Annotated in this window: 47 protein-coding genes (2 of these 47 only partly in view); 29 read left to right on the top strand and 18 right to left on the bottom strand. The window is 69.3% G+C overall.

The genetic code is table 11. The annotated features are described in order from the left end of the window. Positions 1 to 1618, bottom strand: partial view of a protease pro-enzyme activation domain-containing protein gene (locus FB600_RS02425; protein ID WP_096751381.1) — the 5' portion only. Its footprint begins 287 nt before the window's first position; only the first 1618 of its 1905 coding nucleotides appear in the window; it begins with the start codon at positions 1616 to 1618; the stop codon falls past the left edge of the window. A 749-nt stretch (positions 1619 to 2367) separates the two neighbouring features. Next, positions 2368 to 3771: a glycerophosphodiester phosphodiesterase family protein gene (locus FB600_RS02420; protein WP_145756182.1), complete on the bottom strand. Its 1404-nt coding sequence runs from the start codon at positions 3769 to 3771 to the stop codon at positions 2368 to 2370. A 455-nt stretch (positions 3772 to 4226) separates the two neighbouring features. Between FB600_RS02420 and FB600_RS02415 the strand changes: the two genes are divergently transcribed. Further along, positions 4227 to 5144: a LysR family transcriptional regulator gene (locus FB600_RS02415; protein WP_217281869.1), complete on the top strand. Its 918-nt coding sequence runs from the start codon at positions 4227 to 4229 to the stop codon at positions 5142 to 5144. Here the strand turns inward: FB600_RS02415 and FB600_RS02410 are convergent. Further along, entirely contained in the window at positions 5120 to 5914 is a 795-nt protein-coding gene (locus FB600_RS02410) for a glycine betaine ABC transporter substrate-binding protein (RefSeq protein ID WP_145756181.1), read from the bottom strand. The two genes, FB600_RS02415 and FB600_RS02410, sit on opposite strands and share 25 nt — an antisense overlap. Here FB600_RS02410 and FB600_RS37055 point away from each other — a divergent pair. The 3 genes from FB600_RS37055 to FB600_RS02400 all read left to right on the top strand — a co-directional run bounded on the left by FB600_RS37055 (position 5913) and on the right by FB600_RS02400 (position 8575). Next, entirely contained in the window at positions 5913 to 6137 is a 225-nt protein-coding gene (locus tag FB600_RS37055; protein WP_164467616.1) for a hypothetical protein, read from the top strand. The two genes, FB600_RS02410 and FB600_RS37055, sit on opposite strands and share 2 nt — an antisense overlap. Positions 6138 to 6192: 55 nt before the next feature. Continuing rightward, positions 6193 to 7296 carry an SMP-30/gluconolactonase/LRE family protein gene (locus tag FB600_RS02405; RefSeq protein WP_261383319.1) on the top strand — a complete coding sequence of 368 codons (1104 nt, stop codon included), beginning with the start codon at positions 6193 to 6195 and terminating at the stop codon, positions 7294 to 7296. Positions 7297 to 7567: 271 nt separating this feature from the next. Continuing rightward, the gene (locus FB600_RS02400; protein ID WP_145756179.1) at positions 7568 to 8575 is read left to right on the top strand and encodes a dienelactone hydrolase family protein; all 1008 of its coding nucleotides are present in this window, start codon (positions 7568 to 7570) and stop codon (positions 8573 to 8575) included. Positions 8576 to 8642: 67 nt separating this feature from the next. Here FB600_RS02400 and FB600_RS02395 read toward each other — a convergent pair whose 3' ends face one another. The 5 genes from FB600_RS02395 to FB600_RS02375 all read right to left on the bottom strand — a co-directional run bounded on the left by FB600_RS02395 (position 8643) and on the right by FB600_RS02375 (position 15965). Further along, positions 8643 to 9032 (bottom strand): copper-binding protein, encoded by a 390-nt coding sequence (locus tag FB600_RS02395; RefSeq protein WP_373421871.1) that lies wholly within the window; start codon positions 9030 to 9032, stop codon positions 8643 to 8645. A gap of 5 nt (positions 9033 to 9037) precedes the next feature. Next, positions 9038 to 12244 carry an efflux RND transporter permease subunit gene (locus FB600_RS02390; protein ID WP_145756178.1) on the bottom strand — a complete coding sequence of 1069 codons (3207 nt, stop codon included), beginning with the start codon at positions 12242 to 12244 and terminating at the stop codon, positions 9038 to 9040. Further along, a complete protein-coding gene (locus tag FB600_RS02385; RefSeq protein ID WP_145756177.1) occupies positions 12241 to 13881 on the bottom strand; it encodes an efflux RND transporter periplasmic adaptor subunit in 1641 nt (546 codons plus the stop codon). The genes FB600_RS02390 and FB600_RS02385 overlap by 4 nt, the downstream gene beginning before the upstream one ends. A gap of 11 nt (positions 13882 to 13892) precedes the next feature. Then, the gene (locus tag FB600_RS02380; RefSeq protein ID WP_145756238.1) at positions 13893 to 15143 is read right to left on the bottom strand and encodes a TolC family protein; all 1251 of its coding nucleotides are present in this window, start codon (positions 15141 to 15143) and stop codon (positions 13893 to 13895) included. 402 nt (positions 15144 to 15545) lie between these two features. Beyond that, on the bottom strand, positions 15546 to 15965 hold the full coding sequence (locus tag FB600_RS02375) for a hypothetical protein (protein WP_145756176.1): 420 nt from the start codon (positions 15963 to 15965) through the stop codon (positions 15546 to 15548). A gap of 319 nt (positions 15966 to 16284) precedes the next feature. On the opposite strand from FB600_RS02375, the gene FB600_RS02370 reads away from it, so the two are divergent. Then, complete coding sequence (locus FB600_RS02370) at positions 16285 to 16611, top strand: hypothetical protein (protein ID WP_013690634.1); 327 nt, start codon at positions 16285 to 16287, stop codon at positions 16609 to 16611. Between the two features lie 22 nt (positions 16612 to 16633). On the opposite strand, the gene FB600_RS02365 is transcribed toward FB600_RS02370, so the two are convergent. Next, positions 16634 to 16819: a hypothetical protein gene (locus FB600_RS02365; RefSeq protein WP_017919253.1), complete on the bottom strand. Its 186-nt coding sequence runs from the start codon at positions 16817 to 16819 to the stop codon at positions 16634 to 16636. A gap of 555 nt (positions 16820 to 17374) precedes the next feature. Between FB600_RS02365 and FB600_RS02360 the strand changes: the two genes are divergently transcribed. Continuing rightward, positions 17375 to 17581: a hypothetical protein gene (locus FB600_RS02360; protein ID WP_017919252.1), complete on the top strand. Its 207-nt coding sequence runs from the start codon at positions 17375 to 17377 to the stop codon at positions 17579 to 17581. 261 nt (positions 17582 to 17842) lie between these two features. Here the strand turns inward: FB600_RS02360 and FB600_RS02355 are convergent, their stop codons facing one another. Next, positions 17843 to 18346: a hypothetical protein gene (locus FB600_RS02355; RefSeq protein ID WP_013690633.1), complete on the bottom strand. Its 504-nt coding sequence runs from the start codon at positions 18344 to 18346 to the stop codon at positions 17843 to 17845. 376 nt (positions 18347 to 18722) lie between these two features. Continuing rightward, a complete protein-coding gene (locus FB600_RS02350; protein ID WP_036055890.1) occupies positions 18723 to 20333 on the bottom strand; it encodes a DUF2957 domain-containing protein in 1611 nt (536 codons plus the stop codon). Between the two features lie 530 nt (positions 20334 to 20863). Here FB600_RS02350 and FB600_RS37610 point away from each other — a divergent pair. The 7 genes from FB600_RS37610 (at position 20864) to FB600_RS02315 (ending at position 29393) form a co-directional block, all read left to right on the top strand. Then, entirely contained in the window at positions 20864 to 21436 is a 573-nt protein-coding gene (locus FB600_RS37610; RefSeq protein WP_227744045.1) for a GntR family transcriptional regulator, read from the top strand. A 430-nt stretch (positions 21437 to 21866) separates the two neighbouring features. Then, a complete protein-coding gene (locus FB600_RS02340; RefSeq protein WP_261383318.1) occupies positions 21867 to 23282 on the top strand; it encodes an MFS transporter in 1416 nt (471 codons plus the stop codon). A gap of 122 nt (positions 23283 to 23404) precedes the next feature. Next, positions 23405 to 24394 (top strand): amidohydrolase family protein, encoded by a 990-nt coding sequence (locus FB600_RS02335; RefSeq protein ID WP_036037943.1) that lies wholly within the window; start codon positions 23405 to 23407, stop codon positions 24392 to 24394. Between the two features lie 34 nt (positions 24395 to 24428). Continuing rightward, on the top strand, positions 24429 to 25529 hold the full coding sequence (locus FB600_RS02330; RefSeq protein ID WP_098183073.1) for a maleylacetate reductase: 1101 nt from the start codon (positions 24429 to 24431) through the stop codon (positions 25527 to 25529). Positions 25530 to 25546: 17 nt separating this feature from the next. Further along, complete coding sequence (locus FB600_RS02325; protein ID WP_060006378.1) at positions 25547 to 26440, top strand: intradiol ring-cleavage dioxygenase; 894 nt, start codon at positions 25547 to 25549, stop codon at positions 26438 to 26440. A gap of 134 nt (positions 26441 to 26574) precedes the next feature. Beyond that, a complete protein-coding gene (locus FB600_RS02320) occupies positions 26575 to 27798 on the top strand; it encodes a porin (protein ID WP_098152717.1) in 1224 nt (407 codons plus the stop codon). A 119-nt stretch (positions 27799 to 27917) separates the two neighbouring features. Then, positions 27918 to 29393 carry an aldehyde dehydrogenase family protein gene (locus FB600_RS02315; protein ID WP_145756174.1) on the top strand — a complete coding sequence of 492 codons (1476 nt, stop codon included), beginning with the start codon at positions 27918 to 27920 and terminating at the stop codon, positions 29391 to 29393. 95 nt (positions 29394 to 29488) lie between these two features. Here the strand turns inward: FB600_RS02315 and FB600_RS02310 are convergent, their stop codons facing one another. Then, entirely contained in the window at positions 29489 to 30010 is a 522-nt protein-coding gene (locus tag FB600_RS02310; RefSeq protein ID WP_145756173.1) for a MarR family winged helix-turn-helix transcriptional regulator, read from the bottom strand. A gap of 104 nt (positions 30011 to 30114) precedes the next feature. On the opposite strand from FB600_RS02310, the gene FB600_RS02305 reads away from it, so the two are divergent. Both FB600_RS02305 and FB600_RS02300 read left to right on the top strand, forming a co-directional pair. Then, the gene (locus FB600_RS02305; protein WP_222432910.1) at positions 30115 to 30759 is read left to right on the top strand and encodes a cytochrome b; all 645 of its coding nucleotides are present in this window, start codon (positions 30115 to 30117) and stop codon (positions 30757 to 30759) included. A 244-nt stretch (positions 30760 to 31003) separates the two neighbouring features. Beyond that, on the top strand, positions 31004 to 31864 hold the full coding sequence (locus FB600_RS02300) for an alpha/beta hydrolase (RefSeq protein ID WP_017919244.1): 861 nt from the start codon (positions 31004 to 31006) through the stop codon (positions 31862 to 31864). 147 nt (positions 31865 to 32011) lie between these two features. Here FB600_RS02300 and FB600_RS02295 read toward each other — a convergent pair whose 3' ends face one another. Together FB600_RS02295 and FB600_RS02290 are read right to left on the bottom strand one after the other, a co-directional pair. After that, entirely contained in the window at positions 32012 to 34132 is a 2121-nt protein-coding gene (locus FB600_RS02295; RefSeq protein ID WP_145756172.1) for a TonB-dependent receptor family protein, read from the bottom strand. A 631-nt stretch (positions 34133 to 34763) separates the two neighbouring features. After that, entirely contained in the window at positions 34764 to 35804 is a 1041-nt protein-coding gene (locus FB600_RS02290) for a LacI family DNA-binding transcriptional regulator (protein WP_017919242.1), read from the bottom strand. Between the two features lie 117 nt (positions 35805 to 35921). Between FB600_RS02290 and FB600_RS02285 the strand changes: the two genes are divergently transcribed. Next, positions 35922 to 37145: a phytanoyl-CoA dioxygenase family protein gene (locus FB600_RS02285; protein WP_145756171.1), complete on the top strand. Its 1224-nt coding sequence runs from the start codon at positions 35922 to 35924 to the stop codon at positions 37143 to 37145. Between the two features lie 13 nt (positions 37146 to 37158). On the opposite strand, the gene FB600_RS02280 is transcribed toward FB600_RS02285, so the two are convergent. The 3 genes from FB600_RS02280 to FB600_RS02270 all read right to left on the bottom strand — a co-directional run bounded on the left by FB600_RS02280 (position 37159) and on the right by FB600_RS02270 (position 40677). Further along, positions 37159 to 37959 carry a hypothetical protein gene (locus FB600_RS02280; protein WP_145756170.1) on the bottom strand — a complete coding sequence of 267 codons (801 nt, stop codon included), beginning with the start codon at positions 37957 to 37959 and terminating at the stop codon, positions 37159 to 37161. A gap of 248 nt (positions 37960 to 38207) precedes the next feature. Next, on the bottom strand, positions 38208 to 39692 hold the full coding sequence (locus FB600_RS02275; protein WP_096751364.1) for an aldehyde dehydrogenase family protein: 1485 nt from the start codon (positions 39690 to 39692) through the stop codon (positions 38208 to 38210). 151 nt (positions 39693 to 39843) lie between these two features. Beyond that, on the bottom strand, positions 39844 to 40677 hold the full coding sequence (locus tag FB600_RS02270) for a helix-turn-helix transcriptional regulator (RefSeq protein WP_145756169.1): 834 nt from the start codon (positions 40675 to 40677) through the stop codon (positions 39844 to 39846). A 184-nt stretch (positions 40678 to 40861) separates the two neighbouring features. Between FB600_RS02270 and FB600_RS02265 the strand changes: the two genes are divergently transcribed. From FB600_RS02265 to FB600_RS02205, 13 genes are all read left to right on the top strand, one after another. Continuing rightward, positions 40862 to 41206 (top strand): cupin domain-containing protein, encoded by a 345-nt coding sequence (locus FB600_RS02265; RefSeq protein WP_098152702.1) that lies wholly within the window; start codon positions 40862 to 40864, stop codon positions 41204 to 41206. A 272-nt stretch (positions 41207 to 41478) separates the two neighbouring features. Continuing rightward, positions 41479 to 42828: an NAD(P)/FAD-dependent oxidoreductase gene (locus FB600_RS02260; RefSeq protein ID WP_145756236.1), complete on the top strand. Its 1350-nt coding sequence runs from the start codon at positions 41479 to 41481 to the stop codon at positions 42826 to 42828. A 315-nt stretch (positions 42829 to 43143) separates the two neighbouring features. Then, positions 43144 to 44748, top strand: a complete 1605-nt coding sequence (locus tag FB600_RS02255; protein ID WP_145756168.1) for a purine-cytosine permease family protein — start codon at positions 43144 to 43146, stop codon at positions 44746 to 44748. Between the two features lie 487 nt (positions 44749 to 45235). Then, positions 45236 to 46135, top strand: coding sequence for an NAD-dependent protein deacetylase (locus tag FB600_RS02250; RefSeq protein WP_096751361.1), 900 nt, complete (start codon positions 45236 to 45238; stop codon positions 46133 to 46135). A gap of 215 nt (positions 46136 to 46350) precedes the next feature. Further along, complete coding sequence (locus FB600_RS02245; RefSeq protein ID WP_230686179.1) at positions 46351 to 47022, top strand: DUF938 domain-containing protein; 672 nt, start codon at positions 46351 to 46353, stop codon at positions 47020 to 47022. A gap of 107 nt (positions 47023 to 47129) precedes the next feature. Continuing rightward, the gene (gene gndA / locus FB600_RS02240) at positions 47130 to 48542 is read left to right on the top strand and encodes an NADP-dependent phosphogluconate dehydrogenase (RefSeq protein WP_046580967.1); all 1413 of its coding nucleotides are present in this window, start codon (positions 47130 to 47132) and stop codon (positions 48540 to 48542) included. A gap of 204 nt (positions 48543 to 48746) precedes the next feature. Continuing rightward, positions 48747 to 49076, top strand: a complete 330-nt coding sequence (locus FB600_RS02235) for a DUF4148 domain-containing protein (protein ID WP_013690608.1) — start codon at positions 48747 to 48749, stop codon at positions 49074 to 49076. Positions 49077 to 49392: 316 nt separating this feature from the next. Then, positions 49393 to 49704 (top strand): cupin, encoded by a 312-nt coding sequence (locus FB600_RS02230; protein ID WP_017920564.1) that lies wholly within the window; start codon positions 49393 to 49395, stop codon positions 49702 to 49704. A 104-nt stretch (positions 49705 to 49808) separates the two neighbouring features. Further along, on the top strand, positions 49809 to 50585 hold the full coding sequence (locus FB600_RS02225; protein WP_096751359.1) for a peptidoglycan DD-metalloendopeptidase family protein: 777 nt from the start codon (positions 49809 to 49811) through the stop codon (positions 50583 to 50585). Between the two features lie 334 nt (positions 50586 to 50919). Then, positions 50920 to 51456, top strand: a complete 537-nt coding sequence (locus tag FB600_RS02220; protein WP_096751358.1) for a cytochrome b — start codon at positions 50920 to 50922, stop codon at positions 51454 to 51456. A gap of 368 nt (positions 51457 to 51824) precedes the next feature. Further along, entirely contained in the window at positions 51825 to 52901 is a 1077-nt protein-coding gene (locus FB600_RS02215) for an alpha/beta hydrolase (RefSeq protein ID WP_017920562.1), read from the top strand. Next, positions 52901 to 53947 carry a lipase secretion chaperone gene (locus FB600_RS02210; RefSeq protein ID WP_096751357.1) on the top strand — a complete coding sequence of 349 codons (1047 nt, stop codon included), beginning with the start codon at positions 52901 to 52903 and terminating at the stop codon, positions 53945 to 53947. Before FB600_RS02215 ends, FB600_RS02210 begins: the two co-directional genes overlap by 1 nt. Positions 53948 to 54273: 326 nt before the next feature. Further along, the gene (locus tag FB600_RS02205; protein WP_096752871.1) at positions 54274 to 55623 is read left to right on the top strand and encodes an MFS transporter; all 1350 of its coding nucleotides are present in this window, start codon (positions 54274 to 54276) and stop codon (positions 55621 to 55623) included. A gap of 264 nt (positions 55624 to 55887) precedes the next feature. Here the strand turns inward: FB600_RS02205 and acnA are convergent, their stop codons facing one another. Then, positions 55888 to 57671: the 3' portion of an aconitate hydratase AcnA gene (gene acnA / locus FB600_RS02200; RefSeq protein ID WP_047838332.1), read on the bottom strand. Its footprint extends 934 nt past the window's final position; only the last 1784 of its 2718 coding nucleotides appear in the window; its start codon lies beyond the right edge, outside the window — the gene reads right to left on this strand; its stop codon occupies positions 55888 to 55890.

Below are 57671 nucleotides of genomic sequence, written 5' to 3'. Positions count from 1 at the left end.
GGTTGCCGCTGCCGTCGGTGGTGCTGCCGTTGTAGTACAGGATCGCGCCGGTGCTCGACGCCGCGTCGAAGGCGATGTCGGGCAGCGCGCGGCCGCTCGAGGTGCCGGTGACGCTCGACGATTGCCACGACGGCGCCGCCTCGACCGTGCTGTAGCCGCCGCCGGTGGCCCACAGGCGCTTGGTCGAATCGTAGTCGCCTTCGTTGTCGTAGTAGCCGATCGCCTGCAGCCCTTCGTTCCACACCGTCTCGTTGGCCCAGGTGCTGCCCGAGGTGTAGAGCGTGGTGCCGCCCACGGCGATCACGTACGGCGAGCTAGCCGGCGCCGACACCGAGTAGTGCGTGGTGTTCGGCACGCCGCCCACGCCCGAGACGCGGCTGGTGCTGCACTCGTAGGCGCCTTCGTCGCCGCTCGACACCGAGAAGGTCTGGCCCTGCGCGACCGCCTGCTTGAAGATGTTGTTGTCGGCCGCGCGGATGCTGGAGCCGTCCGCGTCGGATTCGCACCAGCCCAGCGAGACGTTGATCACCTTCGCCACGTTGTCGCTGACCGCGCGATTGAAGGCGTTCGAGATGTCGTCGAGCAGGGCCTGGTCGGTCTGTGCATCGTCCGGTGCGTTGTAGAACACCACCTTCTGCACCGCGCCGCCCGCCGCGCCGACGATCGACTGGCTGTCGAGCTGCCATTCGAGGTCGCCGCTGTTGTAGGTGCGGCCCGAGCCACCCGTGTTGATCACCTGCGAGGACACCGCCGCGAGATGGTTGGCGCTCGCGAAGGTGTTCAGGTCCTTCACCGTCTGGGTCTGGCTGCCGTAGGTGATGATGCCGACCGTGGTGTTGGCGGCGCTCGGCGTCGAGCCCGCGTCGTAGATCGACGAGAACTGCACCGGGTTGTGGCCCGTGGCGGTGCCGGCCGCGACGGCGCGCGTCAGCGAGGCCGCCGCCTCGCCCTGCTGCTCGGACGGCTGGAAGCGATGGTGGTAGGTGTGCGCGACCACCACGTCCTGCAGGCCCAGGACGGTGTCGACCACGCCGCCGAGCGAGCTCGGCACCTGCGCGTCCTGCGCGTTGGCGAACACGCGGCGGCCCTTGGCGGTGGTGAACTGCTTGAGTTGCGTGTTGAAGGCCTGCTTGACCGTGCCGGCCGTGCCGTCGGCCGTCACGAACAGGCGGTTCGGCGCGATCTGCACATTGGTGAAGCCCGAGGCGCGCAGGTGCGCCGCCACCGCGTCGGCCTGCGCCTGGGTCGGGCCATATTGCTCGGCGAACTGCGCCGGCGTGAGGAAGCCGCCGCCGCTGCCGTGCTGGAGCTTGGCGATGAACTGGTCGAGCCGGGCCTCGTTGCGAAGCTTGAGGCCCACCGTCACGTGAACGGCGGCGCCGCTCGCGAGATCGAGGCTCGAGGCCGCCTGGGTGAGGCTGGCGGAGGACGTGATCGAGGCTGCGGCCGCGGTGCTCGCGGCAGGTTGCACGAGAGGCAGGAAGGCCTTGGTACGGGTGGTGGTCCACCCTTGTTGCGTGGCCGCATGGCCGGCCTGCATGCCGAATGCGGCGAGCGCGGCCGATGCGATCAGGAGCTTGGTGAAATGCTGGCGAACATTACCGGAAACACGATTCATTGGATGATTCCCCCTCGGATGATTGGACGACTTCGTCACTGCCGCTGCGCTCTGCGGTAGGCATCGCGCAGGTTCGTCCGCGCGCGGCGGGGCCGGCGGATCGCGCCGGCCGAGACACGCACGGGATTCTGCAAAGAGACCCATTGATGCGGATTGCTAAGCAATTCGTGTGAAGCCGTGACGCGGAAGCGGGCTGGCACCACGGGACGAGCCCGCCAGCCGATACGACGCCGGTTTGCCATCGGCCAGGATGGCGCCGGTTTTTTTCGAATCTCAATCAGGGAACGACTACAGAAAATCGCCGGTCGATTTCGACGTGGATAGTAGCATCGTCAAATCAGCGTCACAAACTTTTTTCAGGAATATCTAAAAAAGTTAGATAAGACAATATGAATGGTTTTCGTAATGAATTGACGGCTCGATGTAAATATCCGGAAGTGAGGCCGCGCCGTGTCTGTCGGAACAGGTAGGGTGGGGCAGGCGGGCCGATTCGCCGGACAGCCGGATAAATGCTCGTATCAGAATGAATTCGCTAATTGGCGATTGGATCCGTAATTGCCGGAATGCAATTCCAATTCAAACGACTGTTTATTGAAGGCGGCAGTGAATCTGCCAAGGCGGGAAGCTGGCGGGACCGGCGGCGCTGAAATCCCGCGCCGCCGGCGAGGCGGTTTCGTGTCGGTGCATCGATCCCCGGGCCGCGATTGACTGCATGCCGTGCGGCGTGTATCGCGGCCCGGGCGGCGCGCTTAGCGACCGGTTTCCTTCAGGTACTGCGCGCGCGCGGCCACGGCCGTGTTCGTGAAGTCGGAAAACACGCCGTCGATGCCGGCGCGGTAGGCGTCGAGGTATTCGCCCACCGGATCACCCTTGTACTTGCCGGGTAGGTAGCGCGCCTCGTCGCGGAACGTGTACGAGTGGACGAACAGGCCGGCCTTGTGCGCATCGGCGATCAGGCTGGTCGGCTCGACCGAGTTCACGTCGGCCAGCGACCCCGCGTAGGGCGTGCCGTCGGCGTTCTTGTCCTTCCACGGCGTGACCTTCCAGGCGAACACTTGCGGCTTCCACGGACCGATGCCGTCGGCGTAGGTCTTGATGTCGGCCAGGCCGGCCGGCGTCAGCAGGTCGCCGAACCAGCGCGAATCGCCGTTGATGGTCCAGCTGTAGGGGCGGCCGTCGACGAAGGCGTAGTCGTCGTTGGTCTGGTAGATCATCTCGCCGGTCTGGTAGTTGACGCCGTTGCCGTCGATCAACTGCACCATGCGCGATTGCACGCCGCGCGCGCGCATGTACTTCAGGCTGGCCGGGTCGAAGCTCTGCACGAACACCGGCGCGCTGCGCGTGTTCAGGTTGTTGTCGTTGAGGAACTTGACGATCGCGTCCTCGAACGGATGGGTGCCTGTGCCGCAGCCGTTGGCGATCGCCTGCTGGTTGTTCCAGTAGGGGTTCTTCGATTCCGGGTAGATCGTGAACGGCTTGCCGGTGACGGCCGACTTCGCGCGCGCGATGTCGTACACCTCCTGCATGGTCAGGATCGGGAACTGGCCGTTCAGCGCGGTGGGGCGCACGTCCTTGGCGTCGTAGGTGGTGCCGCGGATCCATTGCTTGAGCTCGGCCACCGTGAAGTCGGTGATCGACCAGTCGTTGGTGTGGTCCTCGCCGTCGACGATCAGCGACTTCAGCACCGACTTCGGGTCCGCCGGGTTGGTCAGGTCGGACAGGTAGGTCGAGGGGCCGGTGGTGGCCGTGGTGGTCCACTTCACCGGCACGCGCACGCCGGGCACGGTGCGCTTGCGCGAGGCGACGTCGGCATTGGTCTTGGCGACGTCGGCGACGTTGGTGTTGTCGCTGAGCCAGGGGTTGTGGCGCACCACCAGCACGCAGTCGCGGCTCAGGTGCAGGTCTTCCTCGAGCGAATCGGCGCCGGCATCGGCGGCGGCTTCGTAGGACACCTGCGTTTCCTCGGGATACAGGCCCGGCAGGCCGCGATGGCCGATCACCAGCGGCGCATTGCCGTCGAGCGTCTTCAGCGCGGTAGGCGTCCGGGCCGGCGGCGGCGTGGCGGGATCGTCGTCACCGCCGCAGGCGGTCAGGGCCACGCTGCCGACCAGGGCGAGCAGCAGACAGGAAATACCGGTCCTTGAGAATGTCATGGCGATGTTCTTTTTCATCGAGTAGGTGGGTTGTCGAAACGGGACACGCGGCTTGCACAACAACAGCTCGATACGCACGCGGCCGCGAACGCCGCGCTCGCCGAATGTCAACGAATCCTGACAGTATGGATTTTTGAGTATGAGTTTTGAAAAAATGAAATGCTAATTTTGTAATGTGACAGAACATGCGTCGGGCGATGCTGTTTCGAGTGGAATGCAATCCAGCCATGATGGTATGGGAGAAGGGCGATGGCAGGGCGTGGCAGGTGGCGTCGGTTGGAGCTTTCAGTTTTTTCCTATCGACACGAGTCGGGGAATTCCACCCATTTTCTATATTTCATCGTGCTTTCGTTTTGCTGTCTTCGGATTTCCGCCTTCCGCTTCGCATCGACCGGCTCGCGATGCCTGAATGCGACAATCGCCTCCCCAACCCAGGCCCACTTCATCGACCCGGCATGATCGAAAGACTCGAAGACATCGGCGTATTCGTGCGCACGGCCGACAACGGCAGCCTGTCGGCCGCCGCGCGCGCGCTCGACATCACGCCCGCGGTGGCCAGTGCCGCGCTCAAGCGGCTCGAGGCCGCGCTCGGCACGCGCCTGCTGACGCGCTCGACGCGCAACCTGCGGCTCACGCCCGACGGCGAGCGCTACCTCGAATACGCGCGCGGCATGCTGGCCGCGGCCGAGGCGGGACGCACCGCGATCGCGGCGGGCCGGCACACGATCGGCGGCGAGGTGTCCTTGTCGGTCCCCTCGGACCTGGGCCGCAACCTGCTGTTCGGCTGGCTCGACGCCTTTCTCGCCGAGCATCCCGCGGTACGCCTGAACGTGCGGCTCTCGGATCGCATCGCCGACCTGTACCGGCAGCCCGTCGACCTGGCCGTGCGTTACGGGCCGCCGCATGATTCCGCGCTGGTCGCGCTGCCGCTCGCGCCCGACAACCGGCGCGTGCTGTGCGCCGCGCCCCGTTATTTCGCCGAGCACGGCATGCCGCGCACGCCGGCGGAATTGGCTTCGCACAACTGCCTGCGTCTCGCGCTCGGCGATACGATCCACCAGCAATGGACCTTCTTCGACGCGGCCGGCGAGGCGCACCCGGTGAAGGTGAGCGGCGACCGCGTGGCCGACGACGGCGAGCTGGTGCATCGCTGGGCGCTGGCCGGCCATGGCCTGACCTACAAGTCGCGGCTCGACGTGCTGGCCAGCCTGCGCGCCGGCACCCTGGTGCAGGCACTGGCCGACCACCAGGGCGAGCCGGCGCCGCTGCATCTGGTGACCACCCATCGCACGCTGATCTCGCCCACCGTCACCGCCTTGCGCGATGCGCTGCAGGCGCGGGTGCGCGACTACCTCGACGCGCCGTCGGCCTGAGCGCCGGCCAGCCAGGCGCGGCCGGCCTCGAGCGCATCGCGGCCCTGGTGCACGGCCAGGTCGAGTTGAGTGACGGCGGCATTGCCGAGCGAGAGCGCGCGCAGCTCGGAGATCGCGGCCGGCGGCAGGTCGTCGAGGCGGCTGCGGCGGATCAGCAGGGTGGCCTGGTCGGTGCCGCGCAGCAGGCCGTTCGGCTCGGCCAGCTCGCGGATCTCATGGCGCGCGAACAGGAACTGCGGCCGCCAGAGCGGCACCACGGCCCAGGCGCGCGCGGCCACGGCGCGTTCGAAGGCCGCCACGCAATCCGCCAGCGTGCCGTTCTCGAAGCGGTAGCCGAGCGCGGCCAGGCCGTAATGGTCGATGATCTCGCGCGAGAAGCGGCTGATGCCGGCGCCCGGGCCGATGCCCTGGATCAGCGGCGTCATGCGGCGGCGCACGGCGGGTTTCGCCAGGTCGGCCACCGAAGCGAGCTCGTCGGCGCTCACGTAGGCCGGCACGCCCCACAACGCATAAGGCGTGTAGAGCACCGCCAGCTTCTCGAAGCCGGCCGCGAGCGGTTCGAAATACCGGCCGTGGCTGCCCGGCAGCCAGGCGCTGCAGAGCAGGTCGGCCGAATCGTCGGCGAGCATCGCGAAGGCGGCCTCGTGCGCCGCGCGGCGCTCGGTGACGGCCACGCCGTGCCGTTCGAGCACGGCGCGCACCACGCCGGCCGCGGCATGGTGGAAGCTCAGGTCGATGGTGGCCAGCGTGATGGTCGGCGAGGCGGGCATGAAGGGCTCCGTTGATGGATGGGGATGGCCTCATCATGCGAACGGCGGGCGCCGCGATCCAGCCGCGCGGCCCGGAAACATTTTCGGCGGTGCGTTGAAGACGCGCTGGCGACATCGGCCGGAAGCGGCGATTCGGAACATTCCCGATGCCGCGATTTTCGTCGCGGCGACGAAGCTGTTTCCGTCGATGCGCGGTGTTTCGCGCTCGCCCGGCTGTCGATAATCGGCGGCCGAAACGCGGCAATCGGGCCGCGTGCGAATTCCGGCGGGAGCCTCTCGTGACACCTCGAATCCTTCTTTCCTCCCTGCTCGCGCTGCTCGTGGCCTGCAGCTTCGGCGCCCCGGCCGCCGGCGCGGCCGACACCACCGCGCTCGAACTGGTCGCGCAATCGACCGCCATGCCCTGGAACGCCGTGGCGCTCGACGCGCGCGGACGCATCTTCGTCAGTTCCCCGAAATGGACCGGCGGCACCGGGCCGGCGCTGGCCACCATCGAAGCCGATGGCCGGCTCGCCCCCTATCCCGACGCGGCCTGGAACGGCTGGACGCCCGGCGCCGACGCGGCGCGAGCCTTCGTCAGCATCAACGCGATCCATCGCGAGGCCGACGGCAGCTTGTGGATCGTCGACACCGGCTCGCCCGAGTTCGGCGGCACGCCGGTGCCGAACGGCGCGAAGCTGGTGCAGGTCGATCCGCGCGAGGACCGCGTGCTGCGCGTCTACCCGTTTCCAGCCAGCGCGATTCGCGCGCATACCTATGTCGACGACGTGCGCATCCACGGCCGGCACGCCTACCTGACCGACGCGGGCGAGGGCGCGATCCTGGTGCTCGATCTCGACAGCGGCGCGGTGCGGCGCCGTTTCGACGGCATGGCCTTCGCGCAGGCGGCGCCCGATGCGCACATCGTGGTGGCAGGGCGCGTGCTGCGCGGGCCCGACGGCCGGCCGTTGCGCGTGAACGCCGATCCGCTCGAACTGAGCCCGGACGGCAAGACCTTCTACTTCGGGCCGTTGTCGGGGCCGATGTCGCGGATCGAGACGCGCTACCTCGACGACGACCACCTCAGCGACGCCGAACTCGCGCGCCACGTGCGGCGCTGGTTTGCGCTGCCGCCGGTGGGCGGCACCGCGATGGACGCGGCCGGCAACCTCTACTACACGCCGCTGGCCGACAACACGCTGATGCGCCGCGCGCCCGATGGCCGGGTCACCCGGCTCGCGCGCGATGCGCGGCTGCGCTGGGTCGACGCGCCCTTCCTGGACGGCCAGGGCCACCTCTACCTGCCGGTGCCGCAGATCGACGGCGCGCCGGTGTTCAACCACGGCCATTCGACGATGCGGCTGCCGATCGCCTTGTATCGGGTTCGCTTGCCGGCGGATTGAGTCGGGAGGCTGCCGGCGCGCGGTTCGCACATGCGGCGGGGTTCGCCGAGCATGACGGATCGCAGCGGGCCGGCGCGAAGGCGCGGGTTCGACGAGGCGCCGCGAGGGGCGCCGGCTGCGATCCGCAGCCAGGCACGGCAGGGCGAAGCGCAGTGCGCCCGGCCGTCGCCGGCGATGGAATAATCGCCGGCTGGCGCGCGTTGTGATGCGGTGGCGGCCGTCATGCGCCGCGCTCCGATCCTCGCCCATTCCCGACCCGCAAGGCAGCCCCTTGAAGACACGATTCCTTTCCCCGCGCCGGCTTGCCGGCCCGACCGGCGTGATCCGCCCGCGCCGCGCGCCGGTGCTCGCCGCGCTGGCGCTGGCACTTGGCATCGCCGCCGCCGGTTGCGTCCCGGCCGCCGGCGCGAATCCCGTCGACAGCGTCGCGCAGGCAGCACCGCAACTCGACGCGCGGCTCGGCGAACAGGTGCTGATGCTGCCGCGCTATCCAGGCAACCCAGGCAACCCAGGCAATGGCGCCATCGAATTGCAGACCACCGTCTTCAAGCCGCCCGGCCCCGGGCCGTTCCCCTTGGTGGTGCTCAACCACGGCAAGAACCCCGGCGACGCGCGTCGGCAGCCGCGCTCGCGCCATCTGCGCGTGGCGGCCCAGTTCGTGCGGCGCGGCTACGTGGTGGCGATTCCGATGCGCGAGGGTTTCGCGGGCTCGGGCGGCGTCTATCACGGCGACAGCTGCGACAGCGCCCGCCATGGCATCGACGAAGCCGCCGACGTGGCGGCCGCGATCGATTCGCTGGTCAAGCTGCCTTACGTGGATCGTTCGCGCATCGTGATCGCGGGGCAATCCGACGGCGGGCTGACCACCATCGCGCTCGGCACGCGGCGCATTCCCGGCGTGCTGGGGCTGGTGAATTTCTCGGGCGGGGTGCGCAAGAGCGCGTGCACCGGCTGGCAGGACGCGCTGGTCGACACCTACGCGCGCTACGGCGGCGCGGCACATTACCCCTCGCTGTGGTTCTACGGCGACAACGACCAGTTGTGGCCGCAACCTTTGCCGCAGCGCATGTTCGGCGCCTATCGCGAGCAGGCGCGCGGGCCGGCGGCCGAGGCGCGTTATGTCGATATCGGCGTGTTCGGCAGCAATTCGCACGACTTCTTCGATACGCCAGCGGGCGTGCGGCTCTGGCTGCCGCAGGTGGGCGCCTTCTTCCGCTCGCTCGGGCTGCCGTTCGAGCCGGTGGTCGACCTGCGCCAGGTCGGCGGGCAGGCCGGATAAACGCGCCTGCCGAGGCGCGCACGCGCGACGCGTTCGACGCGTCGCGCGCGGCCTCGATGGAGCGCGATCAGGAGGGCTTGGCGAGCTTGACGATGGTCAGCGTGCCTTTCACGTTCTCGACGCGCACGCGCACCTTGTCGCCGGCATGCGCCTGCTGGAGCATCGCGGCGTCCCGGGCCTTGTAGGCCATGGTCATGGCGGGCATGCCGAGGTTGGCCAGCGTGCCGTGCTTGAGCGTGATCATGCCGGTGGCGGGATCGACCTTGCGCACCTCGGCATCGGTCAGGCCCGCATCCTTGGCCGTGTCGGCGGGCGCGGCCATCTTCATGCCGGCCATGTCGTCGTCGGCCAGCGCCGGCGTGGCGGCGGCACCGAGCGCGGCGGCCAGGGCGCCGAGCACGGCCAGAGAGCGGCCCGGAAAGCGCAAGGAGGCGCGGGAGGCAGAAGCGGAAAACATCGGGTTCATCGGTTATCTCCGGTGGAAATGACGGGCACGGACGTGCCCGAGCTTGGGTAAAGGTCATGGCGCGCCCGGGCCGCGCGCCGCACGCGGCGGCGTTGCAGCAGGAACCAGGCGGCCGGAATCACGAACATCGACAGCAGCGGCGCGGTGATCATGCCGCCCACCATCGGCGCGGCGATGCGCTGCATCACCTCGGAGCCGGTGCCCTGGCCGAGCAGGATCGGCACCAGCCCGGCCAGCACCACCGCCACCGTCATGGCCTTGGGGCGCACGCGCTGCACCGCGCCCTCGCGGATCGCCTCGGCCAGCAGCGCCTCGCTGAGCGGCTCGCCGGCGTCCAGCCGGCGTTGCAGCGCGCCCTTCAGGTAGAGCAGCATCACCACGCCGAACTCGGCGGCCACCCCGGCCAGCGCGATGAAGCCCACCGCGGTGGCCACCGACACGGCATGGCCGAGCAGCCAGATCAGCCAGAAGCCGCCGACCAGCGCGAACGGCACGGTGCTCATCAGCAGCGCCGCGTCGGCGGCCGAGCCGAAGGTCAGCAACAGCAGCACGAAGATCACCGCCAGGGTGACCGGCACCACGGTGCGCAGCTTCGCGGTGGCGCGCTCCAGGTACTCGAACTGCCCGGACCAGGCGATCGAGTAACCGGGCGGCAGCGTCACCTGCCGCGCCACCGCGCGCTGCATCGCGAGCACCGCCGAGCGCAGGTCGGTATCGCGGATGTCGATGTAGACGTAGCCGGCCAGGCGCGCGTTCTCGCTGCGGATCATCGGCGGGCCGTCGGCGATCGACAGGCGCGCCACGTCGCCGAGCCGCAGTTGCGCGCCGCGTTCGGTCAGCACCGGCAACTGCCGCAGCGCGTCGAGCGAGTCGCGCACCTCGCGCGGGTAGCGCACCGAGATCGGGTAGCGCTCGCGGCCCGCGATCACCTCGCCGACGTTCTCGCCGCCGATCGCGGTGGTGACGAAGGACTGCAGCTCGGCCACCGACAGCCCGTAGCGCGCGGCCGCCAGGCGGTCGATGTCGACGTCGATGTAGCGTCCGCCGTTGAGGCGCTCGGCCAGCGCGGAGCTCACGCCCGGCACGCCCTTCACGGCCTGCTCGACCTGGGCCGCGACGCGATCGATGCCGGCCAGCTCGGGCCCGGTGATCTTCACGCCCACCGGCGTCTTGATGCCGGTGGACAGCATGTCGAGCCGGTTGCGGATCGGCGGCACCCAGACGTTCGAGAGCCCGGGCACGCGTACCGTGCGATCGAGTTCGTCCACCAGCTTTCGCGGCGTCATGCCGGGCCGCCACTGGCTGCGCGGCTTGAAGCGGATGGTGGTCTCGAACATCTCGAGCGGCGCCGGATCGGTGGCCGAATCGGCGCGCCCCGACTTGCCGAACACGGTCTCGACCTCGGGCACGGTGCGGATCAGCCGGTCGGTCTGCTGCAGCAGCTCGGCGGCCTTGTCGACCGAGATGCCGGGCAGCGCGGTGGGCATGTAGAGCAGGTCGCCCTCGTCGAGCGGCGGCATGAACTCGCCGCCCAGGCGGCTGAGCGGGATCGCCGTCAGCAGCAGCGCCGCCGCGGCCAGGCCGATCGCGACCCAGGGCCGCCGCAGCGTGGCCGCGATCAGCGGCGCGTAGAGCCGGGTCAGCCAGCGGTTGATCGGGTTGGCGTGCTCCGGCGGAATGCGCCCGCGGATCAGGTAGCCCATCAGCACCGGCACCAGGGTCACCGACAGCCCGGCCGCGGCGGCGATGGTGTAGGTCTTGGTATAGGCGAGCGGCGCGAACAGCCTGCCTTCCTGGCCTTCCAGCGTGAACACCGGCACGAACGAGAGCGTGATGATCAGCAGCGAGAAGAACAGCGCCGGGCCCACCTCGGCGGCCGCGTGCGCGATCAGCTCCCAGCGCCGCGCGGCCGTCAAGGGCTCGCCCGGATGCGCCTGCTGGTGCGCCTCCAGATGCTTGTGGGCGTTCTCGATCATCACGATCGCCGCGTCGATCATCGCGCCGATCGCGATCGCGATGCCGCCCAGCGACATCAGGTTCGCGTTGATGCCCTGGTGGCGCATCACGATGAAGGCGGCCAGCACGCCCAGCGGCAGCGACAGGATCGCCACCAGCGCGCTGCGCAGGTGGAACAGGAACAGCGCGCAGACCAGGGCGACGATCACGAACTCCTCGACCAGCTTGCCCTCGAGATTGTCGACGGCGCGCTCGATCAGGCCGGAGCGGTCGTAGGTGGTGACGATCTCGACGCCGGCCGGCAGCGAGCGCTTCAGTTCCGCCAGCTTCGCCTTGACGCCCTCGATGGTGCTCAGCGCGTTCTTGCCGGAGCGCATCACCACCACGCCGCCGGCCACCTCGCCCTGGCCGTCGAGCTCGACCACGCCGCGCCGCGCCTCGGGGCCGATCTGGATGCGCGCCACGTCGCCGAGCAGCAGCGGCGTGCCGGCCGCGTTGGTGCGCAGCACCACCTGGCGGAAATCGTCGAGCGTGCGCAGATAGCCCGAGGCATGCACCACGTATTCCGACTCGGCCATCTCCACCACCGAGCCGCCCGCCTCGCGGTTGGCCCGCGCCAGCGCGTCGGTCACCATCGCCTGCGTGACGCCGTAGGCGCGCATCCGGTCCGGGTCCAGCACCACCTGGTACTGGCGCACCATGCCGCCCAGGCTCGCCACCTCCGACACGTCGGGCACGGTCTTCAGCTCGAAGCGCAGGAACCAGTCGTTGAGCGCGCGCAGCTGCCCGAGGTCGTGCCGGCCGCTGCGGTCGACCAGCGCGTATTCGTAGACCCAGCCCACCCCGGTCGCGTCGGGGCCGAGCGTGACCGTCGCGCCGGGCGGCAGGCGGCCCTGCACCTGGTTGAGCGATTCGAGCACGCGCGAGCGCGCCCAGTAGGGATCGGTCTTGTCGTCGAACAGCACGTAGACGAAGGCGTCGCCGAACGAGGAATAGGCGCGGATCGTCTTCGCCCCCGGCACGCCGAGCAGGGTGGTGGTGAGCGGGTAGGTGACCTGGTCCTCGATCAGTTGCGGCGCCTGGCCGGGATAGGAGACCTTGATGATGACCTGCGTGTCGGACAGGTCCGGCAACGCGTCGAGCGGCGTCTCGCGCAGCGACTGCAGGCCCCAGGCCGCCAGCAGCAACGTGGCCAGCAACACCAGCAGGCGATGGCGGATCGACCAGCGGATCAGGTGCGCGATCATTGCGGGCCTCCGCTCGGTTCGACGGCGCTCAGGCGGTAGCCCTCGCCGGCATGGCGGAACGCGAAGCGCACGGTCTGGCCGACCTTCGCGTCGGCGAAGGCGCCGGGCGAGGGTTTCTCGAAGCTCATGGTCATCGCCGGCCAGCCGAGCGCGGGGACCGGCTGGTGCGAGAGCGTGATGCCCTGCGCGTCGATGTGCTCGATGCGGCCGGTGGTCTCGTAGAGGCCGGCCGCGTCGGCGGCGGATGCGGGGGATGCCGGCATCGACGACATCGATGAAGTCGCCGCCCGGGACGAGGCGTCCATCGCGCCGGGGCCGTTGCGTGCTTCACCCCCTGCCTCGCGACTCGCGGCATCGTGCTCGAGACGCGGCAGCACCGATTTCAGGCTGGCTTCCGAGTCGATCAGGAACTGACCCGAGGCCACCACCGTCTCGCCTTCGCCGAGGCCGTCGAGCACCTCGGTGAAGTCGCCCAGGTCGCGGCCGACGCTGACGGTGGCCGGGCGCAGCTTGCCGTCGGCATCGTGCACGATCACCACGCTGCGCTTGCCGGTGACGATCACCGCCTCGGACGGCACCACCAGCCGCGAGCGCGTCGCGCCGCCGTCGACGCGCACCCGCATCAGCATGCCGGGGGTGAGCGCCAGCGAGCGGTTGTCGAGCTCGACACGCGCCTGCAGGGTGCGGCTGCCGGTGTCGATGCCGGGCAGGATCTCGCGCAGGCGGCCCTGGATGTGGCGCGAGGCATCGGCGGCGGGCGTCGCGTCGACGGTCATGCCGGGCCGCACGCGCAGCGCCAGCGCCTCGGGGATCTCGACCAGCAGCCACAGCGTCGAGAGTCCGTTGATCTTCGCGATGGTCTGGCCCGGCGCGACCATCGCGCCTTCGCGCAGGTCCAGCTCGCTCACCACGCCGCTGTCGGGCGCGGCCAGCGTGAGGTGGGTCTGCGCGCGACCGCTGCGCTCGGCCGCGGCCACCAGCGCGTCGGGGATCGACAGCGCCCGCATCCGAGCGCGCGCCGCGTCGAGCAGCGCGGCATCGGCGGGGCTGCCCGAGCCGCCGGCACCGCCCGAGCCGCGGCGCAGCGCCAGGTATTCCTCCTGCGGCGCGAGCCAGTCCGGCACGAACAGCGAGGCCACCGGCGCGCCCTTGGCGATGCGCTGCTGCGGCGCGTTCGCGTAGAGACGGTCGATGTAGCCGGTCACGCGAGACTGCACGACCTCGGCGCGCGATTCGTCGAACTGGGTGGTGCCGATCGCGTCGATGCCGTCGCGGGTCTCGCGGCGCTGGACCTTCGCGTAGCGGATCCCGAGGTCCTGCTGCAGGCCGGCGTCGATGCGGATGCCCGGCTGCGCGCCGGGCGCGCCGTCGTCGCCGTCGGCATAGACGGGCTGCAGCTGCATGTCCATGAAGGGCGACTTGCCGGGTTTGTCGAAGTGCTGGTTCGGCACCATCGGGTCGTGCCAGTAGAGCACCTTGCGCGGGGCGGGCGCGCCGCCGGCCGAAGGTGTCGCGGCAGCGGCCATCGAATCGCCGCCGTCGCGATGGCGGCTGCCGGCCAGGTAGCCGGCGCCGAGCAGGGCCGCGCCGGCGATCAGCGCGAGCGCCGCGCGCAGGGAAAGGGAACGGATCGTCATGATGGGCTCCCTCATTGCGCGGCGGCCAGGGTGGACGGCACCACCTGGTATTCGAGCCGGGCCCAGGTGCGCGATACCTCGCGTTGCAGGTCGAGCACCTGCAGCTCGGCATCGAGCTGCGCGCGCCGGGCCGCGAAGCTGTCGGCCAGCGAGCCGGTGCCGGCGCGATAGGCGGCGTCGGCCAGTTGTACGCGCTGCGCGGCGGCCGGCAGCAGGGCCGCGCGCAGCTCGGCGATGCGTTCGCGGCCGCTGCTCAGCACGGCCGAATCGTTGCGGATGTCGGCCTCGACCTGTCGTTCGGTGTCCTCGTAGCCGAGCCGCGCCTTGCTGGCCAGCTCGGCCTTCTCGGCCACGTCGCGATCCTGGCGGTCGCGGCGGTTGATCGGCAGCGGGATCGACACGCCGATCGACACCATGTTCGAGTAGGCGCCGCCGCGCTGCTGGTAGGCGATCTCCCAGGTCCAGTCGGGCTTGCGCTCGCTGGTGGCGACGGCCGTATCGGCCTCGGCCACGGCGATGTCGTCGGAGGCGGCGATCAGCGTCGGCTGCGCCAGCCGCAGTGCCTCGGGCGGCAGCGAGGACACGTAGGACTCGGGCGCGGGCGGCGCGCCGGCCACGTCGCCGACCGGGCGCGCGGTCCAGCGCGACAGCGCGATCAGCGCGCTTTGCAGCGCCTGGCGGGCGGCCAGCACCTGGTCGCGTGCCTGCGCCTGCAGGGCCTGGGCGGCCACCACGTCGGCGGCACCGCCGGATTTCACGCCGCCGCGATAGGCGGCGCGCGTCGCCGCCAGTTCCTCGTCCATGCGCGCGGCGAGCTGCTCGCGCAAGGCCAGCGCCGCTTTGGCGTAGGCGGCGTCGAGCCAGGCCGTGGCGGTCTGTTGGCGGACCGTCGCCAGCTCCATCAGGTAGCCGGCGCGTTCGCGGCCGGTGCGCTGGTCGGCCAGCGCCGTGCGCAGCCGGCGCTTGTCGCGCGAAACCCATTGCTGCTCGATGCCGATGCGCCGCATCGTCATGAAGTCCTGGCCGATCGTGTAACGCTGGCCGCCCGTGACGGGCAGGTTGTCGACGCCGGCCTTCAGCGTCGGGTCGGGAAGCTGGCCGGCCTTGACGGCGGCCTCGCCGCTGGCGCGCACCGAGGCCTGGGCGGCCTGCATGGCGGCCGAGCGCTCGGCCGCCGATTGCAGCGCGGCCTCGAGCGTGAAGGGCGGCGGCGCGAGGGCGGCGGCGCTGGCGGCCGGGCGGGTTGCCGGGTCGGCGGCCATGTCGATGGCCGGGTTGGTCAACGGATCGGCAGCAGCGCTGGTTGCCGCGTGGGTTACTGGATTGGAAGCAGCGCCGGCAGCCGGGTTGGTTGCCGAATTGGCGCCAGCGTCAACAACCAGATCGGTCGCCGGTTTGGCGCGAGCGCTGTTTCCCGGATGGATTACCGGATTGGCGGCCGCATCGGCGGCCGGTCCGGCGGAAGCGGGCGTCTGCGCCTGGGCGGCAGCCGCGAACAGCGCGACGGCCGCCAGGGCGGGCGCGCGCGAGAAGGCGCGCCGCATCGACGGCGCGCCGGTATGGAAGGACATGATCTAACCCCAACAGCGGAATCGCGAACGGATTCCGTGTCCCGTGGACGGGACGACACTCACCGCGCAGGCGGTGAACCGGTCATTGCGGGATCAGACGAGACGTGGAGGGCGCCACAGGCCGTTCGGGTCGCGCACCACCAGCGATTCGGTGTAGTGGAAGCGCAGCGGCTGGGTCAGCGAGGCGGGCCGGCTGAGGTTGGCGCGCAGGGGCGGGTGATAGAGATTGCCGAACTGGCATTGCGCCGACATCTTGCAGAGATGTCCGCCGGCCTTGTGCTGGCCGGCCGGCGCCGGTTTCATGTCGTCGCAGCCGGCCATCGCGGCCATGTCGTTCACGGCGCTGGCCGACATGCCCGGCATGCCGCCCATTTCCGGCATGGCGCTCGTGCCGTCCGCCCCCATCCCTGCCTGCATCATCGGGCAGGCGCCCGTCAGCCCGCTCGCCGCCAGCCCGCTCAGGGGCAGCGTCGCGCAAAGCAGCAGGATGAAAAGGGTGCGGAGCAGTCGCATGGCGCGGATTATAGCCCGGCCTTTCTGGGCCGCGCGCAGTGTAAACAAAACTTGAGAAGTGTTGCCGCGTGACGTGCCGGGTCGAGCATGTCACGTTACATCGGTGACACATCGCGCACTCGCGGGCATGGGCGCGCGGCGCGCAAACGCATCGCGGGAAACCGCGGGGATCCCGCAGGGCCTTATCGGGGCTGGCTTTCACGCCGATCGAACGCGAGGCGGTAAAGATTCGCCGGAGCTGGTACGAATTCTGCTGAAAAGCCGTCATCAACGACATACGGGCCGCCGAGCGGTCCGGCAACGCCTGACGGAACGAAACATGGATACCTGCCCGAACCAATCCGACGCGCAATTCCAGGCCTTCCTGGCGAAACTGCTGACGCAGCCGCAACCGGCCGAATGGGGCGAGAAGCAACGCATCGAACTCGACATGGCGCGCGCCCTGTCGACCAGCATGCTGCGCGTGGCCGAGCACCTGCACGCCCAACCCGGCGATACCGAGAGCTGGCTCGCGCTCTATCGCTACGGCCGCGCGCTCGACTTCATCCTCGGCTCGCTGGCCGGCGGCCGCGACATCCACCCGCGCACGCTGCGCACGATCCTCAAGCTCGCGCACTTCGAGGTGGACGCCAACTACCCCGACTGAGAACCCGGCCGGGCCGGCTCGCTCAGTTGTAGCCGAGGATCGCGCTGCTCGCCACGTCGGGGCGTTCGCCCGCGTTGGTGGCAAGCGCGCAGGTCGGGTTCTGCAGCACTGCCTGGTAGGGCGTGGCGGCCTTGGCCTGCGCGAGGGCGGCTAGGCTGCCCTCGACGGCGAGGGATTCGGCTGCGTCGAGCGGCGAGTGGGCGGGCATGACGGGTCTCCTGCTTGGGAAATCGGTTCGGGATCGGATCGATGCCGCTTTCGATGCGTGCTTATGCGGCGGCAATATGACAGGCACTATCCCAGAATCGCCTCGGCCGCCCAAGCGAGTATTTTTTATTCGAGCCTTCAGTTTTTCTGATGGCCATCACAAAATGATCCAGTGAAACGAATGGTATCGGCAGGCGATTCCGCCATGCCGCCATTGCCCATCGCGCCAGTCAGCAATGGCGTTCTCGGCGATTTCACCGGCGCCTCTCAAGTTCCGCCGCGCCCGACCGTCAATCAGCATAAATCTGCTTGATTCAGGTCAAATTCCCAAGGTGCAACGATTGCGTGAACGAACTTCGATGGTTTTACTGACGAGTCGTCCCGGCTCGACGCGCGGCTTCGCCCGGGCCGGCGGCGAGGCGGCGCGACGCGAAGGCCGCATGAACCGCGAGATAGCGGCCCGACAACAATACAATCGGGGGCAGGTATGAGAGGCATTACGGGATACAAACTGAAGCAAAGGATCGGGGACCGGTTTCCGCAGCGCGGCGACGCCTTGCCGGACTGGCTGGAAGACGCCGGGGCGCGCGATCGCGTGGTCGACAAGGTGCGCGCCCTGGGGCAGGGCTTCTTCGAGATGAGCGAGCGCGATTATCGGTTCTGGTCGGATCACCTGCCCGAGGACGAGTTCGTCGAATTGATCGCGCTGATGATCAAGCTGGCGCACGAGCCTGCCGTGAACGCGGCGGCGTCGCGCAACTGAGCGGCAGGGAAATGCGGGCTGGCCGGGTGCCGGCCCGTTTTGCTTTCGGGTATTTGTATTCGCGGCGGTTTCTTCCATGCCGCATTCATGATGTTTCCGCCTTGAGCGGCCCGCGCATCGGTTTTTCTTTTCCGCGCATCTTCCGCCGTCGCAAAGAAAACGGGGTGGTGCGCGCGACACCACCCCGTTCGATCCTGCCGGGTCCTGCCCGATTCCACGATTCGCTCCGGCGCGCGGCCCTGCGCCCCGGCGCGTCGCGGTTTATTGGACGTGGAACTTCGGCGACGTATTGATCGTGCCCGTGACCGTGCAGTTCGGCGTCAAGACGGCATTTTGGAACGTCAGCGACGAGGCCGAATCGTTCCATGCCGTCACGACCTGGCTCGGGCCGCAGGTACCGAGCAGCGAGGCGCTGACCTGGGCATTGTTGATGGTCAGCTGGGTGGGCGTGTCGGCCTGGCCGGTCCACGGAGTGGCGCTCGTGGCGCTGCCCTGGATCAGCCCGCACAGGCCGCCGCCGGTGAAGGACGTCGAGGTAATCGTGAGGATCCCGGTGCTCGTGATCGTGCCGTTGAACGTGGCGGTGCAGTTCGCCGTTACCGAGCCCTTCGTGAGCGTGGTGCCGCCGGTGGCCGAGAACGGCTCGCCGTTGGGATTCAGCGGATTGCCGTCAGCGCGAGAAACCGTGACGGCCAATGCCGGCGCGGCCAGCGCCGACGAAACAGCCAGAGCGACGACAAGGGAAGCCACTTTTCGAATAGTCATGATGCGTGCCTCAATTGACGAATGGCGGCGAACCGCCTTGGGTGAGCGGACGTCGGGCGGCGTACCGCCCGCGTTCCGCGGGTAACCGCTTGCGTCCGCGCGGACGCGCCCGGTCGAAACAGTCCAGCATGGCCGGCAACGGAGCCTCGATACCCGTTGCCGGATGGCGGCGCATCGTTTGATCGATGCATGATGTGACGCGCCGCTTGGTACGCCGCGCGCCACCCGCGCTGACGTCCCCCTCGCTTCTCTCAGGATTCCATATCGATAGGCATCCTACCGATTCGGCCATCGGCCAGATCGGCGGCGGCAGGAGTGCTGCCGCCGATCCGTACCGATTACTGCGCCTGCTGCTGCGAATACCTCGAATACCGCCTTACTGCACGAACGCGCCGACCGTGAAGAACGGGTTGAACTGGCTGTCGTTCACCACCATCGCGTAGACCTCGCCGACCTTGATCGCCCAGCCGGTGGCGCCTTGCTTGAAGATCGCCACGTTGCCGGTACTGTTGACCGCGTTGAAGTCCTGCAGCGCGGTGACCTTCACCAGGCCCGGCGTGGCCTGCGTGTAGTCGAGCGAGAAGGTGCTCGAGGCCAGCGAGGTCAGCGGGTTGACGAAGGCGGCCGTGGCGCCGCTGAACAGCGTGGACGTGTAGTTCGCGCCGTAGGTCGAGACCGCGGTGCCGTCCAGGCAGTTGCCGGCCGACGGATCGAAGGAACCGTTGGCATACACGCCCGGCAGGTTCGGATGCGGCTTGCTCGCGTCGAAGCCCGGGGAACTGACAGCCGGCGAGGACGACGGACCATTGTTGGCCACGATCCCGCAGGCCGCGGCGCTGGTCGCACCGATGAAGCCGCCGGTCAGCGAATTCGCGGCGATCGGCGTGGCCGGGGCGAGCGCCGAGATGCCGATTTCCGCGTCGGCGACCGTGTCGAGCAGATCACCCGGCGGCGTCGAGGCATAACCAACCCGGATCACGATCGGGATCAGCGCGCCGCGCAGCTTGCCGACGATCATGATCCCCTGCGCCTGGCTCGGCGCGAGCAGCACGATCGGCTGGCCTTGTCCTGCGCTGGTATAGGCGGCGCCGGCCGAGGTCGGCTTGCTGACGAACACGTTGTCGGCGGAGCCGTCGGCGTTGGTGCGCAGCGTCCACGGCGTGCCGGTCGTATGGCAGGAGTAGTCGCTGCCGGCCGTGATCGAGCAGGAGCCGTCCGCGTTCAGGGTCTCGTTCCAGTTGATCACGTCCGGCTGCCAGCCTTGCGGTTGCGCCGTCTGGTACCCCGTGCCGGTCGGCGAGAGATGGATGCCCAGCTCGTTGTAGTTGCCGGCCACCTTGGTGAAATCGGTCTCGGTATCGGTGAAGCCGATGTAGGGGAAGAAATCGAAGCTGCGCGAGGGCACCGAGCCGAGCGTGATGCCGGGCGCGAGCGTGATCCCGGGGAAGGCGATGGTCGCGCCGGGAATCCCGCCGCCCACCACGCCGTTGCCGACGAACAGCGTGGGCGCGTCGGCCGGATTGACGGTGATCGAATACGAGCCGTCGGCGGAGGCGCCGTTGTCGAGCACGAAGGCGCACTGGTTCTGCGCGGCGGTCGGCAGGTTGGTGGCGCGATGGAAGGTGCCGGTGATGGTCTGGCCGGCGCGCGTGTTGTTGATCTGCCCGGCGCTGACCGGCACCGAGGACAGGATGAAGTCCATCTGGTAGGTCAGCTTGGTGGTATCGAAGCGGACCCTCACGTATTCGCCGCTGCCCGAGCCGCCGGTATAGACGGTCGAGTAGTCGAGCGTGCTGGGGCAGAGTGCGTTGGGGGTGCTCGGCTGGGTAGTCGAGCCGCTTGCCGGGCAGCTGCTGCCCGAGCATTGCGGGACCTGGATCGCGGCCGGTGGATCGCCGCCGTCGCCGCCGCCACATCCGGCGAAGAACGGCATCGCGAGCGCGAAACAGGACAGCAGCGCCATGCGCGGCTTGGTGTTGCGGAACATACCCCCTCCTTGTTGGTGATTCCCGGTGTCTCGACGTCGATCGGGGCGCGGGCCTTGCCTGGCCCGTCGGATGCGGCGGTTCGATCGACGAGGTTCGGGCGCGCGGCCGGCACCACCAGGGCGCCGGCCGCGACGTCCGGAATTACGAATGCGTGAAGCGGATGCGGGTTGCGCGGCTCGTGGCGACGCATCCGTGAAAATGCGGATATGAATGCCGTATCGGCGAAGGGACGAACGCGATGCGCCTCGTGCGCGCTGTTCGTTCCGGCGGGAATGACGGGCGAGTCTCGCCCGATTGGCCCCTTGTTTGCGTGCGTAGCATCGATGTCTCCGTCGGTACGCGCTGCGTGTTATTTGCTGGAACTTGTTTCGCGAAACTATGATGCGTAGCGTCTTTCAAGTAAATGGACAGCGAATTCCAAACGGTCAGGCGGCGATTCATCCTATCGCGGAAAGGGTTTACGGCGAAATTTAAACAGGTCGGGAGATGCGCGGGGAGGGCGCTTCAGGCGGGACGAAGGAGGGGATCGTTGCGAATCGCGCCTGGCATCGTTTCATTGCCGGCGAACCGATCGATTATTGTGCAGCGAAGCAAAACGAAATCGGATCGCGCGAATGCTCGAATCGTCGAATGCATGGTGCAATGTCACGCGAGCGATCGCGAGGCTGGAGTCCGGCCGGGGTTTGATGTCAAAATCGCTGCACCGCCGGATCGGCGTCAGCGCGGCACGAGATCGCGCTCCATTGCCTGCCGGCGTGAAAGGGCTCTCACACTAGGTGGATATCGCATGCAAGGATTCATCGAAACCGCAGTCGGCCGCGCGAGCGAATCGCGCGCGCCGCGTCTCGCGCAGGACTGGCGCCCCGACTTTTCACGGATTCGCGGCCATGTGGCCTTCGCCATCGCCGACCAGATCGAGGAGGCGATTCGCGCCGGGCTGTTCCGTCCCGGCGATCGCCTGCCGAGCCAGCAGGCCATTGCCGATTCGCTGGGGTTTCATCCGAACACCGTGTATGCCGCGTTTCGCGAAGTCGCGCGGCGCGGCTTGATCAAGGGCTTCGCCGGACGCGGCACCCTGGTGCTCGACTACGCGTTGAGCTGAGCCCGGCGCCACGTATCGAGGTGGCATCGGCGATGCCGGAAATCGCGGTTCGTCGCATGCCGGGATCTCGCCGCCAATGACCAGGCAAATTCGACCGCTCGCGATTCGCACATCCGTCATTTTTCCCGTCCCGCTCTCCTTGCCGAGCCGCCGCGCATGACGCGGCGAACTTCATCGGCTTCCTTCCCGTCCGTGCGTTTTCCTCGTCGCGCATCGCGACACCTGTCGCTTTCGATGGCTGCCGCCTGATGGCCGGCGGCACTGCCGTTCGCCCCATATCCGCGTAAACGCCTATGTTTGCTTGCAAAAGCAAATATATACTTCGACGCATGTTTGCGTTTGCAAATAAATTTCGGGCGAGCCGAACCGGCGGCGCCCGTCACGATCACGCCCGAACGCCGCCGCGCGCGGCCACTGCATGCCGATCACGATGAGCACCACTTCACCGCAGCACCTCGCCCAGGGGCCGACGCTGGACGTCCCGGCCCTGATCGACGCGAGCCCGATAGGCCGCTTCCAGCTCGGTGTGTTCGTGCTGGCCGGCGCGGCGATGATCATCGACGGTTTCGACGTGCAGTCGATGGGTTTCGTCGCGCCGGAGCTGGTGCGCGACTGGGGCATCGCGCGTGTGGCGCTCGGCTCGGTGTTCTCGGCGAGCCTGGTGGGCATGCTGCTCGGCTCGCTGGCGCTGAGCGTGCTGGCCGACCGGATCGGCCGGCGCCCGGTGCTGGTGGCCTCGATGTTGTTCGCCGGGCTCTGCATGCTGGGCACCGCGCATGCGCGCACGCTCGCGCAACTGCTCGCGCTGCGTGCGCTGAGCGGCGCCGGGGTGGGCGCGATCATGGGCAATGCGATGGCGCTGGTCAGCGAATACTGCCCGGTGCGCCGGCGTGCCTCGACGATGATGCTGGTGTCCTGCGGCTTCACGGCCGGCGCCGTGTTCGGCGGGCTGATCGCGGGCTGGCTGATCCCGCTGGCGGGTTGGCGTGCCGTGTTCCTGTCGGGCGGCCTGGTATCGCTCGCGATCGGCCTGCTGATGGCCGCGATGCTGCCCGAGTCGGTGCAGTTCCTGGTGCTGCGCGGCGCGCGCCGCGAACGCATCGCGCGCCTGGTGAAGGGCATCGTGCCGCACGAGCCGGCCGCGCGGCTCGCCGAGGCGCATTACCTGGTGCGCGGCGCGAAGCCGGCCGGCGCGCCGGTGGCCGAGCTGTTCCGCGCCGGTCGCGCCCGCGCCACGCTGCTGCTCTGGGGCCTCAACTTCGCCAACCTGCTGAACCTGTTCTTCCTCTCGAACTGGCTGCCGACCATCGTCAGCGACCTGGGCCAGCCGCGCGCGGTGGCGCTCGCGATCGGCACCTTGCTGCAGGTGGGCGGCACGCTAGGCACGATCGGCATGGGCCTGCTGATCGACCGCGCCGGTTATTTCCGCGTGCTGGTGCCGGGCTTCGTCGCGGCGGCGCTGGCGATCCTGCTGATCGGCCAGCCGGGCCTGCCGCTGCCGGCCCTGTTCGCGGTGGTGCTGCTCGGCGGCATCTGCATCGTCGGCGGCCAGCCGGCCATCAATGCGCTGACCGCCTCGGTCTATCCCACCCGCATCCGCGCCACCGGCATCGGCTGGGGCCTCGGCATCGGCCGCGCGGGCTCGATCGTCGGGCCGGTGGCGGCGGGGCAGCTGGTTGCGCTGGGCGGCTCGGCGCATGCGATGTTCGTGGCCTCGGCGCTGATCGCGCTGACCTCCTGCGCGATGACGCTCGTCCTGGCGAGGCGGCGCGACGGGCCGGGCGACGCCGAACCTCCGGACGCGGCATCGGCCGACGGCGCGCGCGAGGCCGCCGTCGAGCACTGATGGCACCGAGATGAATTTCCCCTATCCCGCATCCGCTCGTCTGCACGACTGAGCGATGTACCGAACCGCGAGCCCGTGCCTTGAACGGGCCTCGCCCCGACTGCCTGACACTGGAGATTGGCATGACGTTCAGCAATGTGAAGAAGATCGCGCTCGAGGAGCATTTCGCCATCGCCGAGACCATCGAGGATTCGGCCGGCTTCGTGCCGCCCGACGACTGGGTGGAACTGCGCGGCCGCCTGCTCGACATCCAGGAGCGGCGCCTCGCCGAGATGGATCGCGCCGGCATCGAGCTGATGGTGCTGTCGCTGAACGCGCCGGCCGTGCAGGCGATCCGCGATCCGCGCCAGGCCGTCGAGCTGGCACGCCGCGCCAACGACTACCTGGCCGAGCAGGTGGCGCGCCGCCCGGATCGCTTCCGCGCCTTCGCGGCCCTGCCGATGCAGGCGCCCGAGCAGGCCATCCGCGAGGCCGAGCGCTGCGTGCGCGAGCTCGGTTTCGTCGGCGCGCTGGTCAATGGCTTCAGCGAGGCCGAGGACGGTGCCGAGCTCTATTACGACCTGCCGCGCTATCGTCCGTTCTGGGCCGCGCTGGAAGCGCTCGAGGTGCCGTTCTACCTGCATCCGCGCAATCCGCTGGCGGGCCGCGCGCCGATCTACGACGGCCACTCGTGGCTGATGGGGCCGACCTGGGCCTTCGGGCAGGAAACCGCGGTGCACGCCTTGCGCCTGATGGGCTCGGGCCTGTTCGACGCGCATCCGCGCCTGCAGATCATCCTCGGGCACATGGGCGAGGGCCTGCCCTACAGCATGTGGCGCGTGGACAATCGCAACGCCTGGGTTTCGGCCAAGCCGAACTACCCGGCCGAGAAGCCGATCGCCGAGTATTTCCGCAACAACTTCTGGCTCACCACCTCGGGCAATTTCCGCACCCAGACGCTGATCGACGCGATGCTCGAGATCGGTTCGGACCGCATCCTGTTCTCGGCCGACTGGCCCTTCGAGAACATGGATCACGCGGCCGACTGGTTCGACCATGCCTCGATCAGCGAGAACGATCGCATCAAGATCGGCCGCGGCAATGCCCAGCGGCTGCTGAAGCTCGGGCGTTGAGCCGGATGCGCGCCACCTTGACTGGATCGAAGCGATGAATCCGATTCCCTACGCGGCCGTCAACACCTGCCTGCCGTTCACCTACGAAGCGCTGCCGGCCCGGGTGCATTTCGGGCACGGCACGCGCGCCCGGCTCGGCGAGGCGGTCGAGCGGCTCGGCATCTCGCGCGCCTTGCTGATGTATGGGCCGCCGCATGCCGAGGTGGCCGAGGAACTGGCCGGGCTGCTCGGCGCACGCGATGCCGCGCGTTTCGACGGCGCGCGCATGCACACGCCGGTGGCGGTGACGGCCGAGGCGCTCGCGCTGGTCGAGGCGCGCCAGATCGACGGGCTGATCGCGATCGGCGGCGGCTCGACCACCGGTCTCGCGAAGGCGCTCGCCCTGCGCACCGACCTGCCGCAGATCATCCTGCCGACCACCTACGCGGGCTCGGAGATGACGCCGATCCTCGGCGAGACCGAGAACGGCATCAAGACCACCCGGCGCAGCCCGCGCATCCTGCCCGAATGCGTGATCTACGACGTCGACCTGACGCTGGGCCTGGGCGTCGAGATGTCGGGGATGAGCGGCATGAACGCGATCGCGCATGCGGTGGAGGCACTCTACGCGCGTGATGCGAACCCGGTGATCCATGCGCTCGCGCTGGACAGCGTGCGAGCCCTGGCCAGGGCGCTGCCGGCGATCCATGCCGATCCCGCCAACCGCGCCGCGCGCGCCGACGCGCTCTACGGCGCGTGGCTGGCCGGCGTCTGCCTGGGCTCGGTCGGCATGGCGCTGCACCACAAGCTCTGCCACGTGCTGGGCGGCAGCTTCGAGCTGCCGCATGCGCAGACGCACGCGCTGGTGTTGCCGCACGCGCTCGCCTACAACGCGCCGGCCGTCCCGGACGTGATGGCGCGCCTCGCGGCGGCGCTCGAGGTGGACGATGCCTGCCTGGCGCTGCATGATCTGAACCTGGCGATCGGCGCGCCGCGCGGCCTGGGCGCGATCGGCATGCCGGAGGCCGGCATCGCGCGCGCGGTCGAACTGGCGCTCGCCAATCCCTACTGGAACCCGCGGCCGCCCGAGGCGGCCGGGCTGCGGAGCCTGCTGGAACGTGCCTGGCAGGGCGCGGCGCCGGCTGTCGCGGCCTGAAGCAAGGAACACGCACCATGAGCGACACCCCACAACGAAGCTACCCGCTGTTTTCCGAACAGGACTCGGCCGAGATCGTCAATGCGCGGATCGGGCCCGACGTGGCGCCGCGCACCGCGCAGATGGCCGCCGCGATCGTGCGCCACCTGCATGCGGCCGTGAAGGAGATCGAGCCGACCCACGAGGAGTGGTACGCGGCGATCCGCTTCCTGACCGAAACCGGCCAGATGTGTAGCGACTGGCGCCAGGAGTTCATCCTGCTGTCGGACGTGCTCGGCGTGTCGATGCTGGTCGACGCGATCAATCACCGGCGGCCCGGCAACGCCACCGAGAACACCATCCTCGGCCCGTTCTTCGTGGAGGGCCTGCCGGTGCTGCCGGCAGGCAGCAATCTCTGCCTGGACGGCAAGGGCGAGCCGCTGGTGGTGACCGGCAGCGTGAGCGATACCGAGGGCCGGCCGGTGGCGGGCGCCACCATCGACGTCTGGCAGACCAACGACGACGGCTACTACGACGTGCAGCAGAAGGGCCTGCAGCCCGAGGGCAACCTGCGCGGCAAGTTCGAGAGCGATGCCGAGGGCGGCTTCTGGTTCCGCAGCGTGCGCCCGCGCGACTACCCGATTCCCGACGACGGCCCGGTCGGCAAGCTGCTGGCCACGCTGGGGCGCCATCCGAATCGCGCCGCGCATATCCATTTCATGATTCAGGCGCCCGGCTTCGAGACCGTGATCACGCACATCTTCTCGCCGGATTGCCCCTACCTCGCCGAGGACACGGTGTTCGGCGTGAAGCAGAGCCTGGTCGGCGAGTTCGAGCGCGTCGACGATGCCGGCGCCGCGGCCGCCTACGGGTTCTCGGGCCCGTTCTGGAAAACCGATCGGCCCTTCGTGCTCAAGCGCGAGGAAGGCTGAACCCCGGCGACGCGCGCCTGCCGCCCGTCATCCCGCCACCAAGACCAAGGAGACCGCCACCCACCTGGTAGCCGCAGCAGCACGATCGTGACGATAAAGAGAACTAATTATTATGAAATTGGAGACGATAGGTCATGAAGCATTGCATTCTGGGCGGCCTGGCCGCGCTGGGAGCTGTCTGCGCGCACGCGCAGAGCAGCGTGACGCTGTACGGGATCATCGACGCGGGGGTGTCCTACGCGAACGACGTGCAGACCGCGAGGCCGGGCGGGCGCCCGACCGGGGCCGGCCAGGTGTCGTTCCAGGACGGCCTGACGGCGGGCTTGTCGGGTAGCCGCTGGGGCTTTCGCGGCAGCGAGGACCTGGGCGGCGGCCTGAAGACGATCTTCACGCTGGAGAACGGCTTCACGGTCAACAACGGCACGCTCACGCAAGGCGGCGCGGAGTTCGGGCGGCAGGCCTTCGTCGGCCTGGCCTCCACGCGGCTGGGCACGCTCACCTTCGGGCGCCAGTACGACACGCTGCTCGACTCGATCCAGCGTTTCTCGGCGCCGTCCTGGGCCGGCTGGATGGCCTCGCACGTCGGCGACATCGACGACCTCGGGCTGCTGTACCGCATCAACAATGCCGTCAAGTACGTCACGCCGGTGTTGGGCGGGCTGCGCGTGAGCGGGCTCTACAGCTTCGGCGGCGTGCCCGGCGCGGGCGGGCAGAACCAGGTCTGGTCGCTCGGCGCGAGCTACGAGCATGGCGGCTTCGGCTTCGGCGCGGGCTACCTCAACGCGCGCAATCCGAACGTGTCGTTCTACGGCAATACCCCGAACAAGGGGCTCGCCACGATCAACAACATCGGCTCGGCCGGCTCGGTGACCACGCCCGAATCGTTTCCCGCCTTCGCTGGTTATGCCTCGGCCAATACGCTGGAGATCATGGGACTGGGCGGCAGCTACGGCTTCGGGCGCACCACCGTGGGCGGCGTGCTGACTCGCACCCGCTTCGATTCGCTGGGCTCGGCCTCGGGCCCGAATCCGCTCGGTTATACCGGCAACGCGGTGTTCACCAGCGCCGAGCTCGGCGTGCGCACACTGATCACGCCGGCCCTGCAGACCGGCATTGCCTTCGACTACACGCGACGCAATTCGGTCGACGGCGACGGCGGCGCGCGCTACCTGCAGCTCGACGCGGTGGCCGACTACGCGTTCTCGACGCGCACCGACGTCTACCTGCTGGCGATCCTGCAGCGTGCCAGCGGCCGCGATTCGCTCGGCCAGCCGGCGGTGGCCACCATCGGCGGCTTCACGCCGTCGGCCACCGACAAGCAGGTGGTGGTGCGCGTGGGCTTGCGGCAACGCTTCTGAGGAAGTTTCATGAGGCACGCAATCCGGGCTCGAATCGCGTGCATTTGTTTGCAATTGCAAGTATTGCGATTGCTATGTAAGATGCCTCGCATCGATGGGAACAGGCAAGGAGTGGACTGATGCAGAAGGATAGTGAACAGGGCGCCGCGGCACCGATCGAGGCGCGGCACTGGATCGACGGCGAGTGGCTGCGCTCGGCGCGCACGGGCGACAGCGTCGACCCGGCCACGGGCCGCATCATCGGCCGCTATCACGATGGCGGCGCCGAGGAGGCCGAGCTGGCCATCGCGGCGGCCGCGCGCGCCTTCGGGGACGACAGCTGGACCGCCGATCCGCAGCGCCGCGCGGTGGCGCTGATGCGCCTGGCCGATGCCTACGAGGCACGCCGCGAGGAGGTGGTGGCCACGCTCTGCCGCGAGAACGGCAAGCTGCGCCACGAGGCCGGTTTCGAGGCGGGGCTGATCCTGCGCGGGCTGCGTTTCGCGGCCGGCCTCGCGCTGCAGAACTTCGGGCGCGTGATGGACCCGCGCCCCGGCTTCCAGGGCATGAGCATCGTGCAGCCGATCGGCGTGGCCGGCTTGATCATCCCCTGGAATTCGCCGGCCTACCTGTCGATCCGCGCGCTCGCGCCGGCGCTGGCGGCCGGCTGCACGGCGGCGATCAAGATGCCGATGCAGGCCGCGCAGACCGCGGCGCTGATGAGCGAGATCCTCGCCTCGGTGCCGGACCTGCCCAGGGGCGCGGTCAATCTCTTCATCGAGTCGGGCGCGGCCGGCGCGAAGCGCCTGGTGGATTCGCCGCTGGTGAAGACGGTCAGCTTCACCGGCAGCACCGGCACGGGCCGCGCGATCGCGCTGGCCGCCGCCGCGCAGCTCAAGCGGGTCGGCCTCGAGCTGGGCGGGAAGACGCCGCACCTGGTGTTCGACGATGCCGATCTCGATGCGCTGCTGCCGGTGCTGGAGAAGTCCTCGACGGTGTTCGCCGGGCAGTTCTGCATGTGCGGCAGCCGGATCCTGGTTCAGCGCGGCATCGCCGAGCGCGTGCGCGAGGGGCTGGCGGCGCGGCTGCGCGCGGTCCGGCCGGGCCCGGCCGCCGATCCCGCCAGCGACATGGGGCCCTTGATCGACCGTGCCTCGCTGGGCCGCATCGACGCGATGGTGGAGGCCGCGCTGGCGGCCGGCGCGAAGGCCATCGTGCGCGGCGGAATCGTCACCGAGGCGCCGCTCTCCGAGGGCAATTTCTATCGGCCGGCGCTGCTCGAGATCGACGATCCCGCGCTGGCGATCGCGCAGCAGGAAGTGTTCGGCCCGGTGCAGACCCTGCAGGTGTTCGATACCGAGGCGGAGGCGATCGCGTTGGCCAACCACAGCGAATACGGCCTGAGCGCCTGCGTGTGGAGTCGCGACGTGGACCGGCCGGTGCGCGTGTCGCGGCGGCTCGAGGCCGGCTTCGTGTCGATCAACGGCTGGGCCAACATCGCCGTCGAGTTCGAGGAGGGCGGCTACAAGTCGAGCGGGCTGGGACGGCTGGGCGGCGTGGCTTCGCTCGAGGATTTCATCGAGCGCAAGCAGATCACGCAGACCTACGCGGTCTAGCGTATCGACACGGCGCGCGGCAAGGCGCGGTGCGCCGGACGGGGGGGCAGGGCGAGCGCGACCAGGCTCGCCCGGGGCGCGAGGAAGCGAGTGGCTCAGCGGCGCATCTTGCGCGCCGCCGCCGCGCGCGATCGGGCCGGCGCGGGTTCCGGTTCGACCCGCGGCGCCGTCGCCGCGTCGCTGTGCAGGTTCGCGAAGATGTGGTCCATCAGCAGCTTCAACTGCTTGAGCTGGGCGCTGTCGAGCCCGGCCGTGGCGAGCTTCTCGTAATGGATCGCGCGCGGGATCCAGCGCTCGACCAGCGCGCGCCCGGAGGCGGTCAGCGAGATGCAGACGGTGCGGCCGTCGTCGCTGAGGCGTTTGCGGGTCACGTGACGCATCGTGATCATCTTGCCGACCAGCCGCGAGAGCGTCGACAGCTCGCTCGACACCATCTCGGCGAGATCGATCAGGCGCTGGTCTTCCTGCTCGCGCAGGGCGGCCATCACGCGGTACATCGGCAGGGTCAGGCCGACCTCGCGCAGCTCGGCGGAGAACAGCTGCTCCATGCGAACCCCGACCTTGGCGAGCAGGTAGGGGAAGGCTTCGGTGAATCGGTAGTGATCGATATCGGGCATGTCGGCGAGCCTGGCGTGCGGGGATGAAGGGCGTCGGCAAGGCGTCCGCCCATCTGTTTGCAAAATCAATTATTGCGCGTGGCGATTATATAGGAGGCGAAAACATGGCTCAACTTCACGGCAACGGCAACGGCAACGGCAACGGCAACGGCGATGCCGGGCCGGCGGCGCGTTATCCGCGCGGCGCTCGGCGGTTCCACTGGCTGATGGCGGCCATCATCGTGACGGTCTGGTGCATCGGCTTCGGCTCGGCGCACCTGCGCGGGGATGCGCCGCGCGGGGGCACGCCGCTGCTGGTGCACAAGGCGATCGCCTCGACCGTGCTGTTCCTGGTGGCGACGCGCATCGTCTATCGCATCTGGCGCCGGCGCGCCTATCCGGCGCTGCCCGCGAGCATCTCGCCGCCGATGCGGCGGCTAGCCGGCGGCGTGCACCTGCTGCTCTATGCCGGCGCGATGATCGCCACGCCGCTGTCGGGCTGGATCTGGAGTTCGGTGGCGGGGCACCCGGTGCCCCTGCTCGGGATCGTCAACCTGCCGCCGCTGGTGCCCGTCGACAAGGCCAGCTACGACCTCTGGATGTGGATCCACCGCGCCTTCGCCTGGAGCGCCGGCGCGGTGATCGCGCTGCATGTGCTGGCCGCGCTCAAGCATCATTTCGTCGATCGTGACGGCATCCTGCTGAGGATGCTGCCGGGGCGTGAGGCGCGGGAAGCGGCGCAGGGCGGACCGCTGCGCGATACGGCCTGAGCGCGGCGCCGATCGAGCCCCGGCGGGCGCCCGGCGCCGCGCGCGAATCCCGCGCCGCTGGCGCGAAACGACGGAGCCCACGCCGCGCGCGAAGCACGCGGCTCTTGTATCATGGGCGCCGCCGTCCGGCGGCGTCGAGCGCAGGCCCAGCCTGCCATCGGGATCGGACCATGCGTGCCGCATGTCGATCCGGGTCTCGCGCCGGCTCGCGGACTTCCGTCCATCCACTCCCAGCCCCGATCCCATGGATATCACCACCCATCGAACCGCCAACGACATCGCGATCACGCTGCGCCGTCCCGATGCCGCCGGCGCGCTGCCCGTCATCGTGCTCTGCCACGGCTTCTGCGGCATCCAGGAACTGCTGCTGCCGCGCTTCGCCGAAGCCTTCGTGGCGGCCGGTTACGCGGCCGTCACCTTCGACTATCGCGGTTTCGGCGCGAGCGGCGGCGAGCAGGGCCGCCTGGTGCCGGCCATGCAGATCGAGGACATCGCCACCGTGCTCGAATTCGTCAAGGCGCTGCCCGGCATCGACGCGGCGCGCATCGGCCTGTGGGGCACCTCGCTGGGCGGCGGCCACGTGCTGGCGGCGGCCGCGGCCGATCCCGCGGTCAAGGCGGTGGTGAGTCAGCTGAGCTTCGCCGACGGCGAGCAGGTGGTCACGCGCAGCATGAGCGAGGAGGAGAAGCAGGCCTTCGTCTCGACGCTGGAGCGCATGCGCGAGAAGAAGGCCGCCACCGGCCGCGAGATGTTCGTCGCGATCACCAAGGTGCTGACCGACGAGCAGTCGAAGGCCTTCGTGGTGGAGGCGCGCGCGCGTCATCCGGAGATGGACATCAAGATCCCGTTCCTGACCGTGCACGAGATGCTGAACTACAAGCCGGCCGAGGCCGCGGCGCGCGTGGCGTGCCCGGTGCTGGTGGTGGTGGCGGGCGAGGACGGCGTGAACCCGCCGGAGCAGGGCACCGCGCTCCACGAGGCGGTGGGCGCGAGCGTCAAGGAGCTGTTCGTCGAGGCCGGCGCCGGCCATTACGACATGTACGACGGTCAGCACTTCGAGCACAGCATCGCGAAGCAGTTGGCCTGGTTCGGCGCGCACGTCTGAACGCGCGCGCTTGAAGACATGAGGCGGCGCGCGGGCGCCGCCTGGAACGGGACGGGGCACCGAGGGCGCGACACGGCAAGTGCGTGCGCCCCCGGTGCCCCGTTTGCCTGATGAGCGGGCAGGACCGGCTGCCCTGGCCGAGCCCGCTCAGTAGACGAAGTGCCCCTGCACGTAGACGGTGCGCGGCGCGCCGACCATGCGGCCCGCGTTGCCGTCGACGTTGCGTGTGTAGTAGCGCGCGTCGCCGACGTTGTTGATGCCCGCCGTCAGCGTGCTGCCCTTCATCTTCGGGATCTTCCAGTCGGCCTGCAGGTTCCAGACGCGGAAGCCCGGCACGCGGCCGACGCTGCCGTCCGCCGATTCGGCCACCGTGTTCGCGGTATCCGAATACTGCGCGCTCTGGTGCGTGCTCGAGACGTTGAAGGTCCAGGCGCCGGTCTTGTAGCGCGCGCCGATGGTATCCGTGAAGCGCGAGTAGAACGGCACGTCGCGGCCGGCGAACTGGCCCGACTCCTGCACCGCCTTGGTGTAGGTGAAGTTGACGTAGGCGTCCAGGCCGCGCAGCGGGCCGTCGTCGGCGAACGCGTAGTCGAAGGCGGTTTCCACGCCCTGGTGATGGGTCGCGCCGATGTTCTGGAAGGTGGCCGGCACCACGCCGACCACCTGCTGGATCTGGTTGTCGAAGCGCATGTTGAAGGCGCTCACCTCGGCGTGGATCTGCCGGCTGGTCCAGCGCGCGCCCACCTCGAAGGTCTTGGCGGTTTCCGGCTGCAGCGGGTTGTTGGCCGACTGCGAGTTCAACTGCAGGTTCTGCACCGGGCCGAACGAGGTGCTGTAGTCGGTAAACAGCGTCAGCGCCGGCGTCAGCAGGTAGGACAGGCTCACCGCCGGCAGCGGCTTGTTGTTCTTCGAGCCGAAGCTCTGGTTCAGGATGTCGTCGCGGCGCACCGACTCGATGTGCTCGTAGCGGATCCCCGGCGTCAGGCGCCAGCGGCCGAAGGCGATCTTGTCGTCGATGTAGACGGCGTGCGCGTCGGTCGAGTTGTCGAAGCGCGTCGGGCTGGTCAGGATGCCGGTCAGGATCGACTGGTTGAAGCTGTTGTCGGTGCCGCGCTCGCGGATGTAGCGATAGCCGACCGTCACGTCATGGGTGGTCGGGCCCAGCGAGAGGCGCTGGGTGAAGCGCGGTTCGATCCCATAGACCGAGTAGGTGCGCGGCTGGTCCTGCAACTGCGTGCGCGCCGCGTTGATCAGCGAGCTGGTGCGGTAGCTGTCGTTGTAGAAGGTGCGGATCTCGAATTCCTGGTTCGCCGAGATGGTGTTCAGGTAGCCGATGTCGAAACCCTTGCGGTCGCCGTACCAGAAGTCGGTCGGCCGGGTGTTCTGGAACGGGTCGGCATTGAACTGCGCCACCGTCAGGCCGCCCGGCGTATGCGATTTGACGTCGTAGTAGGAGAACTTGCCGTACAGCTCGGAGCTCGGCGTCAGCTCGTAGCGCCATTTCAGCTGCAGGTCGTTGACGCTCTCGTCGCTGCCCACGCGCCAGTCGCGGCCGGCCATGCCCGAGTACAGCAGGGCCACGCCCAGGCCGTTGTCCATCTGGGTGCCGAGGAAGGTGCTGTACTGGGTGCTCGCGCCGCCGTGCGTGTAGATGTTCTCGCGCATCGTGGCGTCGGCGCTCAGGCCCGGCTGGCTGGGGATGTCGCGGGTGCGGAAGTTGATCACGCCGCCCACGTTCTGCGGGCCGTAACGCACCGAGCCGCCGCTGCGCACCACGTCGATCGACTGGATGTTGCCCAGGCTGATCGGCGCGAACGACATCTGCGGCTGCCCATAGGGGGCGAAGGCCAGCGGAATGCCGTCGAGGAGGATGGTCGAGCGCGGCGCGTAGCGACCGGTCAGTCCGCGCACGCCGATGTTCAGCGAGATCGCGCTGCCGGCCGAACCCGAGTTGTCGGTGGCTTGCACGCCCGGCACGCGGCGCAGCACGTCGCCGATGCTCGACGCGCCGCTGTCCTCGATCGCCTGGTGGTTGACCACGGTGCGCGCGCCCGCGAAGGTCTTCACGCTGTTCTGCAGGCCGCTGCCGAGCCAGTCGCCCGACACGTTGATGGTGTCGAGCACCGTGGTGTTCTGCGGCTCCTTCGGTTTCGGATCGGATTCCTGCGCGAATGCCGGCTCCGCGATCGACAGGCACGCGAGCGCGGCGAGCGCCGCGCAGCGGGTCAGGCGGGTGGTTTCGGTGAAATGGCGGCCAGTCCTTGCCATGATGCGATGTGTCCTGTTGTCGTGTGTCGAGATGGGTTGCCGCCGGATTCGCGGGTAGCGAACATGCCGGAAGTCCGCATCGGATGCCGGGCTTATCGGCAAACGATGGGCGGAATTGGAATGAGAATCATGTTTATTCGTAAGCGGTTTGCTGCGTGTCCGACATATTCGTGCGAGGTCTTCCGTAAGGGAAATGGCCGCGCCGGAACGGAGCGACACATGGGAAACGGCTAGGGGAATTGCGGTTCGGCGCTGGGCGTCGGCGGCGACGAGGGTGACGTCGTGCGTGCTTCGGGCTGAAGGTCGATGCGCTGGCTCTCGCTTGCCGACACCCCGGCGGGCGTGGCGGGGCAAGCGTTTTCTGGCTGGCGGCACCTGGCTGTCGTGATCTCGACGAACTGGCTTGGCGCTCCCGGGACGATCCGTGGACCGTGGTGGAAATCGAGGCTCCGGCACTATGCCATCGTTAATTTTTCGTTATATGAGTAATTTTGATGAAAGCAATCTGCTGGATGGATGAATCGTCCAATCGGGCGAAAACGATGCGTTTCGCGGTACTCGCATCGATCTTTCAGACGATAGACAGGCCGTGGTTTGAGCCGGCGCGGGCAGGGGCGGGTGCCTCGCCCGCTCAGGCGAAACGCGCCGCGATATGCGCCGGGATGTTCTCCGGCGTGATCACCACCAGCGACGAGCACGGTGCGATCGCGCCGGCCGGCAGCAGGCGATGGAAGTGCATCAGGTGCTGGCAGGCCGCGCGCAGGTCCTGGCGCAGGTCGTGGTGCAGCACCGCGTGCAGGCGTCCCTCGCGCAGCAGGCGGATATTGTCGCGATCGAGGTCGTGGCCGACGAAGCAGACCGGCGCCAGGCGCCGCGCCTCCAGCGCCGCGACGATTGCCGCATTGCCGCCGCCCATCGAATAGACCGCGACGATCTCGCGCCGCCTGCCCAGGGCGGCGCGCACGCGCTCGCCGGTGGCCGCGTCCAGCCCGTGGCCGCCGCTCGCGTCGATCAGGCCCAGCTTCGGGTAGCGGCTGCGCAGCGCGCGCCGGAAGCTGATCTCGCGCTCCTCCTCGCCGCGAAACCGCTCGTCGCTCAGGGTCACCAGCACCTTGCCGGAGCGCTCGCCCAGCCACTGCCCGATCAGCCAGGCCGCCGTCGCGCCGGCCACGCGGTTGTCGGGCCCGGCATAGGCCAGGCGCGCCGAGCCCGGCAGGTCGGTGAAGATCGTCACCACCGGGATGCCCTGCGCGTGCAGCGCGGCGATCGCCTCGGCGATGGCGGGTTCGTCGCGCGCCTTGAGCAGCACGCCGTGGCTGCCGCGCTTGCCGATCGCGCGCAGCGCCTCCACCACCTCGGCGGTGCCTAGCGTCTCGCGCATCAGCAGGCGTGGGCGGAACACGGCCGGATGCAGGCCCGGCAGCTCGGCATCGAGCGCCGCGCCGATCTCGTCGGCGAAGCGCGCGGGCGCCTCCACCAGCACGTCGACGATCAGCTTGCGGCCGGCCGCATCGAGCTGCCGCGCCTGCTTCTCCAGTTCGCGGATCGCCTGCTCGACACGCCGCCGCGTGTGGTCGCGCACATGCGCCCGGCCGTTCAGCACGCGATCGACGGTGGCCGCGCCGACGCCGGCCTGCAGCGCGATTTCCTTGACCAGGAACTTGTGGGCCATGATGTCGGCGATCCGGATTTGATGTGTTCTTGATGGATCGATGATAGTTCGGATCGGTCGTGCATCGCTATACTCGTTTCGCATCACGAGCCTGCATGACAGGCGGGAGACGAAGCGATGACGAGCCGGGCGCAAGCGCAAGCATTCGACAGGATTCCGAATGGAGCCGAGCCGGAACCGAACTGGTTCAGCGAGGCGGGCTGTTCGCTCGAGGCCTTCGTCGCCGAACTCGGGCGCGGTGAGCGGGAGCACGGGAGGCCGGCGCGCGCCGGCGAGCTGCTGAGGCAGGTGCCGATCTACGATTGCCGCGACCTGCGCGGCGTGTGGCGCGATCGCGAGGCCCTGATGGCCTGGCAGGCCGAATGGGCCGAGGTGTTGCTGCACGGCGCGGGCGTGCTGGTGCTGGCCCATGCCTATGAGGACACGGCGCCGATCGACGCCGCCACCGAGGTGTTCGAGGCGATCATCCGCGCCGAGCGAGAGCAGGGCGGCGGCGGAGCCGATCACTTCGCGCGGGCCGGCGCCAACGACCGGATCTGGAACGCCCAGGAAAAGCTGTGCCGGCAGGCGCCCGAAGTGTTCGCGGCGTATTTCGCCAACCCCGCGCTGCGGGCGATCGCCGAGGCCTGGCTCGGGCCGGCCTACCAGATGACTTCGCAGGTCAACGTGGTGAGGCCGGGCGGCGCCGCGCAGCAGGCGCATCGCGATTACCACCTCGGTTTCCAGAGCGCCGACCAGGCCGCGCGCTACCCGGCGCACGTGCATCGCATGTCGGCGCTGCTGACGCTGCAGGGCGCGGTGGCGCATGGCGCGATGCCGGTCGAGAGCGGGCCGACCAAGCTGCTGCCGTATTCGCAGCGTTATGCGCCCGGTTATGTCGCCTGGCGGCGGGCCGATTTCCGCGCCTATTTCGAGGCTCATTGCGTGCAGCTGCCGCTACGCAAGGGCGATGCGCTGTTCTTCAACCCCGCGCTGTTGCATGCCGCCGGCGAGAATCGTACGGCCGACGTGCAGCGCATGGCGAACCTGCTGCAGGTGTCCTCCGCCTACGGCCGCGCGATGGAGACGCTCGACCGGCGCGCGATGTGCGAGCGGCTCTATCCGGTGCTGCGTGCCTGGCGCGCCTCGGGGCGGCTGGACGAGGCGCAGGCCGAGGCCGTGATCGCATCGAGCGCCGAGGGTTATCCGTTTCCCACCCGGCTCGATCGCGATCCGCCGCTGGGCGGCCTCGCGCCGGCCAGCCAGCAGCAGTTGCTGCGGCAGGCGCTGGCGGAGGACTGGACTGAGCAGGCGCTATCGGCCGCGCTGGCCGAACACGCCTGGCGCCGCGAAGCGTCCTGAACCGCGGCGGCGATTAGGAGGCCGGCGTGGCGGGATTGACGGCCGATGCCGGCGCCTGGGCGGCGCTCGGCGCGGTGCCGCCGTGCGCCGTGCCCGAATGGAAGGACTCGAGCTCCGAGGACAGGCGCTGCGCGCGCGTGCCGTTCGGGTTGTAGTACTCCTCGACCGTCTTCACCCAGCGATTGACCGAGGGCACGTACCAGACCGCCTTGTAGAGGCGGCCGGTGATGGTGACGGCCTTCTGCCCGCCGGCGTGCGAGATCGCGGTGACGCCGTTGTTGTCGTGCACCACCGTGCTGCCGGCGACTTGCGTCGGCGCGAGGTCGGCCGTCCACTGGCCTTCGCCCTCGATCTTGATCGCATCGAAATGGCCGGCCGGCACGTCGATCGCCTCGTGGCCCACCACCCGCATCTTGGTGTCGTAGGTGCGCGAGCTCAGGCGCGCGTTCGGCTGCTGCTCGGTGAACTTGACCTCCCACTGCTTGCCGGTGCCGAGCGGGAACGCCAGCGGCCGGCTGACCACCTGCTCGGTGCCGTTCACATTGCGCGCGCGGCTCCAGTCGAGGCCCGAAATCGATTCGATCGGAGCCTGGGGCGAATTCGCGGTCCGGGTCTCGACATAGATGTGCTCGGTGGTGGTGCGCAGCGCGACGATGCTGTCGTGCGACTGGCGCCAGCCGTTCGGCCCGGTCTCTGCCGTGTTGATGTAGGTCCAGGTGTCGCCGGGCGTGATGGTCGGCGCGGAGATGCCGTCGGCGCGGCAGAGCATCGGCGTGGCCAGCAGCGCCAGCATCCAGCTAGTCTTGATTGTCATGGGGAGGGATTCCCGGGTTGGTCTCGCCGCGATTCTAGTGGGCCGAGCTTTCGCTTGGCCTGCGATCGAGAGGCCCGGGAAGGGCCAGCGAAACGGCCCGCCGTTTCGTGTCAGCAGCTTGACATCGAAGGGCGGGCACGAGATGGCGCTCGCGTGCTTCGAGACGATGCGTTCGCGGTGCCGCGCGCGTGGCGACGGAGCGATTCACATGCGCCGCGGCACGACGCGGCAAGCCACGCGCCGCTCCCTCAAGCCGAGATCCGGTGCCGCAGTTCCTGGTAGCTGCGCAGCCCGGCCAGGCCCAGTTCGCGGCCGATCCCGCTGAGCCCCAGCCCGCCCCAGCAAACCTGCGGGAAGATCAGCTGCGGGGTGTTGATCCATACCAGGCCCGCGCGCAGCGCCTGCGTATAGCGCCGCGCCGCGTCCGCATCGCGCGTGACGACCGTGGCCACCAGCCCGTAGGCGGTGTCGTTGGCCAGCGCGATGGCTTGCTCGTCGTCGCGGAACGATTTCACGCAGGCCACCGGACCGAACACTTCCTCGGTCCACAGCGGATTGTCGAGCGCGGGTTCGTCGATCACCACCGGCGCGCGGAAGAAGCCGTCGCCGCAAGCGGGGTCGAGCCGGCCCTCGAAGGCGATCGCGGCGCCGGCGGCCAGCCCGGCCTCGAGCGCGGCGTTCACGCGCGCGCGATGCGCGGCCGAGATCAGCGGGCCCATCGTCACCCCGCTCAACTGCGGCGGCCCGACCACCAGCTCGCGCACCGCCGATTCGAAGGCGGCCATGAAGTCGCCATGCAGCGCGTGATGCACCAGGATGCGCGCGGTGGCCGAGCACATCTGCCCGGCATTGGTGAAGGCGCCGCCCACCGCGAGCGAGACCGCCAGCTCGAGATCGGCATCCTCGCGCACCACCAGCGCCGACTTGCCGCCCAGCTCCAGCGTGACGCGCGTCATCCGCTCGGCGGCGGCGCGCATCACGTGCCGGCCGGCGGCGGTGCTGCCGGTGAAGGAAATCTTGTCGATGCGCGGATGCGAGCTCAGCCGCGCGCCCACCTCGGCGCCGCCGTTCACCACGTTGACGGCGCCGGCCGGCACGCCGGCCGCGTGCACGTGGGCGACCAGGCGATGCTCGACGGGCGAGCTCAGCTCCGAGGGCTTGAGCACCACGGTGCAGCCGGCGGCCAGCGCCGGCGCGAGCTTCCAGGCGGTGGTCACCATCGGGAAATTCCACGGCACGATCAGCGCGGCCACGCCCACCGGCTGGTAGTCGCGCTCGGCCGCGATCCCGGCGCCGGGGATCGCGATCGATTCGGGAGAAAACAGCGTGGCCTGCTCGCAGAGTTCGGCGTAATAGCGGAAGGTCGCGGCCGCGTCGCCCACGTCGATGTCGGCCTCGACCGGCGGCTTGCCGCTGATCTCGCGTTGCAGCGCGGCCAGCGCCTCGCGATCCGCCTCGATGCGATCGGCGATGGCATGCAGCAGCCGGCCGCGCTCGGCGCTGGCCGTCGCGCGCCAGGCCGGCAGCGCGGCGCGGGCCGCCGCCACCGCCTCGTCGACCAGCTCGGCCGTCGCGCTGTCCTGCCAGCCGGCCGGCGCGCCCGTGGCCGCGTGATGCAGCGGCGTGCGCGCGCCGGGTTCGCCGGCCTCGCGGTAGTGATCGGTGCCGGCGATCGTCGCGGCGGGATGGACGGCGCGGCCGTCGTCGGCGCGGCGGGTCGGAACAAGGCTCATCGGGGGGTGTCTCCGGGGTTCGGTGCGCGATCGTTGCGAGGATCGCGTCGCGACGATGGTAGGGGAGTTCCGGCAGCGGACGAATCGCGAATTGCCGATGTCCACATCGATCGCGATCGATGCATGCGACGCGTGCCGCGCGGGCTTGCCTTCAGGCGGCTCCCGATTGCGCCCAGACCAGCAGCTCGCGCTTGGTGCGCACGCCGAGCTTGGCGAAGGCGCGCTTCACGTAGGACTCGGCGGTGGCCACCCGCACGCCGACGATCTCGGCGGCCTCGGGCACGGTGCGCCCGCCGATCAGTTGCGCGCAGATCTCGTATTCGCGCCTGGACAGGCGCGGCTGGTCGCGCGCGAGGCGCGCATCGAACTGCGCGAGCGGATGCAGGTGCGGGGTGACATGCGCGATCCGTCGCGAGGCCGCGGTGGCGGCATGCAGTTCGAGCAGCGGGAACAGGCAGTCGCTGACGGTGCGAAAGCGCTGCATCTCGGCCAGCGAGAAGGCCGGCTGGCGCGTATCGCGCTCCAGCGCGATCGAGTGCTGGGCGTGGCGCGTGCCGCGCGCCAGCACGCATTCGTGGGCGATCTGCACCTCGTCGTAGAGCCGCTGGCGGAATTCGCCGGGCGGGATCGCGCCGATGTCGCGCACCACCAGCAGGGTGCCGACCTCGCCGCGGATGCCCGCGAACAGCGGATCGCGATCGTAGAAGCGGTCGTAGTAGAGCGTCATCACCTCGGCGATGGTGCCGTGGTCCATGCCCACGCCGCCGCTGCCGACCCACTCGCAGCGAAAGCCGGTCGGCATCGCCGCGTCGACGCGCGAGCGTTCGATATGGACCGCGTTGACCGGCACGATCTGGTTGAGCAGCACCGTCAGGCGCGGCACGAAATCAGGTGTGCCGACCGAGTCGATGACTTCGCCGAGCGTCTGGAACGACAGCGGGATCGGGGCGGAATCGAGCGGGGAGGAAAGGGCGTGAACGGCCATGATGCATGCCGGAATGGAGGCGAGCCGATTATAGATCAGGCCTCGTGCCGGCCGTAAAGCCGGGGTTTTCCGCAGGCTCGCGGGAGGGCGAAAGCGCGGCTTGTCCCCCCCGCGGGGGGGCATACCGGGGCGCGGCCGCTCGCTACAGTCCAGCTCATCCCTTCTACACGGAATGAACCACGCAATGAGCAAACTGATTCAGGACATCGTCCCGCTGGGCGCCGGCCTCGGCGCATTCACGCGCCTCGACTACGGCATGGACGAATGCGACTGGCGCGCCGGCGCCGGCCCCAGCGCGGGCCACGTGATCGGCTGGTGGGAGGGCAAGGTCGGCGCGCTCGACTTCCCGGCCACCGAGGCGGACGAGGCGGTCTGGCTGGTCGAGGGGCGCGTCGCGCTGACCGACCTCGAGGGCAATCGCCAGGAGTTCGCGGCGGGGCAGGGTTATCTGCTGCCGGCCGGTTTCGCGGGCCGCTGGGAAACGCTCGAGGACGCGAAGAAGTTCTACGTGCTGCTCGAGAAGGCCTGAGCCGCGCCGCGCGATGTTTCCACTCGCCGCCTCGTGTTGCCCGCGTGCGTGCCTCGCGCCCGCGGCACCCCGCATGAACCTCGTTTCGTCGCCGCGTCGCGGCGGCCGCATTCGTCAGGAGTCCCCCGATGCTTGATACCGCGAACCATCGTGAAGCCGGTCTCGGCGGCGCGCCTTCGTCCGCTCCGGCGGCCCGCCACGAGGGCAGGGGCGGCGCGCGCGGCGAGGCCAGCCAGGCCGATGCCGAACGCGCGCTGGCCGGCGCGAAGCTGATGCCGTACTGGCTCGACAACCCGGCCGAGCCGCCCGCCGAGGCCGCGCTGCGCGGCGACCGGCGGGCGGACCTGCTGATCGTCGGCGGCGGCTTCACCGGGCTGTGGGCGGCGATCCAGGCCAAGGAGCAGATGCCCGGACTCGAGGTGGTGCTGATCGAGGCAGGGCGCGTCGCGCATGGCGCCTCGGGACGCGCCGGCGGCATCATCTCGACCTCGGTGATGCACGGGCTGCCGAACGCGGTGCGCGTGTTCCCGAACGACATCGCCGAGCTGGAACGCTTCGGCCATCTCAATCTCGACGGCTTCGAGGCGAGCCTGGAGCGCTACGGCATCGATGCCGACATCGAGTGGAACGGCGAGATGACGGTGGCGGTCGACCCCGCGCATCTCGGGCAACTGCGCGAGGATCACGAACTGCACACGCATCATGGTCACGACGTGCAGTTGCTGGATCGCCAGCAGACGCTCGAGCAACTGGATTCGCCGCTGTTCGCCGGCGCGCTCTGGTCGCGCAATCGCAGCGGCATCGTGCATCCGGCCAAGCTGGCCTGGGGCCTCAAGCGCGCGGCGCTCTCGCTCGGCGTGAGGATCCACGAGCACACGCCGCTCGAGGCGATCCGCGACGAAGGCGACACGGTGCTGGCCAGCACGCCCGAGGGCAGCATCCGCGCGCCGCGCGTGCTGTTTGGCAGCGGCACCGCGAAGGTCGGCATCGCCGACATCAACCGGCGCGTGCTGCAGGTGCGCGACCACGTGCTGGCCACCGAGCCGCTCAGCGAGGCGCAACTGGCGCTAATCGGCTGGAAGAACCGGCAGGGCGTCTACGACACGCGCACCCAGCTCAACTATTTCCGCCTCACCAAGGACAACCGCATCATCTTCGGCGGCCTGGTCAGCTATCACTTCGACGGCAATCCGCAGCCGGCCCAGGATGCGCGGCACGACACCTACACGCGGCTGGCGCAGGCCTTCTTCCGCACCTTCCCGCAACTGGCCGGGCTGCGCTTCTCGCATGCCTGGGGCGGCCCGATCGACTACTGCTCGCGCGGCTCGGTGTTCGCCAAGCGCTACCTGGGCGGCAAGGGCGTGTTCGTGGCCGGTTACACGGGCTTCGGCGTCGCGGCCAGCCGCTTCGGTGCCTTCATGGGCCTGAACATCCTGTTCGATCGCGACAGCCCCGAGCGCCGGCTCGACATCGCCAGGCAGAGCCCGACCTACATCCCGCCCGAGCCGGTGCGCTGGCTGGCCGCCAAGATCACCTTCCACGCCTTCGACGGCGCCGATGCCGAGGGCGGCTGGAAACGCGCCTGGATTCGCGGCATCAAGGCGATGGGCTTCCCGATGTGAGCGCGGCGCGGCCGGCCAGGTGCCGGCCGCGTCGTTTCCTTGGGTGCCGCCGGCGCCTTTGTCGATCGATTCGTTCTCCGATGTTTTCGACCAATTCCGATCCCGCCGAAGCCTATGGGCACGGGCCGCCCGAGCCCGCCGAACTTCGAGCCTTCCCCGGCACGGGCACGACAGCCCGTGAGCGAGGGCCGGCCCCGCGCGGTGCACCAACGAAACCGCGCGCCGGGCCCCGGCCCGCGGCATGAACAACGATCGGCACGATATGCCGGCCAGCCCGCGCGACGGGCGGGACCGGCGCCCGAATGGAGCGAGACGATGAGCGACACTTCCCACGACGACACCAGCATGACGCGGATCGAGACCTTCAGTTTCGAACGCATCCCCGATGCCTCGCGCTACGCGCGGCCCATCGACCTGTTCCGCCTGCTGTTCGGCGGCTGCAACACCTTTTCCACCTCGGTGCTCGGCAGCTTCCCGATCCTGGTCGGCCTGTCGTTTCGCGACGGCGCGCTGGCGATCGTGCTCGGCGTGCTGGCCGGCACCTGCATCCTCGCGCCGATGAGCCTGTTCGGCACGCGCAACGGCACCAACGACCCGGTTTCCTCGGGCGCGCACTTCGGCATTCACGGCCGCATCGTCGGCTCCTTCCTGGCGCTGCTGACCTCGGTGGCCTTCTTCTCGCTGGCGGTCTGGAGCTCCGGCGACGCGCTGGTGGGCGGCGCCCACAGCCTGGTCGGCCTGCCCGTCAACGGCGCCACGGTGGGCCTCTCGTACCTGGTGTTCGCGGTGCTGGTGCTGGTGGTCTGCATCTACGGCTTCCGCTTCATGCTGTGGGTCAACAAGATCGCCGTGTGGGCCGCCAGCCTGATGTTCCTGGTGGGCGCCTTCGCGTTTTCCGGCAGCTTCGACGCCGCCTATGCCGGCACCCTGCACGCGGGCGGCGCGGGCTTCTGGGCCGCCTTCTGCGGCGCGGCGCTGGTGGCGATGAGCAATCCCGTGTCGTTCGCCTCGACGCTCGGCGACTGGGCGCGCTACATTCCCGAGCACACGCCGCGCCACCGCGTGATCGGCGCCGTGTTCGTGGCCCAGCTCGCCACCTTCGTGCCGTTCCTGTTCGGGCTCGCCACGGCCAGCATCATCGCCACCCACGCGCCCTCGTTCATCGCCTCGAACGACTACGTGGGCGGGCTGCTGGCGGTGTCGCCGCGCTGGTTCCTGCTGCCCACCTGCGTGATCGCCATCATCGGCGGCATGTCGACCGGCACCACCGCGCTGTACGGCACCGGGCTCGACATGTCGAGCATGTTCCCCAAGCGGCTGAACCGCGTGCGCGCCACGCTGCTGATCGGCACGCTGGCGATCGGCTTCATCTTCGTGGGCCGCTTCGCCTTCAACCTGGTGGAGAGCGTGTCGACCTTCTCGACCCTGATCGGCACCTTCAGCTGCCCCTGGATGGCGATCATGGTGATCGGCTACGTGACGCGGCGCGGCTTCTATCTCGCCGACGACCTGCAGGTCTTCAATCGCGGCCTGCGCGGCGGCCATTACTGGTTCACGCAAGGCTGGAACCTGCGGGCGATGGGCGCCTGGCTGCCGGCGGCCCTGGTCGGCCTGGCCTTCGTCAACCTGCCGGGGCAGTTCGTCGGCGTGCTCGGCAACCTGGCCGGCGGCCTCGACCTGAGCGTGCCGATCTCGCTGCTGCTGGGCGGCGTGCTGTATCTCGTCTTCGTCTCGCTGTTCCCGGAGCCCGATGCCGTATATGGCCCGGCGGGGCGGCGTTTCGTGCGCGGCTCGGCGCACGCGCGGGGCGCGGCGTTGGTGGCGGGACCGCGTGCGATCGGCCAGACGTGGGAGGAGGGCGATGCGGCTCGGTGCCTGCCGGTGCAGGGGATCGGCGAGCTGGCGCGGCGCGGCAAGTGATGTGCGGTTCGGCTCGGTTCGTGCTGGGTCGTTCGGCATCGCGGCGTGATCGGTATCGAGTTCCGACCCGCGCCGACGGCGCACTCAGGGTTTGAGGACGGCGAGACTGGCAGTGAAGGGCGCGAGGCCGGGGAAATAGGGGAGAAGCGAGGCCGGGATGCGTGCGGGCGCCGACGCGGGCCACAAAAGAAAAAGCCCGCAACACTGTTGCGGGCTGAATCCATGTTGGAGACATGGAGGAGACAGACGCAATACTAAGGGTTTGTACTAGGCGTGGCAAGCGAATTCGTTAGACGTCGTAGCGGCGTTGTGTCCACGCAACGCGGAGCGGCTTTTCGGGTCGCTGCCGCGAATGATCTTGCCCCATTGTCGGCCATGCCTGACAAGGCGCTCCACGTCGATTCAGGGCCTTCGGTATGATCTCGCGCAGGCCGGCGGACGAGGCGATTGCTCCCCGAACTCGCCGGCAGGACCACCCCACCCAGCCATGAACGATCACGATTCCCTGCCCGAACTCGTCGCGGCGGACCCGGCGGCGCTCGACGCGCTGCACGCTTTCGTCGAACGCCATCCCCGCCTGTTCGTGTTGACCGGCGCCGGCATCAGCACCGATTCCGGCATTCCCGGCTACCGCGACCGCAACGGCCAGTGGATGCGCTCGCCTCCGATCCAGTACCAGGAATTCGTCGGCTCCGAGTCGGCGCGCCGCCGTTATTGGGCACGCAGCATGCTCGGCTGGCCGGTGGTGGGGCGCGCGCGGCCGAACGCGGCGCATCGCGCGATCGCGCGGCTCGGCGCGGCCGGGCGGATCGGCGGGCTGGTCACGCAGAACGTCGACGGGCTGCACCAGCGCGCCGGTAGCCGCGGCGTGATCGAGCTGCATGGCGGTATCGACGGCGTGAGCTGTCTCGATTGCGGCGCGCATCACGCGCGCGCGGCGATCCAGCACACGCTCGAGGCCGACAATCCCGCGCTGCTGGCCTACGAGGCCGTGCCGCTGGCCGACGGCGACGCGCAGCTCGAACTCGATACGCTCGACGGTTTCCGCGTGCCGGCCTGCCCGATCTGCGCGGGCATGCTCAAGCCGGCCGTGGTGTTCTTCGGCGAGAACGTGCCGCGCGAACGCGTGGCCGCCGCGACGCGCGCGCTCGACGAAGCCGACGCGATGCTGGTGGTCGGCTCCTCGTTGATGGTGTATTCGGGGTATCGCTTCTGCGTCTGGGCCGGCGAGCGCGACAAGCCGGTCGCCGCGCTGAACCTGGGGCGCACGCGTGCCGATGCGCTGCTCGCGCTGAAGGTCGAGGCCGCCTGCGGCGCGACGCTGGAGGCGCTGCTGGCAAGGCTCGGGCTGGCCGATCCGGACGAGGGGGCGAGCCTCGTGCGCTGAGGGCGCGGGTGGTCGCGTGCCGGTGCGCTGAATCGACGAGGTCGAGCGGGCCGGCGTGCTGGCTCGCCGAACCCGCGATGCCGAACCAGCCCGCCGCTCGTCACCAGCGTGTCGAAGGCGCCCCGCGTCCGCTACCACCGAGCCCGCCGATGCGGCACACTGCGCGCATCGCGGCTTCCCGCCGTCCCGTCCTCATCCTCCACCGATCCTCCCGCATGACGAATTCCACCGATCCGAATCACGCCCGGCCAAGCGCCGAATGCACGGGCGAAGCCGCCGCCAATCCGGCCGATCGCCTGCAGGCGCCGGCGGCCGAGCGCAACCGCGAGCCGATCCTCGCGGTGCTGCGCGAGGTCCTGCCCGAGCGCGGCACCGTGCTCGAGATCGCGAGCGGCACCGGCCAGCACGCCGTGCATTTCGCGGCGGCCCTGCCGGGCATCGACTGGCAGCCGAGCGACCCCGAGCCGCGCTCGCGGCGCTCGATCGCCGCCTGGGTCGCGCAGGCCGGCCTGCCGAACCTGCGCGCGCCGCTGGCGCTCGACGTGCGCGCCGAGCCCTGGCCGGTGGACGCCGTCGACGCGGTGGTCTGCATCAACATGATTCACATCGCGCCCTGGGCGGCGGCCATCGCGCTGGTGAACGGCGCCGCGCGGCGGCTGCCCGCCGGCGGCGTGCTGCTGCTGTACGGCCCGTATCGCCGCGCGGGCGCGCATACCGCGCCCTCCAACGCCGAGTTCGACGCGCAACTGCGCGCGCGCGATGCCGAATGGGGCGTGCGCGACCTGGAGGCGGTGGTCGCGCTGGCCGAGGCGGCCGGCCTCGAACTCGAGCGCGTGGTGGCGATGCCGGCCAACAACCTGAGCGTGGTGCTGCGCCGCCGCGCCTGATCGGCGCGGCGCGCGCGAGGCAGCGGCCTCGCCTGGTTTTCCCGTATCCTTGCGGCTATGCGCGCGGCTCGGTCGGGCCGCGCCGTGTTTTTTTCGGAGAATGAACAATGGGCAAACAAGCAATCGGCGTGGTCGGGATGGCCGTGATGGGCCGCAATCTGGCGTTGAACATCGAGAGCCGCGGTCACGCCGTGTCCGTGTACAACCGCAGCCGCGACAAGACCGACGAGCTGATCGCCGAATTCCCCGACCGCAAGCTGGTGCCGACCTACACGCTGGAGGAATTCGTCGCGTCGCTCGAAACGCCGCGCCGCATCCTGCTGATGGTCAAGGCGGGCGAAGCCACGGACGCGACGATCGCCGCGCTCAAGCCGCTGCTCGGCAAGGGCGACGTGCTGATCGACGGCGGCAACACGCATTTCACGGACACCATCCGCCGCAACCAGGAACTCGCGCAATCGGGCCTGCACTTCATCGGCACGGGCGTGTCGGGCGGCGAGGAGGGCGCGCTGCACGGCCCCTCGATCATGCCGGGCGGCCAGCGCGACGCCTACGACCTGGTCGAGCCGATCCTCAAGCAGATCGCCGCCAAGGCGCCGGGCGACGGCGAGCCCTGCGTGGCCTACATGGGCCCGGACGGCGCCGGCCACTACGTGAAGATGGTCCACAACGGCATCGAGTACGGCGACATGCAGCTGATCGCCGAAAGCTACGCGGTGCTCAAGCAGGTGGCGGGGCTGTCGAACGAGGAGCTCGGCAAGGTCTACACCGAATGGAACCAGGGCGAGCTCGACAGCTACCTGATCGAGATCACCTCGAGGATCTTCGACAAGAAGGACGAGGAAACCGGCCAGCACCTGGTGGACGTGATCCTCGACCGCGCCGCGCAGAAGGGCACCGGCAAGTGGACCAGCCAGAATGCGCTGGACCTGGGCGTGCCGCTGCCGCTGATCACCGAATCGGTGTTCGCGCGCGTGCTGTCCTCGCTGAAGACGCAACGCGTGGCCGCCAGCAAGGTGCTGAAGGGGCCCTCGCCGGCCAAGCCGGAAGGCGATCGTGCCGCCTTCGTCGAGGCGGTGCGCCGCGCGCTCTACCTGAGCAAGGTGATCTCCTACGCGCAGGGTTTCGCGCAGCTCGACACGGCCTCCAAGGAATACGGCTGGAAGCTCAACCTGGGCGAGATCGCGCGTATCTTCCGCGCCGGCTGCATCATCCGCGCGCGCTTCCTGCAGAAGATCACGGATGCCTACACGGCCAGCCCGGAACTCGCGAACCTGCTGCTCGACCCGTACTTCCAGGAGATCTCGACCAACTACCAGCAGGCGCTGCGCGACGTGGTGGTGGCCGCGGTGCAGGCCGGCGTGCCGGTGCCGGCTTTCTCCTCGGCGGTCGCCTACTTCGACAGCTACCGCTCGGAACGCCTGCCGGCGAACCTTGTGCAGGCGCAGCGAGACTTCTTCGGCGCCCATACCTTCGAGCGCACGGACAAGCCGGGCAGCTTCCACGCAAACTGGGCCTGAGGCGGGGGCGAACGGTAATTGTTGCGATTAACCACGCTATCTATCGGGTTGATAGCGTCGGAACCCGCTGATTATTATCGTTCACGGAACAGTGTTTTCGTCGTTTCATGGTTTTCCCTAGGTCCCGAGAAGACTAGACTTCACATCACTCGCTGCTCACATGGTGTGTGCGGTGAAGCAAAAAAAGTCTCGGAGGTGAAAATCATGAAATCGCTGATCGCTACTGTTGCTGCCGCTGCCGTTCTCGCTGTCCCGGCTCTCTCGTTTGCTCAACCGACCAATGGCCCGCTGACCCGTGCCGAAGTGAAGGCCGAACTGGCCCAACTGGAAAAGGCCGGTTACAACCCGAGCGCCGACCGCAACGACTACCCGAACGGTATCCAGGCTGCTGAATCCCGCATCAACCCGCAACAAAACTTCGCCAACGCCGATACCAGCGGCTACGGCGCGCAACCGGCCGCGGCCGCCGAATCGGGCACGCCGTCGAAGGTTCGCCGCATCGCCGACGGCGCTCCGGTCTACAAGGGTCGCTGATCGACGCGGGTGGCGCGCCGGGATGGCCGCGCCGCCCGTGGCAGGTAATTGAAGCAGGTAGTGGAAGTTGAGTTGTACCGCAGTCCGGATCGGCCCGTGGTGTTCCACCAGGAACCCACGGGCCGATTTTTTTGCATGGCGAAATCCCCGGCGCGCTCGGTCCGGATCCAGCGCCCGGGCGTTCCCGAACCGCCGAATCGGGGCGCGAAGGTTCCGAAATTCGCGCCGAGCAGGTACTATCCGACGGGCACGCAGCGGCCGGGCCGGGCCGGGCGGCGAGATTCGCGGCCATGTCGCCGCGATGCCGGAACCCGACATGAAGCTCATTCGCAGCAAGACCTTTACCGCGTCGCGTGCCTGGGGCGCCCTCGATATCGCCAATATGCGCGGTATCACCACGCGCCTGCACTGGACCGACCAGCCTTACATCTGGCATGTGAACGACGGCGAGGAAGTGTTCGTCGTCCTCGACGGACAAGTCGACATGCACTATCGCGATGCCGCCGGCGAGCATATTGCCCTGCTCGAGACCGGCGACATCTTTCACGCCACGGTGGGGACGGAACACGTCGCCCATCCACGCGGGGAAGCTCGTATTCTCGTCGTGGAAACCGAAGGCAGCGTCTGAAGGTCCCACTCCTGTCGGGACCGGCCCGACCCGGGCCACGCGGCGCGCGCCACGCATCCCCGCGATGCAGGCCGCCCGCAGCGAAGCGAAACTAGGGAGGCAGCTTGAGAAGAACGATCTTCACTGAAACCACCACGTATCGTCGCGCCGTCTCGCGCGCGACCCTGTTCGCCGTCGGCGCCGCGCTGGTCGGCGGCTGCACGATGACGCCGTGGACGGACTCGTGGCAGCCGACGAGCACGCCGCAACCCAGCCGCCAGAACCAGGGCGGCGTGCTGGCCGGCTACTACCGCGTCAACCCCGGCGATACGCTGCCGTCCATCGCGGCCGGCTTCGGCCAGCGCAGCCAGGACGTCGCGAGCTGGAACCACATCGCGCCGACCGACATGCTCACGCCCGGCCAGGTGCTGCGCGTCGCGCCGCCGCCGGGCAATACCGCGATCACCTCGCCGGTGCCGTCCTCGGGCCAGCCGTCCTCGTCCGCGCTGCCCGGCACCACGGCGGCCGAGCCGCCGGCGCTGGCCTGGCCGGCGCAGGGCACGGTCACCTCGCGCTTCATCCCCGGCAAGACGCGCGGCATCACGATCACCTCGACCGGCGACAAGACCGTGCGCGCCGCGGCCGCGGGCCGGGTGGTGTACGCCGGCACCGGCGTGGCGAAATACGGCCCGCTGGTGATCCTCAAGCACGAGAGCGGCCTGATCACCGCCTACGGCCACAACGGCAAGCTGCTGGTCAACGACGGCGACGCCGTCGCGGCGGGCCAGGCGATCGCCGAGATGGCCACCGATCCGGATGGCCGTTCCTCGTTCGACTTCGAGGTCCGGCAGGACGGCAAGCCGGTCGACCCGATCGGTTTCCTGCCGCGCAACGGCGGCTGATTACCGGTCGATCCCCGGCCGATCAGCGGCTGATTGCCGATCGCCGATGCGGCACGCGCTCCCGACGGGGCGCGCGCCGTTGTTTTTTTCCGCTGCGGTGGTTCGTGCGGCACGCGCATCGCGCGGCTGCCGGCTGCGCCGACTTTTCCGGGTTTCCCTCATCGCTTCGCCCCGCTGCGGACCATGCGGCTCGCTCGCGACGCCTGACCAATCGCCGCATCCGTGCTGGCCGAAGCTGCCGCGACCCACTTCGCCCCGGTACAATCGCGGCGATAGCCGCCGGCCGCCACCTGCCAGGCGCCGTCCCCGATACGATCCGCCCGCCGGAGCCCCGATGAAGAACATCCTCGCGACCCAGCCACGCTACAACCGTCCCGCGATCGCCTTTCACTGGCTGATCGTGCTGCTGGTGGCGCTGGGCTACCTCGCGATTGAGATTCGCGGCCCGAAGGGCACCGACAGCCGCCTGTTCTGGACCAACGTGCATTTCTGCGCGGGCACCCTGGTGTTGTCGCTCTCGATCCTGCGCGTGCTCTGGCGCTTCGCCTCGCGCCGGCCCGATCCGCTGCCGCAGCCGCCGGTGCTCGCGTGGCTCGCCAAGCTTTCCCATCTCGCGCTCTACCTGTTCACGCTGGCCCAGCCGCTGCTCGGCATCGCCTTCGTCAACATGGGCGGCCATCCCGTGACGATCGCGCCGCTCGGTGTCTCGTTCACGCTGTTCGACGCGAACCCGGCCTTGCGCGGGCCGCTCAAGGAAGCCCACGAACTGATCGGCAACAGCTTCTATTTCGTGATCGGGCTGCACGCGCTGGCCGCGCTCTGGCATCACTTCGTGAAGCGCGATGCCACATTGCGGCGCATCCTGCCGTAACAAAACGAACCCGCGCGCTGGTTGCGCCTGCAACATCCGCGCCGCTTTCCGAGCTTCCCCCCTCGTGCGTTCTTGATCGGCATGATTGCCGGCCGGCTTGTCGCGTCTGTTCCATGCGCACATCGCGCGATGCTTCGCAGTCCGTGATATCCCCATGTGGCGACGCAGCATCGCCACGCGATTCGTTCGGCCGCCGTTCCCGATCACGCGCGTCAATCGATTAGAGACGCGCATCCAAACATCCGTGTGAGTCCGGACAGGACTGCCGCCGCCGTGTTTCACTCCGCACTTGCCGCGCCCGGCTTCGCGCGACGCCGCGATCGAGCGCTGCATTCACATCGACGGATCCAATAACGAGGGAGATAAGCATGCGCAGATCGATGCGTTCGAGGCTGGCGGCGAGGGCGGTGGCATGGGCGTTGGCGGCGATGCCGCTGGCCGGGGCGGCGGGCCTGGCGATGACGGCGGCGCCCGCGGCGATGGCGGCCGATACCTATGCGGCGACGCGCTATCCGGTGATCCTGGTGCACGGCCTGGCCGGCACCGACAAGTTCGCGAATGTGCTCGACTACTGGTACGGCATCCAGAGCGACCTGCAATCGCATGGCGCGAAGGTCTATGTGGCCAACCTGTCTGGCTTCCAGAGCGACGACGGCCCGAACGGCCGTGGCGAGCAGTTGCTGGCCTACGTCAAGCAGGTGCTGGCGGCCACCGGCGCGACCAAGGTCAACCTGATCGGCCACAGCCAGGGCGGGCTGACCTCGCGCTACGTGGCGGCGGTCGCGCCGCAACTGGTGGCTTCGGTGACCACCATCGGCACGCCGCATCGCGGCTCCGAGTTCGCCGATTTCGTGCAGGGCGTGCTGGCGACCGATCCCACCGGCCTGTCGTCGACGGTGATCGCCGCCTTCGTCAACGTGTTCGGCACGCTGATCAACAGCTCGCTGAACACCAACCAGGACGCGCTGGCCGCGCTCAAGACACTGACCACCGCGCAGACGGCCGCCTACAACAAGAACTTCCCGAGCGCCGGGCTCGGCGCGCCGGGCACGTGCCAGACGGGGGCAGCGACCGAAACCGTCGCCGGCAACCAGCACCTGCTCTATTCCTGGGGCGGCACGGCGATCCAGCCGGGCGCGACCGTGCTCGGCGTGACGGGCGCGAGCGATACCAGCACCAGCACCTTCGACTCGGCCAACGTCACCGATATCTCGACGCTGGCCCTGCTCGGCACCGGCGCGGTGATGATCAATCGCGGCTCGGGCCAGAACGACGGGCTGGTGTCGCGCTGCAGCTCGTTGTTCGGCCAGGTGATCAGCACCAGCTACCACTGGAACCACCTCGACGAGATCAACCAGTTGCTCGGCGTGCGCGGCGCGAATGCCGAGGATCCGGTCGCGGTGATCCGCACGCACGTGAACCGCCTCAAGCAGCAGGGCATCTGATGGTGCGGCCCGATCGTCCGGTGCGCGCCGCGCGGGCCGGGCGCGTCGCGCTGTTCGCGGCGAGCGGCTTCGTCGCGGCCGGCGCGATCGCCTGGTGGCTGCTGCCGCCGGGCGGCGAGCCTCGCCACGACGCGGCCGCGGTCGTGGCGTCCGCAACCGTTGCGACGCGCGTCGGGCGGGTGGGCGAGGCGGCGCCGCTGGCCGCCACGCTGCCGGCCTCGCTGGCCGGTTCCAGCGCGCCGCGCCTGCCGCTCGATGCCGGCGGCAGGCTGGCGAGGACGCGCGCGGTGCGCGACTTCCTCGACTACTGCCTGAGCGCGCAGCACGATCTCACGCCGGCCGGGCTCGACGCGCTGGTGCGTCGCGAGATCGCCGCGCAACTGGAGGGCAGCCCGGCGCAGCAGGACGCGCTCGATGCCTGGCAACGCTATCGCGCCTATTTCGATGGACTCGCGCGGCTGCCGGGCGGCGGCTCGGTGCTCGGCGACAAGCTCGATCCGGCCGCCATGCAGCTCGCGCTCGAACAGCGCGCGACGCTGGCCAGCCGCACGCTCGGCGAATGGGCCGAGCCCTTCTTCGGCGAGGAGCAGCGCCGCCAGCGGCTCGACCTGGAGCGGATCCGGATCGCGCACGATCCCGCGCTCAGCGACGAGCAGAAGGCCGCGCGCCTGGCCGCGCTCGATACGCAACTGACGCCGGCCGAGCGCGCGCAGCAGGCGGCGATCCGTGCCCAGCAGGATGCCGTGTCGAAGATCGCGGCCATGCAGCAGGCCGGCGCCACGCCTGAGCAGATGCGCGCCCAGCTCGCGCAGGCGCTCGGGCCCGAGGCAGCCGCGCGCGCCGCCAAGCTGCAGCAGGACGACGATGCCTGGCAGGGTCGCTACCAGGCCTATGCGGCCGAACGCGATCGGATTCTCGCGCAGGGGCTCTCGCCCGACGATCGCGACGCGCGCATCGCGCAGTTGCGGCAGCAGACCTTCACTGAGCCCGGCGAGGCGATTCGCGCGGCCTCGCTCGATCGCGGCGCGCTCGGCGCGGGCGGGTAGCCGGCGAGGAGACGAGGCGGCAAGCAGATCCGGCCGGCGGTGAATCGGCCGACGACGGCAGCCCGCGGTGCCGTGCCTGCCGGAAGCCATCGGCAGCCAGGCTTTCGACCAGCTTTCTCGCGTGTCGCGAGCCTGCAGGATCGGCTCCGCTCTGCAACAATGCGGGGGCTGCGGCGGGTTTCGTTTCCGGAAATCGGGCAATCGACGCGCCGCCGCGTCGATCCATTCGCGATGCGCGATCCGCGTCGCCCGTCCTGCCGAGTCCTGCCTTGTCCGAAACCCTTCTCGCCGGCCGCCCCGCGGAGCCGGCGTTCAACTGGCGCGCGATGATCGCGATCCTGCTTGCGGTCGCGCTCGCGACGCTCGATACGGCGATCGCGAACACCGCCTTGCCCGCCATCGCCGCCGACCTGCACACCGCGCCTGCCGCCTCGGTCTGGATCATCAATGCCTACCAGCTCGCGATGGTGGCCACCTTGCTGCCGCTGGCCGCGCTGGGCGACATCGTCGGCCATCGCCGCATCTATATCGGCGGGCTGGTGGTGTTCACGGCCGCCTCGCTGGCCTGCGCGCTGGTCTCGACGCTGCCGATGCTGACCGCGGCGCGTATCGTGCAGGGCCTGGGCGCGGCGGCCATCATGAGCGTCAACACGGCCCTGATCCGCCATCTCTACCCGGCGCAGCGACTCGGGCGCGGGCTCGGCCTGAATGCGCTGATCGTCGGCGTGTCCTTCGCGGTGGGGCCGACGGTGGCCTCGGTGATCCTCTCGCTGGCCGACTGGCCCTGGCTGTTCGCCGTCAACGTGCCGCTCGGGCTGCTCGCGCTGGCGGTGGCGATCCCGGCGCTGCCGCACACGGGGCGCGGCGGCCACAGTTTCGATCCGGTCGCGGCCGGTCTCAACGTGGTGACCTTCGCGGCGCTGATCTTCGCGCTCGGCGAGACCTCGCAGCGCGGGCCGCTGGCCTTCAGCCTGGCGGCCGCCGGCGTGACCCTGGTGTTCGGCTGGCTGCTGATCCGCCGCGAGGCGGGGCATCCCGCGCCGATGTTGCCGGTCGACCTGTTCAAGCGGCCGGTGTTCGCGCTGTCGGCGCTGACGGCGGTCTGCTCGTTCGCGGCGCAGGGCCTGGCCTTCGTCTCGCTGCCGTTCTATTTCGAGGACGTCCTGCATCGCAGCGCGGTCGAGACCGGCTTCCTGATGACGCCCTGGTCGGCGGTGGTGGCGCTGTCCGCGCCGATCGCCGGGCGCATGTCGGATCGTTATCCGCCGGGGCTGCTGGGCGCGGTGGGGCTGGCGATCCTGGCGCTCGGCATGGCCTTGCTGGCGATGCTGCCGCCGTATCCGCACGTGTCCGACATCATCTGGCGCATGGCCTTGTGCGGCGCCGGTTTCGGCTTCTTCCAGTCGCCCAACCTGAAGGCCCTGATGGCGAGCGCGCCGCCCGAGCGCAGCGGCGGCGCGAGCGGAATCATCGCCACCGCGCGCCTGATCGGGCAGGCCACCGGCGCGGCCCTGGTCGCGCTGTGCTTCGGCATCGCCGCCAGGCACGGCCCGACGCTGGCGCTCGGGCTGGGCGCCGGCTTCTCGGCCGCCGCCAGCCTGGCCAGCGGCCTGCGCCTGTTCGCGCCCTCGCATCGCTCGGGCAAGGCGGTGCCGTCGGAGCGGGGCGCGAAGTAGGAGGGCGAGAGAGGGGGACGAGGAGGACGAGAGGGAGAGGCGGGCGGCGCGTGGTGCGCGGCTGGCGAGGCCTCGCCGTGCGAGTGCCCTTAACCTCGGACGGGAGCCCAAGCCGGCTCGCGCTCCCGCCGTCGCTCGACCGATCGAGTCAGCGTCGCCATCGCTATCGCGCCCCGGGCCGGGACAAAAAAAAGCCCGGCCGGAGCCGGGCTCGAATCGTCCGCGCATCGTCTCCGACGCGCGGCACCTGCAAAAACCGCGCGCTCAGGCAGCCAGCAGCGAGCGCAGCACGAAGGGCAGGATCCCGCCGTGCTTGTAGTAGTCCACCTCGATCGGCGTGTCCACGCGCAGCAGCACCGGCACGCGCTTGGTTTCGCCGTTCTTGTAGTGGATCACCAGGGTGACGTCCTGCTGCGGCTTGAAGTCGTCGCCGAGGTCTTCCACGTCGTAGGTTTCCTCGCCGGTGATGCCGAGCGACTGGACGCTGTCCGAGCCCTTGAACTGCAGCGGCAGCACGCCCATGCCGACCAGGTTGGAGCGGTGGATCCGCTCGAAGCTGCGCGCCACCACGGCCTTCACGCCGAGCAGCTGGGTGCCCTTGGCGGCCCAGTCGCGCGACGAACCCGTGCCGTATTCCTCGCCCGCGAAGATCACGGTCGGCACGCCGGCGTCGACGTACTTCATCGCCGCGTCGTAGATCGACAGTTGTTCGCCGCTCGGCTGGTGGATCGTCAGGCCGCCCTCGACGCGCGAGCCGTCGGCCTTGGCCGGGATCATCAGGTTCTTGATCCGCACGTTGGCGAAGGTGCCGCGCATCATCACGTCATGGTTGCCGCGACGCGAGCCGTAGCTGTTGAAGTCGGCCTTCTGCACGCCGTTCTCCTTCAGCCAGCGGCCGGCCGGCGAGTCTTCCTTGATCGAGCCTGCCGGGCTGATGTGGTCGGTGGTCACCGAGTCGCCGAACACGCCGAGCGCGCGCGCGCCCTTGACCGGCGCGATCGAGTCCGAAGGCTGCATCGGGAAGTCCTTGCCGAAGAACGGCGGCTCGGCGATGTAGGTCGACTTCGGCCAGTCGTAGACCTGGCCCGTCTCGCCCTCGATCTTGCTCCACAGGTCGCCCTTCTTGGTCAGCTTCGAATAATTCGACTCGAAGGCCTTCGGGTCGAGCGCGTACTTCAGCAGCGACTGGATTTCCTCGCTGGTCGGCCAGATGTCGCCGAGGTAGATGTCGCGGCCACCCTTGCCCTTGCCGACCGGTTCGGTCATCAGGTCGCGCGTGATGGTGCCGGCGATCGCGTAGGCCACCACCAGCGGCGGCGAGGCCAGGAAGTTGGCGCGGATGTTCGGGTGGATGCGCGCCTCGAAGTTGCGGTTGCCCGACAGCACGGCCGCGGCCACGATGTCGTTCTTGACGATCGCTTCGTTCAGCTCGGGCGTCAGGTCGCCGGCGTTGCCGATGCAGGTCGTGCAGCCGTAGGCGGCCAGTTCGAAACCGAGCTTGCTCAGGTAGGGCAGCAGGCCCGTCTTGGTCAGGTACTCGGTGACGATGCGCGATCCCGGCGCCAGCGAGGTCTTGATGTGCGGCGCGACCGTGAGGCCCGCTTCCACCGCCTTCTTGGCCAGCAGGCCCGCGGCCAGCAGCACGCTCGGGTTCGAGGTGTTGGTGCAGGAGGTGATCGCGGCGATCAGGATGTCGCCGTTCTTCACGTTCACGCCGTTGCTGGTGGTGTATTGCGCCGCCAGGTCCTCGGCCTTCTTGTTGAAGCCGTTTTCCGCGACCGGCTTCGAGAACAGGTCGGCGAAGGTCGACTTGACGTGGGTGATCTCGATGCGGTCCTGCGGACGCTTCGGGCCGGCCAGCGAGGGCGCGACGCTCGACAGGTCGAGCGTGAGCGACTTGGTGTAGTCGATCTCGCCGGCCTTGGGCACGCCGAACAGCTTCTGGGCCTTGAAGTAGTTCTCGAAGGCGGCGATCTCGGCCTTGGTGCGGCCGGTGCCCTCGAAGTACTCGATGGTCTTCTCGTCGACCGGGAAGAAGCCCATGGTCG

Origin of the sequence: Burkholderia sp. SJZ089, assembly GCF_007828315.1 — a bacterium.
GTDB lineage: Bacteria > Pseudomonadota > Gammaproteobacteria > Burkholderiales > Burkholderiaceae > Burkholderia > Burkholderia gladioli.
This window is presented reverse-complemented; position numbering and strand designations above follow the sequence as displayed.

Coding starts and splice junctions, on each gene's coding strand:
- FB600_RS02420 (WP_145756182.1), bottom strand. CDS start 3,771: ATGACATTCTCAAGGACCGGTATTTCCTGTCTGCTGCTCGCCCTGGTC.
- FB600_RS02415 (WP_217281869.1), top strand. CDS start 4,227: ATGATCGAAAGACTCGAAGACATCGGCGTATTCGTGCGCACGGCCGAC.
- FB600_RS37055 (WP_164467616.1), top strand. CDS start 5,913: ATGAAGGGCTCCGTTGATGGATGGGGATGGCCTCATCATGCGAACGGC.
- FB600_RS02410 (WP_145756181.1), bottom strand. CDS start 5,914: ATGCCCGCCTCGCCGACCATCACGCTGGCCACCATCGACCTGAGCTTC.
- FB600_RS02395 (WP_373421871.1), bottom strand. CDS start 9,032: ATGTTTTCCGCTTCTGCCTCCCGCGCCTCCTTGCGCTTTCCGGGCCGC.
- FB600_RS02390 (WP_145756178.1), bottom strand. CDS start 12,244: ATGATCGCGCACCTGATCCGCTGGTCGATCCGCCATCGCCTGCTGGTG.
- FB600_RS02385 (WP_145756177.1), bottom strand. CDS start 13,881: ATGACGATCCGTTCCCTTTCCCTGCGCGCGGCGCTCGCGCTGATCGCC.
- FB600_RS02380 (WP_145756238.1), bottom strand. CDS start 15,143: ATGGCCGCCGACCCGGCAACCCGCCCGGCCGCCAGCGCCGCCGCCCTC.
- FB600_RS02375 (WP_145756176.1), bottom strand. CDS start 15,965: ATGCGACTGCTCCGCACCCTTTTCATCCTGCTGCTTTGCGCGACGCTG.
- FB600_RS02370 (WP_013690634.1), top strand. CDS start 16,285: ATGGATACCTGCCCGAACCAATCCGACGCGCAATTCCAGGCCTTCCTG.
- FB600_RS02365 (WP_017919253.1), bottom strand. CDS start 16,819: ATGCCCGCCCACTCGCCGCTCGACGCAGCCGAATCCCTCGCCGTCGAG.
- FB600_RS02355 (WP_013690633.1), bottom strand. CDS start 18,346: ATGACTATTCGAAAAGTGGCTTCCCTTGTCGTCGCTCTGGCTGTTTCG.
- FB600_RS02350 (WP_036055890.1), bottom strand. CDS start 20,333: ATGTTCCGCAACACCAAGCCGCGCATGGCGCTGCTGTCCTGTTTCGCG.
- FB600_RS02340 (WP_261383318.1), top strand. CDS start 21,867: ATGAGCACCACTTCACCGCAGCACCTCGCCCAGGGGCCGACGCTGGAC.
- FB600_RS02335 (WP_036037943.1), top strand. CDS start 23,405: ATGACGTTCAGCAATGTGAAGAAGATCGCGCTCGAGGAGCATTTCGCC.
- FB600_RS02330 (WP_098183073.1), top strand. CDS start 24,429: ATGAATCCGATTCCCTACGCGGCCGTCAACACCTGCCTGCCGTTCACC.
- FB600_RS02325 (WP_060006378.1), top strand. CDS start 25,547: ATGAGCGACACCCCACAACGAAGCTACCCGCTGTTTTCCGAACAGGAC.
- FB600_RS02320 (WP_098152717.1), top strand. CDS start 26,575: ATGAAGCATTGCATTCTGGGCGGCCTGGCCGCGCTGGGAGCTGTCTGC.
- FB600_RS02315 (WP_145756174.1), top strand. CDS start 27,918: ATGCAGAAGGATAGTGAACAGGGCGCCGCGGCACCGATCGAGGCGCGG.
- FB600_RS02310 (WP_145756173.1), bottom strand. CDS start 30,010: ATGCCCGATATCGATCACTACCGATTCACCGAAGCCTTCCCCTACCTG.
- FB600_RS02305 (WP_222432910.1), top strand. CDS start 30,115: ATGGCTCAACTTCACGGCAACGGCAACGGCAACGGCAACGGCAACGGC.
- FB600_RS02300 (WP_017919244.1), top strand. CDS start 31,004: ATGGATATCACCACCCATCGAACCGCCAACGACATCGCGATCACGCTG.
- FB600_RS02295 (WP_145756172.1), bottom strand. CDS start 34,132: ATGGCAAGGACTGGCCGCCATTTCACCGAAACCACCCGCCTGACCCGC.
- FB600_RS02290 (WP_017919242.1), bottom strand. CDS start 35,804: ATGGCCCACAAGTTCCTGGTCAAGGAAATCGCGCTGCAGGCCGGCGTC.
- FB600_RS02285 (WP_145756171.1), top strand. CDS start 35,922: ATGACGAGCCGGGCGCAAGCGCAAGCATTCGACAGGATTCCGAATGGA.
- FB600_RS02280 (WP_145756170.1), bottom strand. CDS start 37,959: ATGACAATCAAGACTAGCTGGATGCTGGCGCTGCTGGCCACGCCGATG.
- FB600_RS02275 (WP_096751364.1), bottom strand. CDS start 39,692: ATGAGCCTTGTTCCGACCCGCCGCGCCGACGACGGCCGCGCCGTCCAT.
- FB600_RS02270 (WP_145756169.1), bottom strand. CDS start 40,677: ATGGCCGTTCACGCCCTTTCCTCCCCGCTCGATTCCGCCCCGATCCCG.
- FB600_RS02265 (WP_098152702.1), top strand. CDS start 40,862: ATGAGCAAACTGATTCAGGACATCGTCCCGCTGGGCGCCGGCCTCGGC.
- FB600_RS02260 (WP_145756236.1), top strand. CDS start 41,479: ATGCCGTACTGGCTCGACAACCCGGCCGAGCCGCCCGCCGAGGCCGCG.
- FB600_RS02255 (WP_145756168.1), top strand. CDS start 43,144: ATGAGCGACACTTCCCACGACGACACCAGCATGACGCGGATCGAGACC.
- FB600_RS02250 (WP_096751361.1), top strand. CDS start 45,236: ATGAACGATCACGATTCCCTGCCCGAACTCGTCGCGGCGGACCCGGCG.
- FB600_RS02245 (WP_230686179.1), top strand. CDS start 46,351: ATGACGAATTCCACCGATCCGAATCACGCCCGGCCAAGCGCCGAATGC.
- gndA (WP_046580967.1), top strand. CDS start 47,130: ATGGGCAAACAAGCAATCGGCGTGGTCGGGATGGCCGTGATGGGCCGC.
- FB600_RS02235 (WP_013690608.1), top strand. CDS start 48,747: ATGAAATCGCTGATCGCTACTGTTGCTGCCGCTGCCGTTCTCGCTGTC.
- FB600_RS02230 (WP_017920564.1), top strand. CDS start 49,393: ATGAAGCTCATTCGCAGCAAGACCTTTACCGCGTCGCGTGCCTGGGGC.
- FB600_RS02220 (WP_096751358.1), top strand. CDS start 50,920: ATGAAGAACATCCTCGCGACCCAGCCACGCTACAACCGTCCCGCGATC.
- FB600_RS02215 (WP_017920562.1), top strand. CDS start 51,825: ATGCGCAGATCGATGCGTTCGAGGCTGGCGGCGAGGGCGGTGGCATGG.
- FB600_RS02210 (WP_096751357.1), top strand. CDS start 52,901: ATGGTGCGGCCCGATCGTCCGGTGCGCGCCGCGCGGGCCGGGCGCGTC.
- FB600_RS02205 (WP_096752871.1), top strand. CDS start 54,274: ATGATCGCGATCCTGCTTGCGGTCGCGCTCGCGACGCTCGATACGGCG.